Annotated in this window: 50 protein-coding genes (1 of these 50 cut by a window edge); 24 read left to right on the top strand and 26 right to left on the bottom strand. The window is 59.8% G+C overall.

All coding sequences use genetic code 11. The features are described from left to right. Window positions 1–780 precede the first annotated feature (780 nt). Window positions 781–1719: a 3-hydroxyacyl-CoA dehydrogenase gene (locus tag ACQY1K_RS19380; RefSeq protein ID WP_092662851.1), complete on the top strand. Its 939-nt coding sequence runs from the start codon at window positions 781–783 to the stop codon at window positions 1717–1719. Here the strand turns inward: ACQY1K_RS19380 and ACQY1K_RS19375 are convergent. Both ACQY1K_RS19375 and hisD read right to left on the bottom strand, forming a co-directional pair. After that, entirely contained in the window at window positions 1716–2468 is a 753-nt protein-coding gene (locus ACQY1K_RS19375) for an SDR family NAD(P)-dependent oxidoreductase (RefSeq protein WP_430260330.1), read from the bottom strand. The two genes, ACQY1K_RS19380 and ACQY1K_RS19375, sit on opposite strands and share 4 nt — an antisense overlap. Beyond that, entirely contained in the window at window positions 2465–3775 is a 1311-nt protein-coding gene (gene hisD / locus ACQY1K_RS19370) for a histidinol dehydrogenase (RefSeq protein ID WP_430260328.1), read from the bottom strand. The genes ACQY1K_RS19375 and hisD overlap by 4 nt, the downstream gene beginning before the upstream one ends. Before the next feature lie 80 nt (window positions 3776–3855). Here hisD and ACQY1K_RS19365 point away from each other — a divergent pair, with 80 nt between their 5' ends. The 4 genes from ACQY1K_RS19365 to ACQY1K_RS19350 all read left to right on the top strand — a co-directional run bounded on the left by ACQY1K_RS19365 (window position 3856) and on the right by ACQY1K_RS19350 (window position 7978). Continuing rightward, window positions 3856–4848: a LacI family DNA-binding transcriptional regulator gene (locus ACQY1K_RS19365; protein WP_113111597.1), complete on the top strand. Its 993-nt coding sequence runs from the start codon at window positions 3856–3858 to the stop codon at window positions 4846–4848. A gap of 169 nt (window positions 4849–5017) precedes the next feature. Then, the gene (locus tag ACQY1K_RS19360; protein WP_430260326.1) at window positions 5018–6007 is read left to right on the top strand and encodes a TRAP transporter substrate-binding protein; all 990 of its coding nucleotides are present in this window, start codon (window positions 5018–5020) and stop codon (window positions 6005–6007) included. Window positions 6008–6165: 158 nt separating this feature from the next. Next, window positions 6166–6696 (top strand): TRAP transporter small permease, encoded by a 531-nt coding sequence (locus tag ACQY1K_RS19355; protein ID WP_062459152.1) that lies wholly within the window; start codon window positions 6166–6168, stop codon window positions 6694–6696. A 1-nt stretch (window position 6697) separates the two neighbouring features. After that, window positions 6698–7978 (top strand): TRAP transporter large permease, encoded by a 1281-nt coding sequence (locus tag ACQY1K_RS19350; RefSeq protein ID WP_430260324.1) that lies wholly within the window; start codon window positions 6698–6700, stop codon window positions 7976–7978. A 46-nt stretch (window positions 7979–8024) separates the two neighbouring features. Here ACQY1K_RS19350 and ACQY1K_RS19345 read toward each other — a convergent pair whose 3' ends face one another. Beyond that, entirely contained in the window at window positions 8025–9050 is a 1026-nt protein-coding gene (locus ACQY1K_RS19345) for a LacI family DNA-binding transcriptional regulator (RefSeq protein WP_430260322.1), read from the bottom strand. A gap of 183 nt (window positions 9051–9233) precedes the next feature. Between ACQY1K_RS19345 and ACQY1K_RS19340 the strand changes: the two genes are divergently transcribed. The 7 genes from ACQY1K_RS19340 to ACQY1K_RS19310 all read left to right on the top strand — a co-directional run bounded on the left by ACQY1K_RS19340 (window position 9234) and on the right by ACQY1K_RS19310 (window position 16785). Then, a complete protein-coding gene (locus ACQY1K_RS19340) occupies window positions 9234–10601 on the top strand; it encodes an LLM class flavin-dependent oxidoreductase (RefSeq protein ID WP_430260320.1) in 1368 nt (455 codons plus the stop codon). A gap of 21 nt (window positions 10602–10622) precedes the next feature. Further along, on the top strand, window positions 10623–11984 hold the full coding sequence (locus ACQY1K_RS19335) for an acyclic terpene utilization AtuA family protein (RefSeq protein WP_430260318.1): 1362 nt from the start codon (window positions 10623–10625) through the stop codon (window positions 11982–11984). 1 nt (window position 11985) lies between these two features. Then, entirely contained in the window at window positions 11986–12303 is a 318-nt protein-coding gene (locus ACQY1K_RS19330) for a DUF4387 domain-containing protein (protein WP_062459166.1), read from the top strand. 81 nt (window positions 12304–12384) lie between these two features. Next, a complete protein-coding gene (locus ACQY1K_RS19325) occupies window positions 12385–13728 on the top strand; it encodes an MFS transporter (RefSeq protein WP_430260316.1) in 1344 nt (447 codons plus the stop codon). 17 nt (window positions 13729–13745) lie between these two features. Further along, on the top strand, window positions 13746–14714 hold the full coding sequence (locus ACQY1K_RS19320) for a flavin reductase (protein ID WP_430260314.1): 969 nt from the start codon (window positions 13746–13748) through the stop codon (window positions 14712–14714). Window positions 14715–14739: 25 nt separating this feature from the next. Continuing rightward, window positions 14740–15621, top strand: a complete 882-nt coding sequence (locus ACQY1K_RS19315) for an MBL fold metallo-hydrolase (RefSeq protein ID WP_062577822.1) — start codon at window positions 14740–14742, stop codon at window positions 15619–15621. A gap of 39 nt (window positions 15622–15660) precedes the next feature. Beyond that, window positions 15661–16785 (top strand): zinc-dependent alcohol dehydrogenase family protein, encoded by a 1125-nt coding sequence (locus ACQY1K_RS19310; protein WP_430260312.1) that lies wholly within the window; start codon window positions 15661–15663, stop codon window positions 16783–16785. A gap of 54 nt (window positions 16786–16839) precedes the next feature. On the opposite strand, the gene ACQY1K_RS19305 is transcribed toward ACQY1K_RS19310, so the two are convergent. Further along, entirely contained in the window at window positions 16840–17124 is a 285-nt protein-coding gene (locus ACQY1K_RS19305; RefSeq protein WP_162759480.1) for a hypothetical protein, read from the bottom strand. 249 nt (window positions 17125–17373) lie between these two features. Between ACQY1K_RS19305 and ACQY1K_RS19300 the strand changes: the two genes are divergently transcribed. Then, window positions 17374–17964 (top strand): DUF4360 domain-containing protein, encoded by a 591-nt coding sequence (locus ACQY1K_RS19300; protein ID WP_062577828.1) that lies wholly within the window; start codon window positions 17374–17376, stop codon window positions 17962–17964. A gap of 57 nt (window positions 17965–18021) precedes the next feature. Beyond that, window positions 18022–19413 carry a DUF4360 domain-containing protein gene (locus tag ACQY1K_RS19295; protein WP_113469222.1) on the top strand — a complete coding sequence of 464 codons (1392 nt, stop codon included), beginning with the start codon at window positions 18022–18024 and terminating at the stop codon, window positions 19411–19413. 80 nt (window positions 19414–19493) lie between these two features. On the opposite strand, the gene ACQY1K_RS19290 is transcribed toward ACQY1K_RS19295, so the two are convergent. The 4 genes from ACQY1K_RS19290 to ACQY1K_RS19275 form a co-directional block, all read right to left on the bottom strand. After that, the gene (locus ACQY1K_RS19290; RefSeq protein ID WP_430260310.1) at window positions 19494–22622 is read right to left on the bottom strand and encodes an efflux RND transporter permease subunit; all 3129 of its coding nucleotides are present in this window, start codon (window positions 22620–22622) and stop codon (window positions 19494–19496) included. A 30-nt stretch (window positions 22623–22652) separates the two neighbouring features. Then, window positions 22653–23765 carry an efflux RND transporter periplasmic adaptor subunit gene (locus ACQY1K_RS19285; RefSeq protein ID WP_430260308.1) on the bottom strand — a complete coding sequence of 371 codons (1113 nt, stop codon included), beginning with the start codon at window positions 23763–23765 and terminating at the stop codon, window positions 22653–22655. Window positions 23766–23818: 53 nt separating this feature from the next. Next, window positions 23819–24103 (bottom strand): EF-hand domain-containing protein, encoded by a 285-nt coding sequence (locus ACQY1K_RS19280; RefSeq protein ID WP_062459967.1) that lies wholly within the window; start codon window positions 24101–24103, stop codon window positions 23819–23821. Between the two features lie 233 nt (window positions 24104–24336). Further along, complete coding sequence (locus ACQY1K_RS19275; RefSeq protein ID WP_430260306.1) at window positions 24337–26235, bottom strand: mechanosensitive ion channel family protein; 1899 nt, start codon at window positions 26233–26235, stop codon at window positions 24337–24339. A 204-nt stretch (window positions 26236–26439) separates the two neighbouring features. On the opposite strand from ACQY1K_RS19275, the gene ACQY1K_RS19270 reads away from it, so the two are divergent. Beyond that, window positions 26440–26787, top strand: coding sequence for a hypothetical protein (locus tag ACQY1K_RS19270; RefSeq protein ID WP_209899544.1), 348 nt, complete (start codon window positions 26440–26442; stop codon window positions 26785–26787). 65 nt (window positions 26788–26852) lie between these two features. Here ACQY1K_RS19270 and ACQY1K_RS19265 read toward each other — a convergent pair whose 3' ends face one another. The 9 genes from ACQY1K_RS19265 to ACQY1K_RS19225 form a co-directional block, all read right to left on the bottom strand. After that, the gene (locus tag ACQY1K_RS19265) at window positions 26853–28730 is read right to left on the bottom strand and encodes a sensor histidine kinase (RefSeq protein ID WP_430260304.1); all 1878 of its coding nucleotides are present in this window, start codon (window positions 28728–28730) and stop codon (window positions 26853–26855) included. 31 nt (window positions 28731–28761) lie between these two features. Further along, complete coding sequence (locus ACQY1K_RS19260) at window positions 28762–29436, bottom strand: response regulator (RefSeq protein WP_430260302.1); 675 nt, start codon at window positions 29434–29436, stop codon at window positions 28762–28764. 40 nt (window positions 29437–29476) lie between these two features. Continuing rightward, a complete protein-coding gene (locus tag ACQY1K_RS19255; RefSeq protein WP_139283875.1) occupies window positions 29477–29698 on the bottom strand; it encodes a hypothetical protein in 222 nt (73 codons plus the stop codon). Next, window positions 29695–30765, bottom strand: a complete 1071-nt coding sequence (locus ACQY1K_RS19250) for an ABC transporter ATP-binding protein (RefSeq protein ID WP_430260300.1) — start codon at window positions 30763–30765, stop codon at window positions 29695–29697. The genes ACQY1K_RS19255 and ACQY1K_RS19250 overlap by 4 nt, the downstream gene beginning before the upstream one ends. Next, the gene (locus ACQY1K_RS19245) at window positions 30762–31589 is read right to left on the bottom strand and encodes a carbohydrate ABC transporter permease (protein ID WP_062577842.1); all 828 of its coding nucleotides are present in this window, start codon (window positions 31587–31589) and stop codon (window positions 30762–30764) included. Before ACQY1K_RS19245 ends, ACQY1K_RS19250 begins: the two co-directional genes overlap by 4 nt. Next, a complete protein-coding gene (locus ACQY1K_RS19240; protein WP_062459955.1) occupies window positions 31586–32488 on the bottom strand; it encodes a carbohydrate ABC transporter permease in 903 nt (300 codons plus the stop codon). Before ACQY1K_RS19240 ends, ACQY1K_RS19245 begins: the two co-directional genes overlap by 4 nt. Window positions 32489–32606: 118 nt before the next feature. Further along, the gene (locus ACQY1K_RS19235; protein WP_430260298.1) at window positions 32607–33842 is read right to left on the bottom strand and encodes an ABC transporter substrate-binding protein; all 1236 of its coding nucleotides are present in this window, start codon (window positions 33840–33842) and stop codon (window positions 32607–32609) included. Window positions 33843–33920: 78 nt separating this feature from the next. Then, on the bottom strand, window positions 33921–34787 hold the full coding sequence (locus tag ACQY1K_RS19230; protein WP_197978140.1) for a sugar phosphate isomerase/epimerase family protein: 867 nt from the start codon (window positions 34785–34787) through the stop codon (window positions 33921–33923). Window positions 34788–34837: 50 nt separating this feature from the next. Then, window positions 34838–35872 (bottom strand): Gfo/Idh/MocA family protein, encoded by a 1035-nt coding sequence (locus tag ACQY1K_RS19225; RefSeq protein ID WP_430260601.1) that lies wholly within the window; start codon window positions 35870–35872, stop codon window positions 34838–34840. Window positions 35873–36005: 133 nt separating this feature from the next. On the opposite strand from ACQY1K_RS19225, the gene ACQY1K_RS19220 reads away from it, so the two are divergent. After that, entirely contained in the window at window positions 36006–37022 is a 1017-nt protein-coding gene (locus tag ACQY1K_RS19220) for a LacI family DNA-binding transcriptional regulator (RefSeq protein WP_062577848.1), read from the top strand. 85 nt (window positions 37023–37107) lie between these two features. Here ACQY1K_RS19220 and ACQY1K_RS19215 read toward each other — a convergent pair whose 3' ends face one another. Together ACQY1K_RS19215 and ACQY1K_RS19210 are read right to left on the bottom strand one after the other, a co-directional pair. Then, the gene (locus tag ACQY1K_RS19215; protein WP_430260296.1) at window positions 37108–38808 is read right to left on the bottom strand and encodes a heavy metal translocating P-type ATPase; all 1701 of its coding nucleotides are present in this window, start codon (window positions 38806–38808) and stop codon (window positions 37108–37110) included. 452 nt (window positions 38809–39260) lie between these two features. Further along, complete coding sequence (locus tag ACQY1K_RS19210; RefSeq protein WP_430253526.1) at window positions 39261–40091, bottom strand: universal stress protein; 831 nt, start codon at window positions 40089–40091, stop codon at window positions 39261–39263. Window positions 40092–40341: 250 nt separating this feature from the next. Between ACQY1K_RS19210 and ACQY1K_RS19205 the strand changes: the two genes are divergently transcribed. Next, window positions 40342–41043, top strand: coding sequence for a CBS domain-containing protein (locus tag ACQY1K_RS19205; RefSeq protein ID WP_430260294.1), 702 nt, complete (start codon window positions 40342–40344; stop codon window positions 41041–41043). A 131-nt stretch (window positions 41044–41174) separates the two neighbouring features. Here ACQY1K_RS19205 and ACQY1K_RS19200 read toward each other — a convergent pair whose 3' ends face one another. The 5 genes from ACQY1K_RS19200 to ACQY1K_RS19180 form a co-directional block, all read right to left on the bottom strand. Continuing rightward, window positions 41175–41822 (bottom strand): CBS domain-containing protein, encoded by a 648-nt coding sequence (locus tag ACQY1K_RS19200; protein WP_246454164.1) that lies wholly within the window; start codon window positions 41820–41822, stop codon window positions 41175–41177. A gap of 156 nt (window positions 41823–41978) precedes the next feature. Continuing rightward, window positions 41979–42329 carry a TraR/DksA family transcriptional regulator gene (locus ACQY1K_RS19195; protein ID WP_430260292.1) on the bottom strand — a complete coding sequence of 117 codons (351 nt, stop codon included), beginning with the start codon at window positions 42327–42329 and terminating at the stop codon, window positions 41979–41981. Window positions 42330–42472: 143 nt separating this feature from the next. Further along, window positions 42473–44878, bottom strand: a complete 2406-nt coding sequence (locus tag ACQY1K_RS19190; protein ID WP_430260290.1) for a phosphoketolase family protein — start codon at window positions 44876–44878, stop codon at window positions 42473–42475. 73 nt (window positions 44879–44951) lie between these two features. Then, window positions 44952–46148 carry an acetate/propionate family kinase gene (locus ACQY1K_RS19185; RefSeq protein ID WP_430260288.1) on the bottom strand — a complete coding sequence of 399 codons (1197 nt, stop codon included), beginning with the start codon at window positions 46146–46148 and terminating at the stop codon, window positions 44952–44954. 936 nt (window positions 46149–47084) lie between these two features. Beyond that, the gene (locus ACQY1K_RS19180) at window positions 47085–47825 is read right to left on the bottom strand and encodes a response regulator (protein WP_209899513.1); all 741 of its coding nucleotides are present in this window, start codon (window positions 47823–47825) and stop codon (window positions 47085–47087) included. 39 nt (window positions 47826–47864) lie between these two features. Between ACQY1K_RS19180 and ACQY1K_RS19175 the strand changes: the two genes are divergently transcribed. From ACQY1K_RS19175 to ACQY1K_RS19165, 3 genes are all read left to right on the top strand, one after another. Next, window positions 47865–48689: a Crp/Fnr family transcriptional regulator gene (locus ACQY1K_RS19175; RefSeq protein WP_244473959.1), complete on the top strand. Its 825-nt coding sequence runs from the start codon at window positions 47865–47867 to the stop codon at window positions 48687–48689. Between the two features lie 21 nt (window positions 48690–48710). Further along, on the top strand, window positions 48711–50627 hold the full coding sequence (locus tag ACQY1K_RS19170; protein WP_430260286.1) for a PAS domain S-box protein: 1917 nt from the start codon (window positions 48711–48713) through the stop codon (window positions 50625–50627). 440 nt (window positions 50628–51067) lie between these two features. Then, on the top strand, window positions 51068–51568 hold the full coding sequence (locus ACQY1K_RS19165) for a cytochrome b (RefSeq protein WP_430260599.1): 501 nt from the start codon (window positions 51068–51070) through the stop codon (window positions 51566–51568). 65 nt (window positions 51569–51633) lie between these two features. Here ACQY1K_RS19165 and ACQY1K_RS19160 read toward each other — a convergent pair whose 3' ends face one another. Further along, window positions 51634–52836, bottom strand: coding sequence for a M24 family metallopeptidase (locus ACQY1K_RS19160; RefSeq protein ID WP_430260284.1), 1203 nt, complete (start codon window positions 52834–52836; stop codon window positions 51634–51636). Window positions 52837–53051: 215 nt separating this feature from the next. Here ACQY1K_RS19160 and ACQY1K_RS19155 point away from each other — a divergent pair, with 215 nt between their 5' ends. Beyond that, window positions 53052–53756 carry a GntR family transcriptional regulator gene (locus ACQY1K_RS19155; RefSeq protein WP_062578394.1) on the top strand — a complete coding sequence of 235 codons (705 nt, stop codon included), beginning with the start codon at window positions 53052–53054 and terminating at the stop codon, window positions 53754–53756. 101 nt (window positions 53757–53857) lie between these two features. Further along, window positions 53858–54820, top strand: a complete 963-nt coding sequence (locus ACQY1K_RS19150; protein ID WP_430260282.1) for a dihydrodipicolinate synthase family protein — start codon at window positions 53858–53860, stop codon at window positions 54818–54820. 144 nt (window positions 54821–54964) lie between these two features. Here ACQY1K_RS19150 and ACQY1K_RS19145 read toward each other — a convergent pair whose 3' ends face one another. Further along, window positions 54965–56230, bottom strand: coding sequence for an FAD-dependent oxidoreductase (locus tag ACQY1K_RS19145; protein ID WP_430260280.1), 1266 nt, complete (start codon window positions 56228–56230; stop codon window positions 54965–54967). 135 nt (window positions 56231–56365) lie between these two features. On the opposite strand from ACQY1K_RS19145, the gene ACQY1K_RS19140 reads away from it, so the two are divergent. Continuing rightward, window positions 56366–57298: a LysR substrate-binding domain-containing protein gene (locus tag ACQY1K_RS19140; protein ID WP_062459921.1), complete on the top strand. Its 933-nt coding sequence runs from the start codon at window positions 56366–56368 to the stop codon at window positions 57296–57298. Then, window positions 57291–57464, top strand: the start of a protein-coding gene (locus ACQY1K_RS19135) for an alpha/beta fold hydrolase (RefSeq protein ID WP_062459919.1). The gene runs 735 nt beyond the window's last position; only the first 174 of its 909 coding nucleotides appear in the window; it begins with the start codon at window positions 57291–57293; its stop codon lies off the right edge, out of view. The genes ACQY1K_RS19140 and ACQY1K_RS19135 overlap by 8 nt, the downstream gene beginning before the upstream one ends.

Here is a 57464-nt window from a genome sequence, read left to right as displayed (position 1 = left end):
CGTTTGGCGGGCTTTCAATCGGAAATTACCGCCACACAAACTGCGTCCAACACAGTGGTCGCGCGCTCTTGGAACTTCTGGTCGTGTGAAATTGCGGGAGCTGGTATTCAGTCACCATTCAGGCCCGATGACTAGTTTGACCTCCAACTTAACAATGGGAGGCATGGGCTCATGCTCGCTACGCGATGCAAAAGTGTCTTCGATGACTTCTCAGTCCGCGAAGAACAGGATGGAAACCTTGTAGTCGATAAGGAGCAACTTCTGTTGGCTTTCCATCAGGGAACCATCGCCGCGAAGGCAAACCGCGATGTCGGCCACTGTCCTTTCAGCGCACTGACACAACCGTCCGAATTCCTCGCGTGGTTGGAAGGCTTTCAATGCTGTTCGGCGTCACGCTAGCGAATTCGTCGGAGCGGTCCTCCTGCATCGCATCTCTGCATGAGGTGGGCTGTCCAAGGCTTTCTCTGTTTACGGCGAGACAGGCTATTCGTCGTCGAGGACGCACTAGCAGCGAGATTGCGGAAATCCCTTCGGAAGAGTTCGTTTCTGGAATGAAGTAACTCCGGGCGGTGGCGCTGCTGTGGGGACATCAGTCCGGGAGCAACCGCCTGCCTCCTCGACAGCCAAAAGCCCGATACGACGACGGTGGGACGCCTTCTTTCGTGAAAGATTTTCACTGGGATGATCGGCGATTGACCCTCGGGCTGCCTTGCTGCTTGCTCACCCAGCCAGCGTGAAGGCGCTGCCTTTGACTGCAGCTCACAAGGGGAGATCCAGGACATGAATGCGATCAGGAACGTTGCTATCGTCGGCGCAGGTCTGGTGGGGCAGGGCTGGGCGATTGTCTTCGCGCGGGCCGGCATGGACGTCACCGTTTATGATGCCCGCGAAAACGCCGAGGCTGTCATCGGCGCGCAGATCGACAAGGCCGTCGGCGATCTTGCCGCCGGGGGGCTTTGCGGCGACGCGTCCTTGGTCCTGTCGCGCATCCGTTTTGCGCGGAGCCTCAGCGAGGCTGTGTCGGGCTGCGACTACGTACAGGAGTCGGCGTTCGAGCGGATCGATGTGAAGCGCGAGGTCAGTCTTGCGATCGATGCGGTGCTTCCCGCCCATGCCATCGTCGGCAGTTCCACCTCAGGATTTCCCGGGTCGGCGTTCTATGAGGAGTGTGGCAACCGGGAGCGGTTGATGGTGGTGCATCCCGTCAATCCTCCGCATCTCGTGCCGCTGGTCGAAATCGTCCCGACGCCCTGGACTGCGCCACAGGCAGCGAGCCGTGTCCGGCGCCTGATGGAGGATGTGGGGCAGTCAGCCGTGTCGCTGTCGCGCGAAATTCCCGGCTTCGTGCTGAACAGGTTGCAGGGCGCCCTGCTGGACGAAGCGTTTGCACTGTTTGCGGAAGGCTATGCTACGGCCGAAGACATCGATCGCACGGTGCGCGACGGGCTTGGGTTGCGCTGGTCGTTCATGGGACCGTTCGAGACCATCGATCTCAACGCGCCGAAGGGGCTTGCAGATTATGCCGAACGGCTCGGGCCGATGTATGCCGGATTTGCCGATCAGCGCAGGGCAGACCGAGGCTGGGCGCCGGATGCGGTGACACGGGCGGATGCGGAGCGTCGCGAACTGCTCGCAGAGCAGGATCTCGATGCCAGACGCTCCTGGCGCGATGAAATGCTGATGCGGATCGTCCGGGCGAAGCAGGCGGTGGCGGACTAGTCCGCCGTCCAGCCGCCGTCGATCATCAACGCCGAGCCGGTCATCAGGGACGACGCGTCGGAGGCAAGGAAAATGGCGGCGCCGACGACGTCTGCCGGCTGCCCCAGGCGACCTAGCTTGATCTTGGACAGCGTCTCGCGGCGAAACTCCTCATCCTCGAAATACGAGGCGGTCATGGGTGTCTCGATAAAGGTGGGGCAAAGGGTATTGATGCGGATGCCGGCAGGTCCAAGTTCGACCGCCAACGCCTTGGTAAAACCCTCAATCGCAAATTTTGAGCCGCAATAGAGTGTCCTGTTGGCCGCGCCGACATGGCCCATCTGCGAGGACATGTTGATGACGGTGCCCCGCCTAGCGTGCCTCAGCATAACGGCCGTCACGGACTGGACTGCAAAAATTGCAGCCTTCGTGTTCAGGCCGAAGACGGCATCGTAGTCGTCTTCAGTGACCTCGGTCAGCGGCTTGGGGCGATTGGTGCCGGCATTGTTGACAAAGATATCGAACGGCGCTTGCGCCTCGACATGCTGGCGGAAGCCGGCAATGTCGGTGACATCGCACACAAGCGGCCGCGCCCTCCAGCCGCGCGTAGACATCAAAGCGCAGGCCTCCTCGATCTCCGTCCGCGAGCGCGCGCAAAGCGTTACTTCGGCACCCGCCTCGGCAAGGCCTTCGGCGACCGCGCGTCCAATGCCACGGCTGGCGCCGGTGACGAGCGCCCGCTTGCCGGCAAGATTGAAAAGGCCGCTCATTGGGCTGCTTCGCCATAGGCGACGTCGCGGTTGCCGTAGCGTCTCACCCGTAAGTTCGCCTGTTCGGCATGGCCGACGAAACCCTCGAGCATGCTCAGCCTCGAGCAATAGGCGCCGATCTCAGCCGCCGCTTTGTCCGTTGTGACGCGCTGGTAGGAATGCGTCTTGAGAAACTTGCCGACCCAGAGACCGCCGGTATAACGCCCCGCCTTTTTCGTCGGCAAAGTATGGTTGGTGCCGATGACCTTGTCGCCATTGGCAACGTTGGTGCGTGGGCCGAGGAAGAGCGCACCGTAGGAATGCATGTTTTCGAGAAACCAGTCGTCCCGGTCTGTCATAACCTGCACGTGCTCGGAGGCGATGTCGTTGGCGACGTTGAGAATCTCCTCGTAGGTGTCGCAGACGATGATCTCGCCGTACTCGCGCCAGGATACGGAAGCGGTTTCGGCAGTTGGCAGGATTCCGAGAATTCGATCGATTTCAGCGATCGTCGCTTTCGCCAGCGTCTCCGAATTGGTCACGAGAACTGCCGGGGAATTGTAGCCATGTTCGGCTTGCCCCAGAAGGTCTGTGGCGCACATTTCCGCGTCCACAGTCTCGTCCGCAATGACCATCGTTTCGGTCGGGCCGGCAAAGAGATCTATTCCGACGCGCCCGTAGAGCTGGCGCTTTGCTTCCGCAACAAAAGCGTTGCCGGGGCCGACAAGCATGTCGACGGGGCGAATGGTCTCGGTCCCGAGCGCCATCGCGCCGATCGCCTGAATGCCGCCGAGGACATAAATTTCATGAGCCCCGCCGAGATGCATTGCAGCGACGATGGCGGGGTGGGGTTCGCCTTTTTGGGCCGGAGCCGCTGCTGCGATGCGGGGAACTCCCGCCACCGAGGCCGTGAGGACAGACATATGCGCCGACGCGACCATCGGGTACTTGCCGCCTGGAACATAGCAACCGACCGACTGGACCGGAATATTGCGGTGGCCGAGGAAGACCCCCGGCATTGTCTCGATTTCGATATCGGTCATCGACGCTCTTTGGGCTTCGGCGAATTTGCGGATCTGAGTCTGGGCAAATCTGATGTCGTCCATGTCGCGAGCCGACACCTTGTTGATTGCCGCCTCGATCTCGGACGTGGTCAGTCTAAACGAGGCCGGAGAGAAGTTGTCGAATTTCGCCGACAGGTCGCGTACTGCGGCGTCGCCTCGGGTTTCGATGTCCTTGAGCGTCGCTTCGACAAGCGTCCTGACTTTGGCGTCATCTTCGGCGCGTTCGGCGGCCGCCTTGCCCTGTTTCATATAGCGAATTGACATGTCTCACCTCCCTTTTGACATCGAGCGTAATGTGCTAGCCACGCTGAATGCAAGTTTTCATCATTGCGTGAAAAAATTTCATGGAGTCTGTTTTGAAGCCGACAGCCAAGCAGGTCGCTCATGAAGCGGGCGTTTCCATCGCCGCGGTATCACGCGCGTTTTCGCCGGGGTCGTCCATCGATCCGTTGAAAAGACAGCGTATCCTTCAGGTCGCAGCGCAGTTGGGTTATAGCAGTCCGGCGCGCCGTACTGCCGAGGTGATCTCCGCCGGTACAGTGACGTTGGTTGCCGGCGATCTCGCCAACCCGTTCTATCCACTCGTTCTCGACACGCTCGCAAAAGCACTGCAGGCGGTCGGGAGACAATTGCTCGTCTATGCTATCCCGCCGCAGGCGGACATGGACCAGCTGACGCCGCAGATCCTTGCCGCTCGCCCCAGCGCACTTGTCGTGACCTCCGCAAGCCTGACGTCTGGAATGGCCAACGCCTGCCGGCAGCATGGCATCCGGGTGGTGCTGCTCAACCGGATCCAGCGCAATGTCCGCGTAAATGCGGTCGCGTGCGACAATCACGCAGGCGGTCGTGATGCGGCACTGTTTCTGCTCGGCAGGGGGCGCCGACGGATAGGCTTCATCGGCGGGATCTCCAACACGTCTACCCACCGTGACCGGGCGGAAGGCTTTTCCGAAGCATTACGCGAGAGCGGGCATTCCGTGCTTGCCGAGGGAAACGGGGAGTTCACCTACCGAGGCAGCTACGGCGCAGTGCTATCACTGCTGACAGCAAAAAACCGTCCGGATGCGCTGTTCTGCTGCAACGACATCATGGCGCTCGCCGCCATAGATGCTGCCCGCGAACTTGGACTGTCCGCGCCTGAGGATCTTTCGATCGTTGGATTTGACGACATTCCCATGGCCGGTTGGAGATCCTATCGTCTGACGACGATCCGGCAGCCGATTACCCGCATGATCTCCGAGGTCGTGGGCCTGATACAGGCCAGCAAGACAGTTCCACTCGACGAGACGACGACCAGCATCCTGCCTGGCAAATTGATCGTGCGCGGCAGTGCCTGAAGACGATCCTGCACGACCAGAGAAGAAGGATATTTCGGGCGTCGGCAGAAAAAAACTTGACGGGACGGGCAAATTTGCGAAAGTTAATGCACACGTTTGCGCATCTGCAGCGGCGATAAGGAGGTCGCAGCTGAGTCACCGGATGCATGCATTGACCGGGAGGGATAAGATGAAGCTCAAGACACTTGCTGTCGTTCTGGCAGCTCTTGTGATGGGAACGGGACAGGGTTTCGCCGCCGAGCGGGCCCTTCGCGTCGCCACCAGCGTTCCGCACAATCACTACCTCACCAACGTCATCAAGGAGTTCGCAGACAACGTGTCGAAGCGGACCAACGGCGAAATTACCTTCGAATTCTATGACTCGGGTTCCCTCGTCAGCGACCAGCACATGGACGAGGCGGTTGCAAACGGCACGATCGATATCGGCATTGCCTCTGCATCCATCCTTGCCGGCACCGTGCCCGCTCTCAACGTGTTCGCCGTGCCATTCTTTTTCGATACGCGCGAAAAGCTTGATCGCGCTGTGCTGCCCGGAACCCCGATCAGGACCATACTCGACAAGAGGATCAACCAGACCGGGTCGCGCGCGATGTTCTGGATCCCTTATGGCTTCATCACGATGATCACCCGCGACAAGGAAGTTCATGTCCCTGCGGATATGCGCAACCTGAAGATCAGAACGTTCGGCTCTACCGTCAGCGAATTCGTCGAGGCCGTGGGAGCCGCTCCGGTCGTCACCAGCGGTAGCGAACAGTTCCTGGCGCTTCAGCGCGGTATCGTCGATGGCGGGCTGACGGGATGGCCGTCGGTCGAGGAGCGCCGCCTTTTCGAGGTTTCGCGCTACGTCATCGCGACGGACCACATGTATGAGACGCATTTCGCCCTGATGAGCGAAAAAGCGCTCGAAAATATGCCGACCGAACTTCGTGCGATCTTCCAGGAGGAGGCCGCGAAACTCGAGACGGTGCTCATGGATCGCATCTTCGATGCCACCAAGCATACGCGCGAGCTTCTCGCCAAGAAGATGGAGATCATCGATCTCACGCCGGATGAAATCGTCCAGTGGAAAGAGGAAACGGCACCTGTCGCAAAGTCGTTCTACGACAACGGAAACGACCTTGCGAAATCTGTTTTCGACGAAGCGCAAAAGCTTCAGTAGCGGCAGTTGGCTAGCCGCGCCGCCTCGCACAGAGTCGGCACAATGTAAAAGCACGACACCAAAAACAAGGGCGGGGCGCAATGCCACCGTCGCGGCGAAACGCGCATTCGCGCAGCGTCTGAGAGGGTCAGACGCGAACGTCTGGGAGGAACGGCACCATGCCCCCGCAAGAAAAGAAATGGGTCGGCACAATCGAGTCGACCATCATGAGGATCGGTGAATACAGTTCATGGATCTACCTCTTCATCGGTATCATCGTCGCCTATGAAGTGGCGTCGCGATACTTCTTCAACAGTCCGACGGACTGGGTCGAGGAGACCTCACGTCTCGGCATGGTCTGGGCAACATTCCTGCTGTTTCCAGCCTGCATGGGGCGCCGGCAGTTGATCTCGATCACGCTTTTCTCCGATGCGGTCGGCGAACGCGCCAAGGTCGTTCTCGAAGGCATAAGCTTTGCGATCATTGCGCTCGCCTGTGCCGTCGTCTCCTTCGAGGCGCTTGTTGCCGCAATCGACGCGGCGACAGTCGGCCGCGCTACGGCGAGTGTCCTGCGCATCCCCTATTGGCTCTTCTACCTGCCGGTCGCGATCGGGTTCTTTCTTTTCTTCGTCCAGGCTGCGCTGGAACTGATCCTGCTTGTTGCGACGGGGCAGCGACGCAAGCTCGAACTCGCGCACGAGGAGATCTGATATGGAAAGCGTTATCGTACTAGTCGCGCTCTTCGTCTTTCTGTTTGCGGGCATACCGGTCGGTATCGCGCTTTCGACGACGGGTATCGTTCTTCTCCTGATGAAGGACGTGCCGCTCGCCAGCGTGTCGATGGAATTCCTCGGCTCGGTCAACAATTTCATCCTGCTGGCGGTGCCGGTGTTTCTTTTGACGTCGAATATCCTGCTGAAGGCGGGGGTCGCGAAAGACCTGTTCGATGCGGTGCAGCGATGGGTCGGCGGCGTGCGCGGCGGTGTCGCGATCGCAACGATCATCTCCTGCGGCATCTTTGCCGCGATCTCGGGCTCTTCCGTGGCCGTTGCGGCCATGATTGGCACCGTGGCAATTCCCGAGATGACCAAGCGCGGCTATGATCGTCGCTTTGTCATGGGAACGCTCGCCGCTGGCGCAACGCTTGGCATCCTCATCCCGCCGTCCATTCCGCTGATCATCTATTCGGCGGTCGCGGAGCAGTCGACCGCCTCGATGTTCCTTGCCGGCGTCGGGCCCGGGCTGTTCTTGATCGTGCTGTTCCTGATCTACTGCATCGTCAAGTCGTTCATGGGCGCGGCACCGAAGGCGGAAAAAGGTGAATCCGAACCGGGTGGTCGGATGGCTGCAAGCCTTCGCGCCCTGCCGACCATGGTCATTGCGCTGACGATGATCGTCGGGATCTATGCAGGCGTCTTCACGCCGACGGAGTCGGCAGCTGTGGGCCTCGTCATGACCCTGATCTACGTGTTCGGCATACGCCGGGGCGTGTCTTTTGCAGATTTTCGGGGGGCGGTGTTCGGCGCGGGTCTTACCACGGCGAACCTGCTGCTGATCATTGCGGGGGCAAACGTATTCGGCAAGGCGATCATGCTTTACCGCATTCCCTACGAAATCTCCCAGTGGATCGCCGTCAATATCGAGACGGCTGGCATGTTCATGCTGGCGGTCACCGCGGTGTTGCTCTTGCTCGGCCTGTTCCTGGAGGGGATCGCGATGATCCTGATCGTCCTTCCGGTTCTCCTCCCGTCGCTCGGCGTCCACGGAATCGATCCAATCTGGTTCGGCATCTACTTCGTGCTGATGATCGAGATCGCGCTGATTACGCCGCCGGTGGGTATGAACCTCTTCGTGATCCAGTCGGTGGCGAAATCGAGTTTGAAGGAGGTGATGTACGGGGCTCTGCCATACGTCGTCATCATGCTGTTCGCCGTGCTTGCCATCTACTTCTTCCCCGCAATCGTGATGTATATTCCGAAAGCGGGGGGATAGGCTGCACGGATTTTGGATCGAGGAAGGGCGCTTTTAGCGCCCTTTTTCATGCCCTGCCGGTGGAGCCGCGAACAATCAGCTTGCCGCGCATGGCGATCAGTTCGTCCGGCAGGCTCGGATCGACCGTGCGCGCCCGCAGCAGTTCAAAAGCCCGCTGGATCATCAGGGGCAGGGGCTGCTGGATTGTCGTGAGGTCGTAGATCGGCCGAGAGGACGCCGCAACGCCATCGAAGCCTGCAACCAGGATGTCGCCGGGCACATCGATCGACGCCAGGCGCAGTGCGTCGAGGACGCCCATGGCCATGATGTCGCTCAACGCGAAGATCGCATCCGGGCGCTCCGCCGAGGGGATCGCCGCGATCTCGCGACCGGCCTCGAAACCGCCGTCGTAGTTGGAGTGGCCGTCGATTCGAAGCGAGAGTGCCAGACCGGCCTGTTCCAGTTCGGCGACAAATCCTTCCTCGCGTTCGCGAGACGTCGAACTGGTGGAGGAGGTGTAGATCAGTCCGAAACGACGGCATCCTCGCAACATCAGAAGTTTCGCCATCTCAGCACCGCCAGCACGATTGTCGCAGGTGACGAAGCATCCGTGCGAAAGTGCGACGCGGTTGACCATCACGAGCGGGACGTTGTTCTGCGCGCAGATGTCGGCCGCCTTCGATGACAGGATCGCCGACGAGATGATGCAGCCATCGACCTGGTACTGAATCAGGGCCTGGGCGGTGGTATCCTCGATCGGCCCGCCGCCCGCATGAATGATCAGGAGGCGAAAGCCGAGCTTCTCCGCTTGCCGCGTCGCTTCATGCAGCAGTTCCGTATAGAACGGGTTTTCGGCTGGTCCGAGGACAAGCCCGTACAGCCCGCTCTTACCCGAGGACAACGTGCGCGCCAGAACGTTCGGCATGTAGCCGTGTTCTTTGGCAAGCCCGATGATCAGGTCGCGCATCTTTTGAGAAATCCGCGTGTCGCCTTTGAGCGCGCGGGTCACCGTCGATGGCGCGACGCCCGCCAGTGCTGACAGGGTAACGACCGTCGCTCGGCGCGGTGTGGAAGGCGGCAGTGTTGAGTTCATACCGATCCATAGCAAAACAGCTGCGCCCTGTCGCGCCACTCCACATCCGCACCGATGCGAAAAAGAGGGGCTGCATGACAAAATATTCGCTCCCAACTTGACATCTCCTCGAGAAAACGATTGGATCGGATTGCGCAAACGTTTGCGCACATGTTTGCGATTGACGATGACACGGGAGGAACGATGTCTACTTCAAAACGCCAGATGAAAATGGTGGGCTTCCTGCAGGCGCAGAACTGCTCGATTGCGCCCGGCTCATGGCGGCATCCTGCCGGCGCCACCGATTTTCTGTCCGCCGAATATTTCCAGCGCATCGGACGCATCCTCGAGGACGGCAAGTTCCATCTCGCCTTTTTCGACGACCGTCTGGCCATGCCCGACATCTACGGTGACGATCACCAGGAAGCGGTCGAGAACGGCGTTCGCGTCGTCAAGATGGATCCGGTCTCGATCATCACGGCGATCGGCATGGCAACCAGCCATATCGGCCTGGGCATCACCTATTCGACCACCTATTACGAGCCCTTTCATGTGGCACGTCTGTTTGCAACGCTCGACCTGATGACGAAGGGCCGTGCGGCTTGGAACGTGGTGACCTCGCTCAACAATTCCGAGGCGGCCAACTTCGGTCGCGTCGAGCACCTTGCCCATGACCTGCGCTACGAGCGGGCCGACGAATTCTTGGACGTGGTGACTGGCCTCTGGAACAGCTGGGAGCCTGACGCGCTGATCGTCGACAAGGAGACCGGCCAGTTTGCGGATCCGAAGAAGGTCCACAGGCTCGATCACAAGGGCAAGTATTTCAGCTCGAAGGGTCCGCTGCCGGTGCCACCGTCGGCGCAGGGGCGCCCGGTGCTGATCCAGGCAGGGCAGAGCGGCCGCGGTCGCGAGTTCGCGGGCAAGTGGGGTGATCTGATCTTTGTCGTCTACCCGACGCTTGAAGCAGGGCAGAAACAGTATGCCGCCGTCAAGCAGGAGGTCGCGGCCGCCGGTCGAGATCCCGACGACGTGGCGATCTGCCCGGCCTGCTATGTCTGCGTCGGCGAGAGCCAGGCAATCGCCGAGGAGAAGCGCGAGTATATTCGTGCGCTTGCCAAGCCAATCGATGCGGTCGTGCTGTTGTCGGAAGCGCTCAACTTCGATTTCGCCAGCAAGCTGATGGATAGCGAGTTTACCGACGAGGAGCTGAAAAAGCTGTCCTGGTCGGGCTTCAAGGAGCGCGTCATCTCCTTAAGCGGCAAACCCAATCCGACCGTGCGCGACTTCGTGCACTATTCGGGCCGCGGCACGATCGGCGAGTTTCCGATCTTCTGCGGGACGCCAACCATGGTCGCCGACCAGATGGAAGAATGGTTCACATCAGGAGCCTGTGACGGTTTCGTGCTGGCGGCCACCCATACACCGGGCGCCTACGAGGACTTCGTCCGCTACGTGGTGCCGGAGCTCCAGCGTCGCGGCGTCTATCAGAAGGACTATGCCGGCACGACGCTGCGCGAAAACCTCGGCATTCCCATGCCGGTCCATCCCGCCCAGCGCCAGGCTGCGGAATAAGCGAGCAGTCGGAGAAGAGTGATGAAAGAATTCAGAATGCTCTCGACGAGCGGCATCCTCGGCTACGGCTATGCCGAGGAATCGCTCAAGATTGGAATGTCCTGGGAGCCGCATGTCATCGGTTGCGATGGCGGCAGTACCGATCCGGGGCCCTACTATCTCGGTGCCGGAACGTCCTTCTGCTCGCGCCTTTCGGTCAAGCGTGACCTGCGGCTGATGCTGCAAGCCAGCATTGCGGCCGGTATTCCCTGCATCATCGGCACGTCCGGTGGTGCAGGCGGCGAGCCGCATCTGCAGGATACGGCAGCACTTGTGCGGGAAATTGCGCGGGAGGAGGGGCTGTCGTTCAAGATGGCGCTGATCCATTCCGAGCAAAGCAAGGGCGACCTTGCCGGCTGGGCCGAAAAAGGCCTCACGAGACCGCTGGCAAAGATGAAGCCGCTCGACCGGCAGATGATCGACAACTCTACCCGCGTCGTCGGCATGATGGGGCCGGAGCCGTTTGCGAAGGCCCTGGACGAAGGTGCGCAGGTCATTCTTGCCGGTCGAAGCAGCGATCCGGCGCAGTGGGCGGCACCCGCCATCCGGGCCGGCATGGCGCCTGCACCGTCGTGGTATGCGGGCAAGATGCTGGAATGCGGCGCCGAGCCGACCGTGCCCAAGGAGCCGGACTGCATCTTCCTTCGCGTTCGCGACGACCATGTCGTCTGCGAGCCGCCGAACCCGATCCGGCGCTCGACGCCGTTGGCCGTGGCGAATTTCGCGCTGCATGAGAATTCGAGCCCGATCCACCATGTCGAGCCCGGCGGTCTGCTGGACACGACCGATTGCCGGTTCGAGGCGATCAGCGACCGCGCCGTCAAGATCGACGGCATGACCTGGACACCGGCCGACCGCTACACGGTCAAGCTCGAAGGCGTCGAGATGGCCGGTTATCGGTCCATCGCGATCTGCGGCACGCGCGATCCGATCCTGATCTCGCAGATCGACGACTATCTCGCCACCCACCGCGAGAAGGTTGCCGTGAAGGCCGAATCCTTCGGCGTTCCGCGCGACGATTACCGGATGATCATCCATTGCTACGGCAAGGACGGCGTCATGGGCGGCTGGGAGCCGGTCAAGCAGATCACGAGCCACGAACTTGGCTTCGTGATCGAGGTTGTCGCCAAGACGGCGGATATCGCCAATGCGGTCATCGCCATGGCGCGCACCTCGATGCTGCATGCGGATTTTCCGGGGCGTCTGTGCAAGGAAGGCAACATGGCGTTCCCGTTCAGTCCGTCGGATATCGACATGGGGCCGATGTATCGCTTCAGCATCTTCCATACGGTCGAAGTCAGCGATCCCTGCGCCCTGTTCCCCATCGAATACGAGAAGGTGTGAAATGGCCCTCATCAGAGACATCGCCCAGATCTGCAAGAGCAAGAATGCCGGTCCTTTCAACGTCACGATCGACGTCCTGTTCGAGGATCACGACCTCTACCGCCGCGTGAAGGCGACGGGAACGCTCAATGCGGCCCTTTTCTCCAGGCTCTACGGCGTCAAGGAAGAAGACGTGCTGTTTACGCCCTACGATACCGCCGCTGCGTTCAAGGCGACGTTCCCGCGAGCGATTCCCGCCGGCGATATCGGCGATACCGACGTCTACGGTGCGCAACAGCACGCCCCCCTGCTGGATGTCGATATCCCGCTCGAAAACTAACCACGATCTGCGCATGGGTCTTCCGCTGGAGGCTTGAGGGAGACCCATGCGATTGCCAATAACAGCTCGGGGAGGAGCTTCATGGCCACGCAAACATCCGACATCCGCAAGGTCGCACTGGCGAGCTTTATCGGATCGACCCTGGAATGGTACGATTTCTTCATCTTCGGTACCGCCACGGCACTCGTCTTCAACAAACTGTTCTTTCCGGAATTCGACCCGGTCACAGGTATGATCGCAGCCTTCGCGACCTTCGCCATCGGGTTCATTGCCCGGCCTCTCGGAGGCATCGTGTTCGGCCATTTCGGTGACCGGATCGGCCGCAAGGCGATGCTGATCCTCAGCCTCACCATGATGGGCGGAATCACATTTCTGATCGGTCTTATCCCGACCTACGCCGTCCTCGGCGTCGGGGCGCCGATCCTGCTTACCGTGCTTCGCTTCCTGCAGGGCTTTGCGGTTGGCGGCGAATGGGGCGGAGCGACCCTGATGGTCGTCGAACACGCGCCGAACAAGACGCGCGGCTTTTTCGGCAGCTGGCCGCAGATGGGCATTCCGGCGGCCCTTCTTCTTTCGTCCGGCGTGATGGCGCTTGTCGGCGGATTGACGACGCCCGAGCAGTTCATGGCCTGGGGATGGCGCTTGCCCTTCCTGTTCAGTGGCATCCTTCTCGTCTTCGGTATCTTCCTCCGCAGACGCCTCGCGGAATCGCCAAGCTTCCAGAAGCTGAAATCCGGTGGCGAACGCCAGCGCCTGCCGATCGTGGACGTGCTGGGCAAGCATGGCAAGAAGACAGCGCTTCTGGTCGCCTGTCAGGCCGCGGAAAACACCAGTTTCTATATCGTGGCGGTGTATTCGCTGGTCTATCTGACGACGGTCGTCGGCATCGACCGGGCGACGGCGCTTAATTCGCTGATGATCGCAGCCGTCTTCTGCTTTATCGCCCAGCCCCTGTTTGCCGGACTTTCCGACCGGATCGGCCGCAAGCGGGTGTTCATGGGGGGCATGATCTTCAACGGCCTCTTCATCGTGCCGTTCTTTCTTCTCATGGATACGGCGAGCGTATTCTGGATCACCGCTGCGATGACCCTGTCCATCATCTTCGGGCAGGCCACGACGCAATCTACCCAGCCCAGCCTTTTCGCCGAGCAGTATGGGGCGTCGGTCCGCTATAGCGGCGTGTCCGTCGCCTATCAGTTCGCAACCGTGCTCTGGAGCGGACCGACGCCGATGATCGCAGCCGCGCTCTGGGCCTGGTCGGGAAGCTGGATACCGCTTGCCTGCTACATCATCGCCGCCGCCTGCCTGTCGGTCGTCACGATCATTCCGTTGCGCGAGGCGGCCGGTGCCGATCTCGAGGACGAACAGACCGGCTCGCTGCCCCAACCGGCATCACCCGCAAAGACCATTCATCACCATCAATAAGACAGGGAGCAATCACCATGTCCAACGACCCCCGCATTCTGCGTAACGCGCTTGGATCCTTCGCGACCGGTGTGACCGTCGTCACCACCCGATCCGCGGACGGGCAGGATATCGGACGCACAGCAAACAGCTTCAGTTCGGTGTCGCTCGATCCGCCGATGATCCTCTGGAGCCTTGCCAGGACATCCTCGAGCTTCGACGATTTCCGGCAGGCGGGCCATTTCGCAGTTCACATCCTGTCAGCCGAACAGAGCGACATCTCCGGTCTTTTCGCCAGCAAGAAGGAAGACAAGTTCGAGGGGCTGACCGTGGAGAGGGGAGACGGCGACATTCCGCTGCTCAAAGACTGCGCTGCCCGTTTCGAATGCCGGACCGCCCATCAGTATGAAGGCGGGGACCATATCATTTTCGTGGGCGAGATCACCGGGTTCGAGCATTCGAGCACACCGCCGCTGGTCTTCCATGGCGGGCAATACGGCCGGCTCATTCGCCACGCGGGCGAAAACACCTCGTTCGAGAAAACGGAAAGCAGTCTTTCGCCCGATGATTTCATCTACCAGATCTCACGGGTCTTCTATCAAATCCGCAACGACGCGGTGGTCGAACGCCGGCGGCGCGGATGGAGCGGCGCGGACTATGCCGTGCTGACGCTGCTCGGCCATGAGGATGGCAGGACACTCGACACCATCAGCGAGATCGGTCGCTCGCGCGGAGACGAGATTACCGACGAGACGATGGCAAAGCTCGAGGCCGAAGGGTTGATCGAGATCGACGGGACAGCCCCACGGCGTGCGCATCTGACGGGCGCGGGACGCAAGGCGATGATGGAGATCGTCGCCATGCTGAAGGCTGCCGAAGCCGACTGCCTTGCGCTTCTCGACGAAAACGAGGTCTGGGTGCTGAAACAGCTGCTGAACCGGCTTGCGACATCGACTGATTCCGGTTGGCCGCCGGTCCGGCAACAGGCAGCTGTCGCGAGCGCGTGAGCAGGCCCGAACTTCGGAGAATTTCATGACCCGTTTTGCCATTGGAGACATCACCGTTTCGGCCATCTGGGAGCTGGAAGATACATCGTTCCGGATGAAGACGTTCTTCCCTCTCGTCACGGACGAGATCCTCGAGCGCGAGCGTTCCTGGCTTGCACCGGCGTTCTACGATGCCGATAGCGATCGGATCAGGCTCAGCATCCATGCCTGGCTGGTCGACACCGGCCGGCACAAGATCCTGATCGATACCTGCGTCGGCAACGACAAGGAACGGCACGCTCGCACCCAGTGGTCCAACCTTTCGACCCCGTTTCTCGAGCGTCTTCGCGCAACAGGCGTTGAGCCCGAGGACATCGATTATGTCTGTTGCACCCATCTCCACGCCGATCATGTCGGCTGGAACACAAGGCTGATCGACGGACGCTGGGTTCCGACCTTCCCGAACGCCAAATACATCTTTGGCCGCACAGAGTACGATTACTGGGCCGAGAAATACGGCTCCGATCCCGGCGGTCATCATCTTGCAGCCTATAGCGACAGCGTTCTGCCCGTCGTGGAGACCGGTCAGGTCGTGCTGGTCGACGATGGGTATGAACTGGATGGCTGCCTCACGTTCAAACCGGCGCCGGGCCACACGCCTGGCCATGTCGCGATATGGCTGCATTCCAATGGCCGCGAATGCGTGTTTTCAGGCGATATCATCCATCACCCGATCCAGCTCAAATATCCGCAACTGAGTTGCATGGGCTGCGAAAATCAGGCCCAGTCCGCGCTTACGCGGGCAGCATTGCTGGGCGATATCGCCGATACCGAGACTATGCTGATGACGGGGCATTTCCTGGCGCCACACGCCACGCAGATCGAAACCGACGGCGGAAGTTTTCGCATGCGGTGCAGACAATGCTAGTTTTCACGCGCCGCATTCCAGATTCCAGAGAGGTATGACATGAAGATCCGAGCCGCAACGCTTCGCCAGACAGGCGCGAGCATGCCTTATGCAGAGAGCAAGCCGCTTGAAATCGCCGAGCTGGATCTCGATCCGCCGGGGCAGGGAGAGGTGCTTGTGCGCATTCGTGCCGCAGGGCTGTGCCACTCGGATCTCTCGGTGATCAACGGAAGCCGGCCGCGACCGCTGCCGATGGCAATCGGTCACGAGGCCGCGGGCGAAGTGGTGGAGCTGGGTGAAGGTGTCGACGATCTCGAGGTCGGCGATCACGTCGTGCTTGCCTTCGTGCCAAGCTGCGGCCACTGCCTTCCCTGTGCGGAAGGAAGACCGGCGCTCTGCGAACCGGGCGCTGCAGCAAACGGCAAGGGCACACTACTGACAGGCAGCATCCGCCTGAAATCGCATGGCGAGCCGGTCCATCATCACATCGGTTGCTCGGCTTTTGCCGAACACGCGGTCGTGTCGCGCCGCTCGATCGTCAAGATCGACAAGGACCTGCCGTTCAACGAAGCAGCGCTGTTCGGCTGCGCGGTCCTGACCGGCGTCGGCGCGGTGGTGAATACGGCGAAGGTCCAGGCAGGCCAGACCACGGTGATCATCGGCCTCGGCGGGGTCGGGCTTGCCGCTCTGCTGGGAGCTATTTCGGCGGGTGCGGCGCAAGTCATCGCCGTCGACCTCTCGGATGACAAGCTGACCATCGCCCGAGATCTGGGCGCGACGGCGACTGTCAATGCCCGCGATGCGGACGCGGTCGACAAGGTTCGGCAGCTCACCAATGGCGGCGCTGATTTTGCTTTCGAGTTTGCCGGTTCCGAAAAGGCGCTGGAGAGCGCCTACAGGATGACACGGCGCGGCGGGACGACGGTGACGGCCGGACTGCCGGCACCCACCGCGACGCTTCCCCTCAACATCGTCAGTCTCGTCGCCGAGGAGCGAACGCTGAAGGGCAGCTATATCGGCACCTGCGTCCCCGTCCGCGACATTCCGCGCTACGTTGCTCTCTACAAGTCCGGGCGCCTGCCGGTGAACAAGCTTCTCAGCGGCGAGATCCGGCTCGACGAGATCAACGAAGGTTTCGACCGCTTGCACCGAGGCGAAGTGATCCGGCTGGTTGTTCAAATGTGACGGCGGGCTTGACCGATGGAGACGATCACCATCGGGCGTCGCTCGGCGCGAATTCTATGTCGTCGCCGTGCCCGGTGTGGACAGCTTGAACGACATTCGAGGAAATCCATCGCATGATGCCGTCGAGGAGCGGCATCCTTTCGGGCGATAAAGCCGCTGATAACCGCCATCAATCGCTTTTTGCCTCTGCGCGCGCCGGTGTTCGGCAGCCCGCGAGGATTGAGATGGTCCGGCTTCACTGGAACGGATGGATGGTGCCGTCGCAGCGCAACTCGACAGGCCAATGCCGAGGCTGACCGCCAGAGCTGAAAGACGCAAAGTTGTGCCAATCCTGAACATCTGAATCTCCTCGGTCAGTGCTTTTTGCTTCGATGGATCCGGTTTCTCGCGCAAAGTGATTGGATTGCCTTAATTAGACCTACGAAAAGTACCTTCACCGCCACTTTTAGTTAAAAATCTTTTAACTCTCCTACTGACATTTGGCATCAGGCGAATGACTCCGACATGAATGTCCCACTCAGGAGAAGTTCAGCTCACTCGCGTCATGCCGCTACCGAACGCCACGTTCGACAAAATTTGAGGAACCCCATGAAAACCGCAGGTCTCTTGCTCGCATCTCTCCTTATGGCCTCGGCCGCCCAAGCAGACGATATCTCGCTTGGCACACCAGGCTATGGCGGAAGTGGTTGCCCTTCTGACAGCGTATCGGCGACCATCAGCCCTGATGGAAAGGCTCTCAGCCTGCTGTTCGACAACTACATTGTTGAAGCCGGCGGTGATACCGGCAAATCCCTGGACCGCAAGACCTGCAACGTTGCCATACCGGTCCATGTCCCGCAGGGTCGCAGTGTTTCGGTCCTCGCGATCGATTACCGCGGGTTTAACCAGCTCCCACGCGGCGCGCGCTCGCAGTTCAATGTGGAGTACTTCTTCGCGGGCAGAAGTGGTCCGGCATTCACAAAAACGTTCAACGGCCCGGTCGAGAAGGATTATCTGATTTCAAACAAGCTCGTTGCGGAATCACTGATCTGGTCGGCGTGCGGCGAGGACGTAAACCTGCGCACCAATTCCAGCATCCGCGTCAATACCACGCGCAAGCAGGAGGCCATGGCGACAGTTGATACGCAGGACGTGAAGGCAGCGATCGTCTACCAACTTCAGTGGCGCGACTGCCGCTAAAAAGGAAAATCCGGGGCAGCACGGTCGCTGCCCCCCCGATGCCGGGAATATTTTGTCATGCGTATCCGCCGTTTCCTCCCGCTGCTTGCTGTGGTCAATTTCTCTGTTCCAGATCTGGTGCTCGCAGCAGACGGATGCGCTGAAGGGACATACTCGCGCGTCCGATCACCCGACGGCAACGCGACCAGTTATCTGTTCGACGATTTTTCGGCGACAGCGGGCGGTGCCTCCGGTATCCGCCGCGCCACGACACGCTGCTCGCTCAGCGTACCGGTGACACAGCCGGATGGTCACTCCGTTTATGCGATGGACTATCGCGGCTTTGTTTCGACGTCGGAAGGGCAGGCCGTGTCCATTCAAGCTCTCAAGGATCGGATGGAGATACTGAAATACGAGGCGTCCGGCCCAGTGGATGCCGACGTCGCGGTTGGTGGCAAGGTCGGGGTCTCGGGATCGAGCACACTCGACCTTACAGTGCTCCTCACATCCGCCGGGCCCTTGGACGATGAGGCCCAGGACGCAATCCTGTTCCTCGATACCATCGATTTCGCTCGCCTCGGCTTCACCACAACCCGCTCCGTGGTGGACTCGATGAACCAGATTGCACATCAGCGGCAGTCCATTGCACTCGATCTTTCTCAAACAGCACTAACGCTGTTAGGCCAATCCGAGCGCTTCGACAGCGGAAGCTATGTCTCTCTCTCGGGCAACAGTGACGCGGCGGCGGGCTTTAACGCTCGCTGGGAAGCTGGCAGCGGCTTCAGCCTGCTTGGGGGCGCAACACGCGTCAGCGCGAGCGCGTCGGACGCTCTCTCGGACGACCTTGCGCTCTTTGCCGGAGGTATCCGATACACGACTGCACCGGCAACATGGCGTGCTTTCGGGGAGGCTGGCGCATGGGGATCGCCCGATGTTTCCGCGTCGCTCACCCGAAGCTACATGAACATCGATGAGATGATCCAGACCGGGGGTGCGACATCTGGATCGTTGTTTGCGTCCTACGCTCGGGTTGGTGTCATCTACGCGCCCGACGATACCAACGAACTGGCGCTGTCGACCCGTTTCGCTCGATCCTGGCTCGACCTCGATGGCTATGGGGAAGACAAGACCGACAATCTCTTCGCCGCCAGGATGGGATCCGGCTCAACGATCACTGACAGTCTCGGCGCCGAATTAGCTTGGAGCCGCAAGCTCGATGAGCGGTTCGACCTGACGCTTTTACTGGGTGTAGGACGCACGTCCGCAGACAAGAAGGGCGTAGAAGCCTCCGTCGACTGGGTCGGCGATGTCAAGGGCAGCACAGAGGACCAGAATTATGCGGCGCTTGGCGGACGCATCGGGTGGATGGTTACCGAAAAATGGCAGGTCAACACCTCTGCCGCAGCAACGTTTCGCGAAGACGCCGATCCTGTATGGAGCATCGGCGGCCAGCTGAAGGCGTCGTTCTAGGTCCCCGCAACGAAAGCGCTTACGTGGAGGTTCGGTTTCATGCGAACGACTTTACAAGGCTCTCTGCTTGCCGGCCACAGTTAGCTTGAAACTGGAACGTGACGTTTGAAGCGCTCTTCCAATCTCTGCATGACGACGAAGAGCGACGGTACGAAGACGACGGTCAGGCAGGTTGAGCCCATCATGCCGGTCAGAACCGCGATCCCGATCGACTTTTGCGCGCTCGCTCCCGCCCCGGTCTGCAGCACGAGCGGCACGACGCCGAGGATGAAGGCGATCGACGTCATCAGGATCGGTCGAAGCCGCGTGATCGCAGCCCTTATGGCCGCGTCCACGGTCTCTGCGCCGTCATGCAGCCGCAGATGCCGCGCGGTTTCAACGATCAGGATCGCGTTTTTGGCCGACAGTGCCACCAGCAACACCAGACCGATCTGCGTGTAGAGGTTGACGGCGGCATTGAGCGACAGCAGCGTCGTAGCCGTTCCGATCAGCGCGAGCGGGACGGTCGCGATGACGCTGATTGGTGCGTACCAGCTCTCATATTGGCCAGCCAGAACGAAATAGACTAGAAGCAGGCTCAGGCAGTAGACCAGATAAATCTGTCCGCTGAGTTCTCGTTCCTGGTAGGACACAGCCGTCCATTCCCGTTCGAAATTGTGAGGCAGCAGCGACTTTGCGATCCCGTCGAGTGCATCGAGCGCCTGGCCGGTCGAATAGCCTTGCGCCTGCGAGCCGATGATTCGTGCGGATGGATAGAGATTGTAGAGGCTGATCAGCGCAGGCCCGGTGGCCGGTTTTACGTCTGCGATCGAGCCCAGCGGCACCATCTGGCCGGAGGCGCCGCGCAGCCGAAGCCGCTCCAGGTCGGCGACTTCGGCGCGCCTTGAGGCGTCTGCCTGTACATAAACCTGGAAAATGCGGCCGAAGAGGTTGATCTGGCCGGAATAGGACGATCCGATGTACTGGCTGACAGCGTCGTAGGCGCCGCCTACATCGATCTCGGCGCGCTGAGCCTTGCTTCGATCAATCGAGACGGCAAATTGGGGGGCGTCGGCACGGAACGGACTGAAGGCTTCGCGGAATGTCGGATCAGACCCTGCTGCACGGGCGATGCTGGCCGCCACTTCTTCCAAAGCCGCATAGTCGAAGGCGCCGTCACGGGCCTCTACCTGCATGGTGAAGCCCGCCGCGTTGCCGATACCCTGGATCGGAGGCGGCGGAAGCACGAGCGCCTGTCCGTCCGGGAGATCGGCAGTCAGCCTCCGCAGGTAGGTGTAGAGCGACAACAGGTCATCTCCCTGTTGGCGAAGGCTCCAGTCCTTGAGGATCACGTAGAGGACACCCGCGTTGGAAAGGCTGGCATTGTTGTTGAGGGCGGAGACGCCGCTGATTGCGACCGCCGTTTCAACGGCATCCAGCTTCTCGACCCGCCCCCGCAGGTTTTCGATTGCGAGGCGTGTGCGCTCGAGCGACGCGCCCTCGGGCAACTGGACCGATACCAGAAAATACCCCTGGTCCTCGATCGGCAGGAAGGCCGTCGGCACCTGCGCCAGCAGGGAGAGCGAGAGCGCGACCAACAGCAGTGCCACCAGCGAGACCGTCACACTGAAACGGGTCATGACCCTCACCAGCCCTGCATAGACCCGTTCGACGGCATCGTAACTTGCGTTGAAACCGCGGTAGACGACGTTCTTGCGCGGCTTCAGGGCATGTGGTTTCAGCCATAGGGCGCATTGGGTCGGCTTCAGGGTCACGGCGTTGACCGCGCTGATCAGGGCCGTGGCGGCAATGACCAGCGAGAACTGGCGATACATTTCGCCACTGAGGCCAGGCAGAAAGGAGGCCGGGAGGAACACGGCAAGCAGCACAAGTGTGATGCCGATGATCGGGCCCATCAACTCGTCCATGGCAAGCGCCGCAGCCTCCGTTGGCGTTTTTCCGTCATCGAGATGGCGAGCAGCGGCCTCGACCACGATGATTGCATCGTCAACCACGATGCCGATGGCAAGGATGATGGCGAACAGGGTGGAAAGATTGATGGAGAAACCGAACAATGCCAATGCGCCGAAGGCGCCGATGATGGTGACAGGCACCGTAGTGGCAGGCACCAGCATCGCGCGCCAATCCTGCAGGAAGATGAGGATGACAACCAGCACGAGGAACGCGGCTTCCACCAGGGTGTGGTAGACATCATCGATGGCGGCCTTGACGAACAGCGTCGTGTCGAACGGCACGGAGTGGCGAAGCCCTTCGGGAAAGTCGGTCGACATGACCTCCAGTTTCGCCTTGACCGCCGCTACGACGTCAAGCGCATTGGCCTCGGGCAACAGAAACAGTGCGAGGCCTGCCGCCGGCTTTCCATCGAGACTGAAATCCTGGCTGTATTGCTGAGCACCCAGCTCTACCCGTGCCACGTCGCGCAGGCGCACAAGATCACCATTGTCATTTGCGCGCAGGACGATGTCTTCGAAGGCCGCCACATCGGCGAGCTTGGAGTCGAGCTTCAGCGTGTATTGGAAATCGCGCCCCTCCGGCACCGGTGGAAGGCCAAGCTGGCCGGCGGACGATGTGCGGCTTTGCTGACGGATCGCGTTGTTCACATCTGACGGCATGAGACCGCGTGCCGCCATCAGGTCCGGATCCATCCAGATGCGCACCGCATAGTTGCCGGCGCCGAAAACCGAAACACTACCGACGCCGGGGATGCGAGCGATCTGATCGATCAGGTTGATGGTTGCATAATTGGTCATGAACAGGCTGTCATGATCCGGGTTGTCGGAGGTGAGTGCTACAATCGCCAGAATAGCCGTCGAGCGCTTGGCCGTCTGCACGCCTTGTGCCTGTACGGCATCCGGAAGGGAAGGCGTCGCACTCGCCACACGGTTCTGCACCAGGATCTGCGCCGCGTCGGGATCGGTGCCGATCGCAAAGGTCACGGTGAGTGCGTAGGTGCCGTCACTGGTGGAGGTCGATTGCATGTAGAGCATGCCCTCGACTCCATTGACCTTTTGCTCGATCGGCAATGCCACATCCTGGACGATCGTCTCGGCGTTGGCGCCGGGATAGCGTGCCGTCACCTGCACCGAGGGCGGTACGACATTCGGATATTGTGCGACAGGCAGGCCGACCAGCGCCACCAGACCGAGTATGACGGTCAGGAGCGCGATCACGTTCGCAAGCACCGGTCTATCGATAAAGAACCTGGCCATCCTGGGGCATTCCCTGTTTCTGTAAGCAGATCAATCGAGTGCCGTCACGACTAAGACGACTTCTCTGGCACGCAACCCAGCCCCGCCCTTGACGATCACGCGGTCGCCCTCCCTTACGCCGTGGACAACTTCCCGTCGGCCACCGGCGGCTTTTTCTCCGAGCGCGACCTTGACGGTTGCGACCCTGCCTTCGGCATCGACGATTTGAAGCGTTCGGCCCAACTGGGAATTGCCGATCGCGGCTTCCGGCACGGTCAATGCCTTGCGCGTGACGATCGGGACTCGGACGCGGGCAAACATGCCCGGCGATAGCAGGCGTTGCGTGTTGGCAATGACGCCGCGAAGGGTCATGGTTCCAGTCGCGCTGTCCAGCTCGGGGGCGATGTAGTCGAGATATCCACTGTAAGGGTAGGTCGCGTCACCCTGAAGACCGGCTTCAACTCGGATCGCCCCGAGGCTCCTCAGGTCTATATGGCGCTCAGCCATCGCGCGGCGAATGGCGATTACCTGCCGCTCATCGGCCGAAAAGATTACGTGGAGCGGGTCCGGTTCGACCAGCGATGCGAGCTTCGGAGCCGATGCGGCATTGATAAAGGCGCCGAGATCGGCCGCGCGTGCGGATAGGATACCGTCGAAGGGCGCCTTCACTTCCGTGTAGCTGAGGTTAATGTCAGCACTTCGCACCTTGGTCTTGGCGGCTTCGACCTGTGCCTCGGCTGCCAGTCGCTGTGCCACCGCCGATTCATTTGCGCTTAGCGATACGACCTGCTTGGCAGAAAGCCCTTCCTGCCGGGCCGCGTTTGAGACCGCCTGTTGCAGGTTGGCCTGTTGCTGACGCAGTTCTGCTTCGGCAGCTGCGAGGCTGATGCGATAGGGTTCGGGCTCTATGAGAAAGACGACGTCACCTTTTCGCACGGTGTCGCCGTCGTTGAAGTTCACTTTCTCGAGCGTACCGGAGACTCGGGCGACGAGGTCAACCTGGTTGACCGCGCGGAACGTTCCTGTCGTCTCCAGGTACAGCGTCACCTCGACGAGGGTAGGTGCCTCGACCATGACTTTCCGCTTCTCGGCCTGGGCGCAGGCCTGCCCGACCCAGCCAATCAACAGAGCTGCGGCCACCAGGGGCAACAGTGCATGTTTCATGGAAAGATCCTTCCCTTGCGCATGTCGTGGCAGGCCTGCTCAGGGAGCGGCAGCTATTTCAGCGACTGCAACTCGTTCGGCGTCAGGAGTCCGTTCTTGTCCTTGTCGATCCGGCCAAACGCCAGGTTGTAGCGACCGGCCTGCTTGACCTTGAGGGCTATCGGCTTTCCGGACGCGGCCATCGTGTCGATGAAAACCTTGAATTCGGGTTGGTCCAGCATCGTGTCGGCGTTCTTGTCTGCGGTCATGAAGGCCTCCTGTTGCGCATAGCCGCTCGAAGCGACGGCGAGCCCCCCGAAGACGACCAGAACAGGGGTGATCAGCTTAACGTTTGCCATTTCGATCTCCTTTGAGTGTTGCGATATCCGCCAGGTTGATCCCTGTGTCGGGAGCCTCCTGCCGGGCGGACGCGGTCAGCAGTCCATTCTTCAGTTGCGGAACTGCCAGCATCAACTAATCCGGACCAATTCTTCGCGACGAGGCCGCAGGACTTGCTCCAAGGGACTGGTCAATGTCCCTGCGATGCTGGACGGCACGATCAACCAAAGGCTGCAGTGAAGCCATCCCATGTTCATGGGGTCTGCACCTCGTCCAGCGTGCCAGCCATCGGGTCTGCCGTGGCGCGCCTTTCAGCAAGGGAGACATGGACGCCATCTGGCGCGAGATCGAAGCCGGAGGCTTCGAGCACTTCAAGCAGCAGAGAGCGGATCAGGGGAATGGCGGTCACCGCTGCGGCACGCGCCAAATTGAAGCTCAACACCAGCTCCCTGGTCTGCAGATGGGCTTCAGGCGGGCTGATGGCGATCTTGCCGACGATATCGGCCTGAAGCCTGGTTTCGCTTCGAAGGGTCGACGCCGCCAACCGCAGTAACCGCGCGTGCCCGACGGCGTCCGTTTCGTTCTCCAGTCTCAGGCTCACCCGAGCGAGGACGAGTCCGCGACTGCGGCTGACAACGGTCTCGATCTGGCCGTAGGGAATTGTATGCAGCCTGTCATCTAAGCCGCGCAGTCTGAGACTGCGGATCAGTATCTGCTCCACCCTGCCGGGAGTGGAGTCGATCTCAATCTCTTCGCCGAGCCGGAACGCATCGTCCAGCATCCAGAAAATGCCCGATATTACGTCCTTCACCAACGCCTGGGACCCGAGACTGATGGCCAGACCCAAAATGCCGGCGCCGGCTATGATGGGAGTGGTGTCGACCCCCAGAACCGACAGGGTCACCAGCGAGAAGATCGATCCGATGAGCCCCAGCAAGACCACACGCAGGATCGGCAGAACCGTTGTCATACGCGCAAGGTGCAACTCCGCGTCTTCCAGCGAGGTGAGAGCCTCCTTCGGCATCATGCGCGACTCTACCCATGCGTGGGTAACCGCGGCGAGCACGGCAGCGAGCACCAGCACCATAAGCGAAAAATTGATCTGCCGAGAGTATCGCGGCCAATCCTGTTGCGGGATGACCGCAAGCGTGCCGACCAGCCAGTACTCGACGATCAGCCTGAGGATGACAGCTGCCGCCAAGGCATCGATCACCACCCGCACCACGAACAGTCGACGCATCACCTCGGGCTTGCGCGACAGCTGGATCGAGAGGGCGATCGAGCGATCGAAGGCCAGCGCCAGCATAAGGGCGATCGTTGTTCCCTTGATCCCCTGGTACAGGTCAAACTGCTGCATCAGCCAGCCCCATATCCACAAGCCTGACACCAGCAGGATCATCCAGGCGGCGACCATGTGTAGCAGCGGCGTCAGGCCGTGCCGGCGCAGAAGATGCAGCAATCGAAGAGCCGCCGCCGTCATGGCAAACGCGCCGAGTATCGCCAGCAGCCGCACCGAGTTCGGCGGCATGCCGACGCGGGCGGCTGCTGCCAGAAGGCACACCATCAGGTATCCGCACGCCAGGATCACGGCGCTTCGCCTAAGTCCTTTTTCCGCGCCGCTCTCGTCCAGCGGCAGAAGCCGCAATTGAGGAGTGCGGGGCGAAAAGACAATGCCGAGAAAGGTAATGGCAGACAGCCAGTAGATGACGGAAACGAGAAACTCCCTGGCAAAACCATCCCCGAGCGGATCGGCGCTCAGCAGTCGAACGGCTATTGCGCGCCCCACCGCGATGGCGGCCAGCAACGGCACAAGGCTCCAGGCCGTCCGTTTCAAGACGGCGAGGAATGGGACGCGTTCTCGCGCGGCAGCCTCGCGTCGGCCTCTCAGCCCGTAACTGCTCAGCATAAAAATCAGCATGACGACACCGCCGGCGCCAAGGCTGAGGGCAAGAACCCTGGGCGCCGAGGTCATGGACACCGTGCCCGCCCATAACAGTTCCCGATCAAGATGTGGCAGGGCGAGCGCCGTGTCCACCAACGCCGTCTCGAGACGATCGACGACCTGCTCTGCACTGACGATCCAGTCCACGACGTTGACGACAGACTGATCGGGGGCCGGGGACGGGCCTGTTGCAGTCGCGGAGACGTCCATCGTGCCAGTCCCGTTCGCACTTGCAGAGAAACTACGGCTCGCCCGGCAAACCGGCCTGGCGAGCAATCGATAGTTTCAACCATTAAGTGCGTTTAAGATGCGCATCCACCCCATGTTCATGGCGTATTCGCGGTACCGGAAACGGGCATGATGGGGTCAAGCCGGTATCCGTCGGCGCAGTTTAGAATCCGGGAGACATTCGCCATGAAACATCGCCCAAATGGTTTCAAGGCCGCATTGGCCCTTACCTATCTTGCCGTGCTGGCAGCGCCAATTTTCACGGCCGCGCCGGCGGCGGCCGTCGTGTATTGCAACGCCCTCGGCGTCCCAAAAGGCTGCGTGGTGCGCCCCCCGGCCGCGGTGGTCGTTTACTGCACGGCGCCGGGGGTTCCGCTTGGTTGCGTGGCGCGTCCCGTGGCAAGGACCGCGATCTATTGTACTGCTCCGGGCTTGCCGGTTGGGTGTGTCCGCAGGCCGGGCGTTCGCGCACCTGGTCTCGGTGTCGCGCCGGTCAATCGTGGTGGCCCGAGGAACCGTCTCGGCATCAGATAGTCCAGGCGATGGAAGTGTCTCCGCGCTCGGTTCCTATCACCTTATCCGCGCGCTCCCCGCTGGCATCAGCCCCCTTGGGTGGCTTCGGGGAAGTCGGCGGGTAGCAGCAGCGAGACCGTCGTGCCGAGCGGTGCGCTTGTGACGGACAAGGTCACATCGCAGAGGGCTGCGCGCTTTTTCATGTTGAGCAAGCCTCGGCCCTGCACCGTCCCCGCCCCATTCACCGCATCGACCGCAAAGCCGCAACCGTTGTCCCTGACGGAGATCTGGCCCCTCGCGTCGCCGTCGGGGCCAGGTATGGTCTCGATCATGATCGTCACCATCGATGCGCCCGAGTGTTTGATCGCATTGGTGACAGCTTCGTCAAGCAGCCTGATCACCTGGATAACGTGCCTTGGACGCAGGCCCGGATAGACGGGAAGTCCGTGTGACGACTGTACGCTCCAAACGAGCTGCATGTCGTGGGCGCGCAACTGGCCTGATATCCGCTCCCTCCAAGAACCAAGGGCAAGCATGAGGTCGCCATCGATCTCTTCCATTGCGTTGATGACCAGACGAAGATCGCGCAGCGCAGCGCGAGCGGCATCTCCGATTGTATTCGTTGTATCTCTCGGCTGTTCGGCAAGAGCGACGATGCTGACGAGTTGCCCGCCCAACCCGTCATGCAGGTCCCGCATCAATCGCGTCCGCTCCGATGCCAAAGCCGCCGCCCTTGCGCGTTCTTCTTCGCGGGAAAAACTTGCCCTGAGCTTGACCTCGGCCTCCGACACTTGCTTCACCAACCGGTCGGCGAAACTGTCGGCATCATTCAAAGCTTGGACGAAACGCCAGGTCAGCCAGACTCCGATGACGATCAGGACGATCGAATAACCGAACCAGCCGATAAAGATCCGTTCACCCGGAAGGAGCCGGCTGACCGTCAGGATATCGTTCAGGGCGCATCCCAGCATGACTGAGAATACAGGCGCCATTATCAGCGCCTTTCGGTTTCCGCGCAGAGCTGCGTTGCCCAAGAGCACGCAAGCAACGGCGGCGCAGAGAGCAATCGTTGGTGGCCCTAGCGGCAGGAAGATGGCGTGAAGTAAATCATGCTGTCCCGAAAGGCCCGCAAAGGCAATGATAATGCCGGGTACGAATGTGAGATGAAGCCATCGCGGTGGCGGCATGTCGATGAAGCGCACGATGAAGTGCAGAACCAGCGGCGCTTGCGTAACAACGGCAGCGCCGACGAGGCCGAGCGTCTGTGGCGATGCTGGCATCGAGACGAAATACTGAAAAAAACCGATCAGCATGGCGAGCGCAAGCAGCCCATAGCTGCGATCGTTCCGGCGGTTGATCCAGATCAGGCCGAGGATCGCTCCCAATGTCGCCTGTCCGGCAACAAGGATGAGGGGCAGGGTCTCGAACATGATCGACCGCTGATCGTGAACCGGTCTCAGGACCTTGTCCGGACCGGCATAAACGCTGTCCAGATAGCCGCCGACCGGCCCCCATGTGACGAGGTGAATGATCAGCTCATTGCGCCCCTCATGCAGCAGGCTTTCCGGAATCGTCGCTATGGCGGACGTATTGCGGTCGGGTCTGCGGCTCATAACATTCCGGTGCGTATCGTGGATCATTGAGCCGTTGACCTCGAATTGTACGCCCGTGGTAAAGCGCGGCACGAAAATGCTCCATGCCACATCTTTCTGCGTGGTCGGTCGTTCGAGTGAGACGCGATAAATCGCAGAGGAGGTCGCATCTTCGGAGACGGGGCGAAAGTCCGGGAGGTCCACAGAACGGAATTGGCCTGTCGCGTCTTGAAGCTCAACGCCGCTCAGTTCATAGACCGCGGGAGGCAGGGGCGGGCCGATCTGGCGGGCCAGGATGCAAAGGACGATGATGACAGGTTGCAGCGCCAGGTACAGCAGCAGCCAGCCGATCCTGCCACGGGGTCGAGCCATCCTTCCAACTTGGTGAGCGGCAGCTTTCATCCTAAAGCTTTATCAAGCCCTGCTGCAAGGCTTCGAATACGGCCTCACCGCGGGTATTCACCTCGAGCTTGCGATAGATGTTCTTTATATAGCCGGGAACGGTCTGGCGTGAAATACCCAGATAATCCGCGATGTCGGCGTAGCTGAAACCCTTGGCGATGCCCCACAGAATGTCGATTTCGCGCGCTGTCAGCTTGGCGGTATTCAAGTCCGTCCCGACGACGGGATCCTTGACGCCTTGGGTCCGTTTGACGATGAAACGGGCTATCGAGGCCGAGATTGGCGAGTGGCCCCGCATAAGATCGCGCACCGTGTCGGCGATGTCGGTCAGCAGAGCGTCCTTCAGCAGATAGCCGTTGGCGCCGAGTAAAATAGCCGAAATGACGCTTTCTTCATCGCCCAGGATGGAGATGACCAAGATCTCGGTGGTCTGGCTATGCTGCCGGACGTCGCGGATCAGGTCCATGCCATGGCCATCGGGTAGCTGGAGGTCAGTCAGAAGCACATCAGGATAATCAGACTCCAGCACTTGGCGCGCCTCCGAGAGCGTTCCCGCCTGAAGAACCGAAAATGCGGAAGCGTCGGACAGGCCGTCAGCGATACGCCGACGTGTTGGTCCATCGTCCTCGACGATGACAACGGATATAGGTCCGGCTCTCTCCGTTTGGGTGTTCAAGATAACACTCGCTTTCAGGCCTCGGCTTGGCCAGAAAGGATTATTGAGCAAATCCCCAAACCGCGCCAGCCATGAACATGGGGGTGTGGCGGGTCAGAATTGGCGGACCGCAAGGGGAAAATGCTGAGAAGAAAGCCGCAGCGGAAAAACAACGGTGCCAGCTGCGCTCACCAAAACCGGCCAGAACGATTTCTGCAAGCCGTCGGACGCGGCCACCCGGCTCAAGAGCGTGGTTACGCTTGTCGCCATAGGCATCAATCATTCAATCCAACTGTCCGTTTCCGCATCGAACAGATGAATGTGTTCCTGCTGAAAATTTAATCCGACGGTTTGACCGCCGGTTATTGGAACCCGCCCATTTACGACGACGACACATTCGGGCGTCGTTGCCGTTGTGACGAAGGTCGTTGACCCTGTCGACTCGACCAAGGCCACTGGTGCTTCCAACAAACCCTTGCCGTCTTCGGCGATGGTAAGATGTTCGGGCCGCAGACCGACGACAAGATTTCGATTGGCCGGAATGGTTCGGTCGAGACCGATCGTCTGTGGCCGGCCAAGATCCAGAATGAGGCTTCTTCCATCCGGTCCTGTCGTTGCCGGAATGAAATTCATGGCCGGCGATCCTATAAATCCGGCAACGAAACGGTTGACCGGTCGGTCATAGAGTTCAAGCGGCCGGCCCTGTTGCTCGATCACGCCTTGGCGCATGACCACGACGTGATCAGCCATTGTCATCGCTTCGATCTGGTCGTGCGTGACATAGACCGAGGTCGCGCCAAGCCGGTCATGCAGTGCCCTGATTTCCTTGCGCATATGGACACGCAGGGCGGCGTCGAGGTTGGACAGTGGCTCATCGAACAGAAAGGCCTTGGGATTGCGGATGATGGCCCGGCTCATCGCGACACGCTGTCGCTGTCCGCCCGAGAGTTCGCGGGGATAGCGATGCAGCAGGTCCGACAGGCCGGTAATGGCGGCCACGTCGTCTGCCGCCTTCTTCGCTTCTGCCTTCTTGGTGCCGCGAATGCGCAGGCTATAAGTGAGGTTTTCCTCAACCGTCATATGCGGGTAAAGCGCATAGGACTGGAACACCATGGCCAGATCCCGCTTGCGGGGTGGTACGTTGTTCATGCGGTCGCCGGCAATAACCAGGTTTCCTTCGGAAATCGATTCAAGCCCTGCGAGGGCGCGCAGAAGCGTTGATTTGCCACATCCGGACGGTCCCACCAGGGCGACGAAAGCGCCTTTGCGAATGGTGAGGTCGATGTTCTTCAGTGCGTGATAGGCACCGTAATATTTGTTGACACCCGACAATTCGATTTGATTGGTCATTTGAGAGCTCCCGATGTGAGGCCGGAAACGATGCGGCGCTGCAGAAGGACGAAGATGGCAAGGATCGGGGTTACGTACATCGTTGCGTACGCCATGATGTTGTTCCATTCGCTGGTGTTTGGGCCCATGAACGAGTTGAGACCGACACTTGCGGGCTGCAATTCGATGTTCTGGATCATCGACTTCGAATAGACGAACTCGCCGAATGCCTGCATGAAGATGAGGATGGCGCTGACAAGAATACCGTTGCGGGCAAGCGGGAGCACGATGTTGAAGAAGGCACCGATGCGCGAGTTGCCATCGACCAATGCGGCCTCCTCAAGCTCCATCGGCACAGCCATGAATGTCGCCCGCACGAGGACCACGAAGAACGGCATGCTCTTTGCCGCTATCGCCAGGATGACGGCAAAGCGCGGGTAGTCCAGCAAACCGACTTGGGAGAACCCGACGAAGATCGGCGTGATCATCAGCGATGCGGGCAGAACCTGCAGCATCAGAATGAGGAACAGGCCCACATCCACCCAGCGGTTACGGTACCGCGCCAGTACATAGGCACAGCCGGTACCGAGAACGGCGATGAGCGCCACCGATCCAAAGGCGATCAGCGTTGAGTTCCAAAGGTAGCGCCCCATGTTCCGGCTTTCCCAGACATACGCGAAGGTGCTCCACTGCGCTGTCGATGGCCAGAAGCTGGGCGGGGTGGCAAACATCTCAGAGCCCGTTTTGAGAGCCGTGACGTACATCCAGTAGAGCGGAAACAGGTAGATCGCCGCCATGATGATGGCGATGGCGAGCATCAGGCGGTTTCGGTTGGTTTCAGTCATCCGCGCACCTCATGACGGGTCGAGCGCACATAGACGATAGCCGCAAACATCACGAACACAGTCATGATGACCGAGATCGTGGCACCTTTGCCAAAGTCGTATTGCCGGAAGGAGAGGTCCCAAGCCCAGTATTGGGCGACATTGGATGAGTTGTTCGGCCCGCCATCCGTGATTGCCGCGAACAGATCGAACTGTTGCAGTGTGAAGATAAGCCCGAGCGAAATGATCGCGCCGATGGTGGAGCGCATCATGGGCAGTGTGATGGTCCAGAAGCGCTGCCAGGCGTTTGCACCGTCCAGCTCGGCTGCTTCATAGAGATCACCGGGTATGGCGGAAAGACCGACGGACAGAAGGATCATATTGAACGATGTGCCAAGCCAGATATTGGCGAGCACGACCGCCCAGAGCGAGAAATTGGGGTCTGAGCGCCAGAAGATATTGCTGTCGATCAGGCCGCTTTCACGCAGAAAGAAGTTCAGGACGCCAAAGTCCCCCGACAGTATCCAGTTCCAGATCGCACCGACGACCAGACCCGGCATGACCCAAGAGACCAGAAATAATCCACGAAGCCACGATGATCCCGGAAAGTTGACCCAGAAAAACAGCGCAAGGCCAAACCCGATGAGAAACTGGCCAGCGATCGAGCCGACCACGAAAATGACGGTGTTGAAGAGAATAGGCAGGGTTTCGGGCTGCTTGAACAGATCGATGTAATTCTTGAAGCCGACGAATGGCCTGATGATGCTTCCCAGACTGAACATGTCCACTTCCTGAAAGCTCATCAGGATATTGTAGAGCAGGGGCAAGCCCGCAAGAATGAACAGGAAGGCAAAGGGAACTCCGACCAGGCCAATGTCGAAGCCGCGGCCGTCCGTGATGCTGGAAAGTATCCTTTTCATGGAAACCCCATAAGATCCGGTGTGGAGCTGTCCGCTCTTGACGAACGAGACAGCTCCTTCCGGGAGGAAAAGGTGGATGGCACGAGTGCCATCGGCTCCTGAGAAAGGCAGTCCTGCCTCAGCCTTCGATAAGCTTGATCTTCTCTGCAGCCTGATCGAGCGCGGCCTTAGGCTCCATCTGTCCGGTCAGCGCCGCCTGGACGGCATCCTGAATTGCCTTGGAAATCTTCGGCCATTCTGGCGAAGGGCCGCGTGGCTTGGCATATTTCAACTGCTCCACGAAGGTCTTGAGGGCCGCATCCTTGAGCGCATTTCCGGTCGGTGGGATCGGCAGGTCGGAACGGGCAGGGATCTGGCCGAAATCCTTGTACATGGTGACGTCTTTGGAGGCGAAGAACTCAAGCGCCTTGAACGCCTCTTCCGGATGTTTGGTGTTGGAGAAAATCGCCCAGTTGTAGTCGCCCATAGCGGAAGAGCGCTCGGCACCTTCCTGCGGCACCGGCAAGAGCGCGGTTCCCCAGTCAAACTTGGCATCGGTCACCATGCGGTCGATTTCCCAAGGTCCGGATATCGCCATCGCTGCATTGCCCGCATTGAAGGTTGCCGTGGAATCCCACTGGCTGCGCGTCAATGTGTCGGGAGATGTCATTTTGCCGTCGAGCAATTGCTTCCAGATCGTCAGCGCCCGGACAGCCCCATCACTGTTGATGGACTTGTAGGTGGCGCCGCCCATCTGTGCCCAGGGCAGGAACTGGAACGTGCCTTCCTCATTGGCTTTGGCCGAGAAGGTGATGCCGTAAACATTCTTGGATGGGTCGGTCAGCTTCTTGGCGGTCTCGAGCAACTCGTCCCAGGTCTGCGGCGGCTTTTCCGGATCGAGGCCCGCGGCTTTGAACAGATCCTTGTTGTAGTAAAGCGCGATCGTATTCGTCGCTTTCGGCACGCCGTAATATTTTCCGTCCCAGGTGGCGGAGGCGAGCGGGCCGGGGAAGTAGTTTTCCTGCTTGATCGTGCTTGAACCGGCAATCATGTCGGTAAGGTCCAGAAATGCCTTGCGGGACGCAAACATGGCATGATTTGGGTTGTCGATTGCGATAATGTCAGGTGCTTTACCGGTCGAATAGGCTCGCATCGCCTCGCTGACCACATCGTCGAACTGAATCTGGCGATATTCGATCTGGATGCCGTTCTTCTGGGCGTTGAATTCCTTGATGAGATTGGGGGCGGGCTGAATGTCGCGGTCGAGCGACCATAGCGTCAGCTTGACGTCTTCTGCCTGAGCGCTGAGCGCAAAGAGCGATGCAGTTGCTGCAAACGCCGTAGCGATGGCGATCGTATATGTTCGGATACCCATTTTGTCCTCCTTTGTGGTTCTCCGGAATGCACTTTCGCGCGGCGCGGCCTCCTCCTTGCCGCGCCAACATTGAACGATCTAAACCGGGTCGACGACGAAATCGCCGCCGCGCGCCTGTTTCAGGTGATTGAGACCGTGAACCTGTCCGGTCATCTCCAGCCCATCCCGATAGACCGGGTCGTGCCAGCCTTCGATGTCGATGGAGCCGGACCAGCCCGCCAGTCGCAGCTCGGAGATGATGTCCGTCCAGTTGCTGTCGCCGAAACCGGGTGTGCGCATCAAAACGAACGGATGTTTGCCGAAAATGCCATGTTCGCGAATGACGTCCCACCGAATGGTCGCATCCTTGCCGTGGACGTGAAAGATCTTCGAAGCCCATTTGCGGATCTGCGGCAGTGGGTCGATGAGGTAGACCATCTGATGGCAGGGTTCCCACTCAAGCCCGATATTGTCATCGGGGGTCTCGTTGAACATCAGCTCCCAGGCATCCGGATTGTGAGCGATATTCCAGTCGCCCGTCGCCCAGTTGCCGTCCATGGCGCAGTTCTCAAAAGCGATTTTCACACCCTTGTCCGCCGCCCGCTTGGCCAGCTCACTCCAAATCTGCTTGTAACGTGGAAGGCTGTCGGGCAGGGGCTTGTTGCGGATGCGGCCAGTAAAGCCGGCAACGCACGTCGCTCCAAAATGGTGGGCGTTGTCGATGCAATCCTTCCAACCCTGCAACGTCTGAAGGTCCATGTCGGTCTCTTCGAGCGGGTTACCGAACATGCCAAGTGTCGACATCGTAATGTCGCGATCTCCAATCGCCTCGCGGCAGCGCTTGCCGAGCTCGGCAATGTCCTGACCATTGGTCGTCTGCCAGAAAAAGGGCTCGAAACTTTCAAACCCCATGTCGGCGATCTGCGAAATGCGTTCTGCAGCCTGCCCCTTCGAGGCGCTGACCATGGTGCCGATGCGAATGGATTTTTCCTGCTGGTTGATCAATGTCACGGTCCCTATGCTGAAATGTCGACGGATTGGCCCGACTTGGCGCTTTCGATGGCGCCAAGCACCATGGCCAGACTTTTGATATTGTCGTGGTTGACTGTTTCGGGTTCGCGCCCGGTGCTGATGGCATCGAGGAAATCGGCGATCACGCTGGCGTGGCCGTGGGTTTCCTCGTTTCTGGCAGGGGCAGGGACGTCGATTGACGTAAAGCCCGGGAGGAGGCCGGGATCGTTCCCGGCAACGGCAGCCCTAAACGTATCTTCGCCATCCCAGGTCAGCATGCCTTTCGAGCCGACAATGCGCCACGCGCTTTCCCAGCTGGTGCGCTCGCCTTCGGCACACCAGGAACCTCGATAGGTAAAGACCACATCGTCCGAGAAACGGAAAATCGCATTGGCCGCAGCGCCATGGGCGTACCATGAGCCGGTCGGATTGGTTTCAACGCAATAGACCGAGAGGGGCGCCTTGCCGGACACGAAACGCGCTGCATCAAACGTATGGATCGCCATGTCGAGGAGCAGGACATTCTCCATCTCTTCTCGAAAGCCACCGAAATGTGGGCCGAGGAAGAAATCGGAATGAATGCCCGTGACCTCGCCGATCGCGCCGCTTTCGACCAGACGACGCATGCGGCGGACGCCTGCAATGAAACGTCGGTTCTGAACGACGGCATGAATACGACCCGCTGCGTTGGCGGCACGGCGCAGATCCTGCGCTTCCTCCATGGAGGTTGCCATCGGCTTTTCGCTTAAGACGTGGCAGCCATGGGCGAGGCCGGCGCTGACCACCGAATGGCGAGCGTTGGGGATGACGACATCCAACAGGATGTCTGGCCTGGTCTCCGCGAGAACAACTTCCAGATCCGTCCCGATAACCGCTTGTTGAAGGTTGAATTCGGTTGCAAGCGCCTCAGCTGTCGCTCGGTCGAGATCAACGAGGCCAACGATTTCTATGGCATCTTTGATGTGGGGCGTGTCCCGCACCGCCCGGAGCCAGCCTTTGGCCATAGCTCCGCATCCACACAAAACAGCATTGTATGTCACTGGTATCCTCCTCCTTACGGAAACCGAAACTCCTCTTCCGATTTTCCGTAAACGTTTACGGTAGTATGGACAGGAGCCAGAATTTGTCAATATTGTTTTGGGCGACGCATTCGGGTCCGCGGAAAGGCAGTTCATGAAGGGCATTCGCCAGCTGGCAAATTATCTAGATATATCAATAGGAACTGTGTCCCGCGCCTTGAACGGGAAGGCGGACGTGAATGAGGAGACGCGGCGCCGGGTTCTCGAAGCGGCCACCAGACTGGGCTATGTCGCCAACCAGTCGGGGCGTTCTCTGCGCAAGGGTTCGACAGGCGTCATCGGCTTTATGATGCAGACGGGACCCGAAATTACAGGCCAGGGCGACACGTTCTTTATGAGTGTCTTTGACGGCGTGCAAACCGTCCTTGCCCGTCACAAGCTTGATCTCGTCGCGCTGCTGTGTTCATCCGACCAAGACCCGGACGCCTATCTTCAGCGCGTCGTCGCGCGTGGCTTCGCGGATGCTGTCATTCTCTCTGCCACCCGTCTCCACGATGCGCGTTTCGAACTGCTCGCTCGCCACAATATTCCCTTCATCACCTTGGGGCGAAGCCAGACCGATGTCGGCCAGCCTTGGATCGATCTGGATTTCGAGGGCATGGCGGAGGTCGCCATCGAGCGGCTTGTGAAAAGCGGTCACCGGCACATCGGCCTGATCTGGCCGAATGGTGATCTGAACCTCGGCCATCTGTTCGTTCACCGATCTCAGGAGGTTCTTGCCCGGCACAATCTGTCGCTTTCGCCGGAGCACATTTTTCGTGCCACGCCGAGCGAAACGGGTGGCTATGGCGTGGCTCGTCAGATCATGGACTGCGAAACCCGTCCGACGGCTGTTGTCCTTGTCAACGAGACGTTGGTGACCGGGCTCTACCGTGGGCTGGAAGAGGTCGGGCTGATGCCCGGCAAGGACATCGCCATCATCGGGCGGCAGAGCCCGCAGGCCCAGTTTCTCAAACCAAGCCTGACCTGCTTCAGTCTTTCTCTTCGCGATCTCGGCATAAGCCTTGCCGAGGGTCTGTTATCTGTCATGCCGGAATACAAGCTGCACTACCCTGATGCCGTCAAACGTTTGGTATGGCCCATGGACCTGATTGAAGGTGAGAGCAGCTGAGAACTGCCGCCTCTGTAGATCGGGTCGTCGATCCAAGCCAAACCAAGCAGTGGCGGTAGAATAGACAGGCGCGACGCCAATCGCGTTATGACAGACGCGAGGCGGAAGGTCGGATTCTTAGGGCACGCAGGGCGTTGAGGATGACGGCGATATCGATGATTTCCTGAAACAGTGCTCCTTGCACCGGCGTCAAATACCCCGCTGCGGCGAGGATCATCGCGCCTACCGATAGACCGATGCCCGCAAAAACACTCTGTAGCGCGATCCGTCGACAGGCGTGCGCAATCGCGATGCCCTCCACAATCCTGTCGAGCCTCTCGACCAACAGAACCGCATCGGCCGACTCGATGGCGGCAGCTGAGCCATGCGCACCCATGGCAAGTCCGATATTCGCTGCAGCAAGGGCAGGCGCGTCATTCACGCCATCGCCGATCATCATCACCGGCGCGCGTGTCTTTTCATCCTTGACGATGTCGATCTTTTGGCCTGGCGAGAGGTCGGCTCTGACCTCATCGAAAGGCAGGCCGGCGGTGATTTGGCGTGCGACGATCGCGCGGTCGCCCGTGGCCAGAATGATCCGCGTTACCCCAATTGCCTTGAAACCGTTCAACGCCGAAGCAGCTCCCGCCCTCAGTTGATCCGAAAACAACAATATGCCGGCAAATTTCCCGTCGATCGCGACCGCTGCGGCGATGGTTCCCGGTGTGTGTGCGCCGTTGATTTCAACGCCGTAGGCCGAGGCGATGAAGTTGATGCCACCGATGGCAACCTTTCTGTCGCCAACCGTCCCGGCAATTCCTTCGCCGGGTTCCTCGCTCACCTGTTCCGGCGAAACAAGGCTCAAGTTCCGGGCATGCGCTGCATCAACCAGCGCCTTGGCTGCCACGTGGCTCGATGCTTGATCGAGCGAAGCGACGAGCCGCAGAAACTCGTCCTCCGGCCAAGGTGTAGAAATTTCTCGCAGGGTCGGTCGGCCATCGGTCAGCGTCCCTGTCTTGTCGAGCACCAGCGTCCGGATCATGCTAAGCTCTTCAAGGATTTTTGCCCCCTTGATCAGAAGACCGGAGCTTGCCGCCCTTGAGACACCAGCAGCCCAAGCGATCGGTACGGCGAGGATGAGTGGGCAGGGTGTTGCGACCACGAGGACAGCGACGGACCTGACGGGATCCCCGGAAATCCACCAAGCCAGCAAAGCGATTGCGATTGTGACGGTCAGGAAGACCAACGCATACCGGTCTGCCATGCGGGACATCGGCGCCTTGCTCTGCTGGGCCGCCTCAACAAGCTTCAAGATGCCCGCATAGGTACTGTCGGAGGCTGCTTTTGTGGCGGTCATATTAAAGAGGTCACCGACATTGGCGGCCCCGCTCATGACGACATCGCCCGGGCGTTTCTTGGCAGGCAGCGGTTCGCCTGTCAGTGCGGACTCGTCAAGAACAGCCTCGCCGTCATTCACGGTTCCGTCGACCGGCACCAGATCGCCACGCCGAACAACAAGGCAGTCGCCAACCGCTATGGAATCGACCGACACTTCCTCCATCTGGCTTTCACGGCGCCTCGTTGCCACATGAGGTGCACGCGAAAGAAGCGCGGTCATCTCGCGGCGGGCTCTGCCCTCGGCGACATTCTCGAGATATTGACCGCCGGAATACATCAAGGCCACGATCGTCGCCGCAAGGTATTCGCCAAAAAGTAGGGCTCCGCCCATTGAGAGAAGCGCGATGACATCCAGACCGATTTCACCGGCGCCAATCCGCGCGATGATCTGGGCAACGAGGGCGACCATGACGAGGCCGGTCGCAAGCGCCAGCGATGTGGCATAGAGATCCGAAATCCGCCGTGCCAGGCGATCAATCCTATTGTCAGCCCGAAGATCGGGGCCGCGACGAGAAGGGGCCGTAACGGCCGGAGCCAGTGTTCCAGGGGCATAGTCATCCTCGTCTTCAAGCGCCTGTTGTTGAGGCAGGGGACCGTCACCGGGATCCGCTACCAGGGACCGACCGCATGATCAGGATTGCAATCTTAAGAGTGCGGTATTCCTAACCCCGGTTGCCGCCGAGACGATTTGTATAGGATCGACCAGGTCAGCGACGCGGGAACGTGCTAGGCGGACCAAGCCCTGAACCACGAGAACCATCGGGCGCGCGACGGCCATGAGGCCGTCAACGCGCCGGACGGAACGAGAGGCCCGACCGCAGCCGATGCCCCTAAGGTTCGAAGACTGTGCGTGACAGCCGCTCATCGGGCCATGAATATCGGAAAATCCGAAGATTCCAGCAAGGTAGCCGTCACACCGCCGAAGATACGTTCATGCAGCCGCGAATGGCCGTAGGCTCCCATGACGATCATGTCGCAGCCGGTTTCCAATGCATGCTGCGTGAGAATGTCCTCGGTTGCTCGGCCGCCGCTCGCCAGCTGTTCGACGACAACCTTGATGCCATGTCGCGAGAGAAATGCGGCAACGTCTGCGCCAGGCTCGCCCCCGTTTTTGAAGTAGGCACCATCCGGATCGACGAGAACGACATGCACGGCATCGGCTCGTTTCAGAATATCCAGTGCATCCTTGGCGGCTGTTGCGGATTCCGCTCTGGAATTCCAGGCGAGAAGAACATTTTTGGGCGGAAAAGTGATGTTGCCCTTGGAAGGGATCAGCAGGATCGGCGTGCGGGCGTCAAAGGCTGCAGCTGAGACCACCAGACGTCGCAACCCTCTTTCGCGCCGGACGCTGTTGCCGAGAATGACGAGGTCGGCATACATGGCGCGCACGCCGATATTGCTCTGAAGAATGAAGTTGTCGTCGTAAAAGTGATCGATATCAAAGGAAATGGCGCTCTGGCTGCACAGCGCCTCGGCGGCCGTCTTGACGTTGACCAGCGCCTTTATCTCTTCCTGCCGTTGCTCAAGCCAGGCGGTCGCCACGGGATAGTCGGACGTGATCGGCTGCAACGCCGTGCCGATGACCATGATCGAAAGATGCGCGTCTGACTCAATTGTCAGCTCGATGGCCTTGGCAATATCGGCGTTGGCGCCGTGTTCACCGACGACAGCAAGAATAGTTTTGAACGACATGGTTGGCTCCATCCATTTCAGAGGTCTTGGATGAAGCAAGCCTAGAAGCCTCGGACGAGATGGCGATGATCTTTGTCAATCGATGGGTACGAAAGCGCTTTCGGGAGACCGAACAGGACCATTATCTTCAGACCGGCCTCTTCGCACGCGCGTTGCCCGGACTGGGGCGCTCGAAGCGGTGATCGTTGATGAAGATCAAGGACGGCCCCAGCCGCGGGTTTAACCTCCCCATAACGAGGGAGAAAAGACCATGCAGACCGTGCGATCCATCATGACAGCAGATCCGATTTCTGTTCACCCAGACGCCAAGATCTGGGAGGCGGCCAACACCATGTTGGATTGCGGGTTCAGCGGTCTGCCGGTGATCGATAATGACGAGCAGGTACTGGGCGTGATCAGTGAAAGCGATTTCCTGCGACGCGGGGAGCTTCGGTCGCAGGCTTCGCCCGGGATGTGGCGTAGGCTGTTTTCGTCACGCGGTGCGTTGGCGAAGGATTACGCGAAAGCTTTCGGGAAAGAGGTGAGCGAAGTCATGTCCTCGCCGGCGATCACGGTCGAGCCATGGATAACCGTCGAAGATGCCGCGAACCTGATGGGCGATCGCGGCATCAAACGCCTGCCGGTTGTCGAAAATAACAAGCTTGTCGGCATCGTCACGCGAGCCGACATCATGCGCACCCTGATCCAACAGATGTCAGCGTCCGCCGTCGATCGGATCGATGCGGATATCAAAGCCGGACTTGAGGCTGAATATGACCGGCAACGGTGGGGTGACACCATCACGGTGGCCGTCGACGCGACTGTGGTCACACTGGAAGGCAGGGTACTGGATGCACGCGAAAAGACGGCTGCGCGGGTCGCGGCTGAGAACACTCTGGGTGTCACCAAGGTGATCGATCAGATTCTGGTTGTCGGACTACCGGAAATGCCAGTCTCACCTCCAGGATTTTAAGCCGAACAGTGCCTGCGCAGGACGGACCGTACGAAATCGCTCGCGCATGATCGTCTTCGTTTTGAGGGGCGGTCGCCGCCTGCGCCGCCTATGTGGACAACCGAAAGGCGTCAGACAGGGCGAACGTCGCGTCAGTGGTCCAGTGTCTCAACGCAGTTGGTTTCGAAAATCAGGCCGGCTACACCAGCAACGCTTTCTGCGACGACTTGCATGGCACGCCGTTGCGCAGGCGAGGGGACAGGGCCGAAGATCTCGACGATCGAATTCCTGACCTCAACTGTAAGTCGCTCTGGCTCGAGGCCGAGCTCCGAGCGCAGCCGCGTCAAAACTGCAAGCCGCAACGCGACATCTCCTTTTGCCACCGCATCGCGGTTTGCAGTCACGGCCCGTATGATATCGCTCCGACTGATGATCCCCACGAGCCTTTCCGACTGAAGAACGGGCAACCGTTTGATACCATGCGTCCTGACAAGCGCTGCAACATCCGCAAGCGATTGTTGTGGCGAGACGGAGATAACGTCCTTTGTCATCGAATCTGCCACGGTGGTGCCGTGCGCTCGCACGTAATTTTCGAAGAAACTATCGTCAGGATCTTTCGGTGGAGACTGCGGGCCGAGATTGAAAACGCTCCGACTCAAGAGATCGCCTTCCGTCAGCATCCCGACGACTTGACCATCGTCGCTGATCACCGGCAGACCGCTGACCTTGTGATCGAGCATCAGCTGAATCGCATGTTTGATACTCGTGTTCGCCGACACGCAGATCGGCCTCTGTGTCATGAAGTCCCTGACCAACATCAAACAATCCTCTCGCAGCTTTTATTCACTTTGACAGATGCGATGCTGGAGACCTTTGATCTTGCGCAACGCAAGGCGCCCGAGACGCAGCCACCGCCGGAATTCACGCCTTTGCCCGTAACGCCGCCATAGGGCGGTCTAGAGATGCTGAAGCGCGTGTGCGCAGCATTGGCAGAACGGCGTGTGCGGGACGACGTCGAGACGTTGGTCGCTGATGGCATTGCCGCATTTGGCACAGATACCGAAAGTGCCTTCCTTTACCCGGTGAAGGGCGGCCTCGATCGCCAGCAGCTCCGTTTGCCCCGCCTCGCCGAGCTCATCCAGAACCTCGTCGTTGTTGCGCTCGACCGCACGATCGTCGTCGTCGCGATTACGAGGTTGTTCAAAGTCATGCTCGATTTTTTCGAGGCGTGTTTGCAGATAATGCTGTCGTTGGAGGAGGATCGCCTTGAACTTCGTCTCGCGCTGCTCAAATGAGAATGTCGTCATCGTGTCCCCGAGTTTTAAGTTTGAGACCGGATATTCTTCCACTTGCAGGAAAGGGCATTGATCGTGGTCAAGGGGACTTGGTGCTTCCGCTCAAAGCAGCCCGAGCGTGATAGGTCGGGCTGCTTCGTTTGATGTCCGGCCTTTTATCCAACCGTCTTGGAGGTTTTCCATTTCCAGTCGCGAATTTCCGGCATGTCCTCGCCATGTTCGCGGACATAGCGTGTGTGTTCCGCCAGCTTGTCCTCAAGCATCGCGATCACGCTGCCTGCCTTGTCCTTCAAACCGGGTACGCGTTCGATCACCTCTATCGCGAGATGGAAGCGATCGAGTTCGTTCAGCACCGTCATGTCGAATGGAGTTGTCGTCGTACCTTCTTCGATGAAGCCTCGAACATGGATGTTCTGGTGGTTGGTGCGTTTGTAGGTCAGCCGGTGGATGAGGTAGGGGTAACCGTGATAGGCGAAGATCACCGGCCTGTCGGTGGTGAACAGACGATCGAACATCTCGTCTGAGAGACCATGGGGATGCTGGTCCTGCGATTGCAGGGCGAGCAGGTCGACGACATTGACGACGCGGATGCTGAGTTCCGGGATCGCGTCCCGCAGCAGGCAAACCGCCGCCAGCGTCTCGAGCGTCGGCACGTCACCGGCGCAGGCCATCACCACGTCGGGTTCGACCGCACCGTCCTCGTTGCCAGCCCAGTCCCAGATGCCGATGCCGGCCTCGCAATGCCGGATCGCTTCGTCCATAGTCAGCCATTGCGGTTCAGGCTGTTTGCCGGCAACGATCACGTTGACGCGGTCCCAGGTCTTCAGGCAGTGGTCGCCGATCCACAACAGAGTATTGGCGTCCGGCGGCAGGTAGATGCGCACGATATCCGCCTTCTTGTTGGCAACGAGATCGAGGAAGCCCGGGTCCTGGTGGGAAAAGCCGTTATGGTCCTGCCGCCAGACATGCGAGGTGAGCAGGTAGTTGAGCGAAGAGACGGGCTTGCGCCATGGCAGTTCACTCGACACTTTCAGCCACTTGGCGTGCTGGTTGAACATCGAATCGATGATGTGGATGAAGGCCTCGTAGCAGGAGAAGAGGCCATGCCTGCCGGTCAGCAGATAACCTTCCAGCCAGCCCTGGCAAAGATGCTCTGAAAGCACCTCCATCACACGGCCGTCACGGGAAAGATGCACGTCGTAGGGCTCGATCTTCTCCATCCAGACGCGGTCGGTGACCTCAAAGACATTGCCGAGCCGGTTCGATTCCGTTTCGTCCGGACCAAAGATGCGGAAGTTCGAATTCGCGTCGTTGCGCTTCATCACGTCGCGCAGATACTTCCCGAGGATCTCCGTCGTCTGCACCATGTCGGCGCCCCGCGTCTTTACGGGCACCGCGTAGTCGCGGATGTCGGGAACGATGAGTTCCTTGCGCAAAAGGCCGCCATTGGCGTGGGGGTTGGCACCCATGCGGCGTTCGCCGCCGGGCGATAGCGCCTGCAATTCCTCCTTCAGCCGGCCGTTCGCGTCGAACAGATCGTCCGGATTGTAGCTCCGCATCCAGTCCTCAAGGACCTTGCGATGCCCGTCGTCCTCGCGGCAGCCGGAGACCGGCACCTGGTGGGCGCGCCAGAAACCTTCGACCTTCTTGCCGTCGACTTCCTTTGGTCCCGTCCAGCCCTTGGGGCTGCGAAACACGATCATCGGCCAGCGTGGGAAGCGTTCCGACACCGTACCGTCGCGGGCTTTGGCCTGTATCGTGCGGATGCGATCGAAAACCGTCTCGAATGCCGCAGCCATCTGCCGGTGCATATCGGCAGGCTCATGGCCCTCCACGAAAAACGGTTCGTAGCCGTGTCCGCGGAAAAGGTGCTCGATGTCTTCGTCGGTCATGCGGCCGAGAAGCGTTGGGTTGGCGATCTTGTAGCCGTTCAGATGCAGGATCGGCAGCACCGCACCGTCGCGGGCGGGGTTCAGAAACTTGTTCGACTGCCAGCTTGCGGAAAGCGGTCCGGTCTCTGCCTCGCCATCGCCGACGACGCAGGCGACAATGAGGTTCGGATTGTCAAAGGCTGCGCCATAGGCATGCACCAGAGCGTAGCCGAGTTCGCCGCCTTCATGGATCGAGCCCGGGGTTTCCGGCGCTGCATGGCTTGGAATGCCGCCAGGGAAGGAAAACTGCCGGAACAGTTTCCGCATACCTTCGGCATCCTCGGAGATGTCCGGATAGATTTCGCTATAGGTGCCTTCGAGATAGGTGCTCGCCACCATGCCGGGACCGCCATGGCCGGGACCGCAGACATAGATCATGCTGAGATCCCGGTTGCGGATCATCCGGTTGAGATGCGCATAGATGAAGTTGAGGCCGGGCGTCGTGCCCCAGTGGCCGAGCAACCGTGACTTGATATGCTCCGGCTTCAAGGGCTCCTTCAACAGTGGGTTGTCGAGAAGATAAATCTGCCCGACGGAGAGATAGTTTGCCGCCCGCCAATAGCGGTCGATGAGCGTCAGCTCCTCAGTGCTGATCTCGGGCGTGACGGGCAGGTTGTTACGTAGCTGCATCTTCTTGCTCCTTCGAAAGGGCGAGTGATCGAAAATTACTGTCGTGACTGGGAGCGACGCCTCCGGGGTGCCGTCAGGTGGCGGGATGTTCCCTCGCGCGAAAAACGGACAGGCACTCCTCTGCGATCATCTGTTCTTCATCCGTAGCGATGACATGAAGGGCAACGCGGCTTGCCGCGGTGCTGATCGTGAGCGCGTTGTTTTGATTGGCCGAACCGTCCAGCTCTACGCCCAGCCACAAAAGCTGGTCTGTAATACGCCTGCGGATCTCCGGTTGGTTCTCGCCAATGCCGGCGGTGAAGACGAGGCCGTCGAGCCCGCCGAGCGTGGATGCAAGCCTCCCGACCTCGCCGGCGATCCGGAGCGTGAAGAGATCGATTGCCTCCCGCGCTTCTTTACTGTCGTTCTCCAGGAGCTCGCGCGTATCGCCGCTAAGGCCTGAAACACCCAGCAGGCCGGACTTGTTATAGAGCATGTCCTCCACGTCTTCGACCGACTTGCCGAGCGGCCCCAGAAAATGCAGCAGCACACCGGGATCAAGCCAGCCGGGTCGCGTTGCCATCGGGATTCCGTCCAGCGTCGAAAAGCCCATGCTGGAATCGCGGCTGAGACCGTTTTCGATGGCGCAGAGGCTGGCGCCGCTGCCCAGATGGGCGATGATGACCTTGCCGTCCGCAATACCGGGCGCCTTGGCGGCCAGTGCACCGGCGACGTAGTGATAGGACAGTCCATGGAAGCCGTACCGCTTGATGCCCTCGTCATGATAGGCGCGCGGAATTGCGAGACGCCGCACGAGATCGGACTGTGTCGCATGGAAAGTCGTATCGAAGGAACCGGTCTGGAACAGATCAGGGCGCAGGTGCCGGACGGCTTCGATCATCCGCAGCGCCTGGGGCTGATGGAGTGGCGCAAGTGCCGTCAACGACCGAACCTTCGCAGCAGTCGCGGTCGTCAGTTCCACGGGACCGTCGAAGACGTCGCCGCCATGGACGATGCGGTGACCGGCGGAGGTGACGGCGTCGAGATCGAAATGGGCACTCAGTTCCCCGAACACCTTGTCCATCAGGCCGGCAAGATCGTCGCCGGAAGCGCCTTCCAGCGACAGTTCGAACTGCGCCGGACCTTCCTTCAGATGCAGCGACACGGGGTCGCTTGCAAAATCGACCACGGCTTTGCCGATCCGCTCAGGCCTTTCACCGTCCACTCTGAAGATGCCGATTTTCACGGATGAAGATCCGGCATTGAAGGTGAGGAGAAGCTTGTCCGTCATAAAGGCGTCCTTGTTTCACGTCCTCTTGCAGCCCGCGGCTCGACACGGCGCTGTAATGGCAATCATTCAGTAGTCCTGCGACCGCATGGCTGGGCTTTGGGGCCGCGTGTTCAAAACGGTCGTTCTCGGTGGCTCGCCTCCGGTAACTCTTTCACCCGGAATGGTGCGGCTCTCATTGATAAAGCGCAATGCAACGGGGCGTTGATCGTCGAGCCATTGCGGGTCAGGCGTTTGTGGCGCAGCAGATGTTGGCAGCGGACCAGCTTAAGACCGTCGCCTGATTTCCGAGCAGGCATGCCTTCCCAGTTCATCGGGCGAATGGATAAGCACATCGTTGCGCTCTCCTTCGATCTTAACGCTACGCGCTGAAGAAGGCGCTTCAGCGTCCATATTGCGTCTTTCTTCATCCGCGCTGACCCTTCGACATCTGCAGTCGTTGCGTTGACCGCCGTCAATGCAGGCTCAGCCGGTCCACCAAAGATTATCGGTGCAACGGGGGGATGGAGATGGATGCGGACTATACGGTCAGTGCACTTCGAGCCTCGGACGTTGCTCGTGCTTACGCAATCGTTCGGCATCTCTTTCCGAACATTGATCTTGCCGAGTGGCAGGCAGCGACTTCCACAGAAGACCTCCGGAGAAATTGGCTTACTGTAATCGACCCGGCAGGGGTTGTCCGCGGGATTTCCCTGGTATTTATCAGCACGCAAAGTGGCTTGAGCAAACAGCTGGAAGTTCCTGTTCTCGCGTCCGTAAGTCTCCTCAATGAGCACAGCGTGGCAGGGCGCTTGTTAGAGTATGCGAAACGCCGCGCTGCAGAGGAAGGATGCAATCGCATCCACGTCTGGCCCGTCGCCAAAACCGACCACTGGCTTCTGGGCGACACCTCGACTTTCAAGGTACCGCGGGCCGGTTTAACGTATGACCTATCGCCCTCTAAGCAACCTTCGCCACGCTGACGCGTGCGGCGAACATGTAGCCGACGCCCCGGATGGAGCGAATGATTTGCGGCTGTTTGGGGTCGATCTCCACCTTGCGCCGGATCCGGACGATTTGAGCGTCGATTGCCCGATCATAGGCATCGAGATGGCGCCCTTTTGTTTCCTCTAGCAAGAAATCTCGCGACAGCACGCGTCCTGGATGGGCCACAAAGGCAGCAAGGAGGTCGTATTCGCCTGTTGTCAGATGGATACCTTCGCCATCCGCTGATGACAGCTCGCGTCGCGTAAGGTTCAGAGCCCAGCGGTCGAAATGGACGATCTTGTCGGTCTCTTGCTGCTCGGAAGGTTGCACGTTTCGCCGGCGCAGAATGGCTTTCAGCCTGGCGTGCAGCTCCCTGAGGTTAAACGGCTTCGCGAGATAGTCGTCGGCGCCCATCTCAAGCCCGATGATCCGGTCCACAACGTCATTTCGACCGGTCAGCATGATGATCGGGGTATCGGACGCCGCTCGCACCTCCCGAACAAGATCAAAACCATCGGCTCCTCCGGGCAAAGAGACGTCCAGCAGGATGAGATCGACCTGTGTGTGCGCAAGTTGCAGGCGCATCTCCTCACCGTCCTTGGCCTCGCTGGTTAAATAGCCCTCTTCGTTGAGATATCGCTTCAACATTTGAGTGATCCTCACATCATCATCGACGATGAGGATGTGAGCTGTCGCAGGATTTTGCCGCGCCATTATCCCCTCCTGTTACAATGTGTTACGCAATTCCATAGATTGTCACGGAAACAGCATCCGCCCGTCACGCCACGCGAGTCAACTGCGCGCATCGAGATTGGAGGCACGGTTATGCTCAGTACAACTCAGAATTATGAAAGTGGGACGACTGCTCTTCACGCAGTCCATCACCAAACCAGCCTTCACAGCCTGTTCTGCAAGCAGCCGTTTGAACATTTGACAGCGGGAAAAGCGCTTTTCTTTGAGAGCGACGATGCGGTCGATGTTTTCGAAATTCTCGAAGGTACGTTGAGGATTTTTCGGATCATCGCCGACGGACGGCGCGTGATTACCGGCTTCCTCTATCCAAACGATATCGTCGGCATCTCGCTTGGCGGGCGTTATCTCTACAGTGCCGAGGCGGTGACGTCTGTGACTCTGAGGCGATTGTCACGACGCCGGTTCGATGCAGCGGTGACCGAGAGTGATCACTTGCGCCCACAGCTCTTCGCTCTGGTCTCCGACGAGATGGCGGCAGCGCAGGATCAGATGGTGCTCCTGTCGTCCAAGAACGCGGAGGAACGCCTTTGTTCCTTTCTGCTGGCGACACTCCGGCGCCAAGCGGCTTCCTCAGGCAACCGGACCACGCTGGAGCTTCCCATGGGGAGGCAGGACATAGCCGATTACCTTGGACTGACAATCGAAACAGTCTCGCGCACCATGACAAAGCTCATCGGCAAGGGTGCCATCCAAATCGACGGTGTGGCGGCTCGAAACGCGATAACGATCTGCCGTCCGGTTCTGCTTGCGCAGATGGCCGGAGATGAAGATGATCGTTCCCGTGAGCCCCGGTTAACGATCGTCCGCGGGGGACGGTCCCACTGAGCGTGCGATCATGGGAAAGCTATGTCATATAGAGGCAGTCGAGATGAGCTCGAACGACAGCTTTCTGCTGTTACAGGCTTGCTGGATGCGGCAAACATCATTGTTCACGGAACGGATGGTATCATCCGCAGCTGGACTGCAGGATGCGAAAACCTCTACGGATGGTCACGCATCGAGGCCGTTGGCCAAGAGGTTCACGAGCTTCTCGGCACGCAGTGCCCTGGACCTGTCGAAGAGCAACGAAACCGGTTCTTGGCTGCGCAGTCTTGGAGCGGCGAAGTCATTCATCACCACAAGGATGGCCGTCCTCTCTTCATTGCGACCCACTGGGTTCTTCTGTCGCCGTTGGGCTCGGCCGAGCAGGTCGTGGTCCAGACAAACAACGATGTCACGGCAATGAAAGTGATGCAGGAAACCGTCGCCGAGCGCGAGGCCCACCAGCTTTCTATCCTGGATACCGTTCCTGACGGGATGGTCGTCATTGATGAAGCGGGCATCATCTCGTCGTTCAGCGCGGCTGCGGAACGGCTGTTCGGATACAAGGCAGCAGAAGTCTGCGGACTGAACGTCAAAGTTTTGATGCCCGACCCCGACCGCGCGGCGCACGATAGCTATATTTCCAATTACCTGACGACCGGCGAACGGCGCATCATCGGATATGGCCGGGTTGTGACCGGACGACGCAAGGACGGCTCGACCTTTCCGATGGAGCTTTCGGTGGGCGAAGCAGCAACCCGCAACAAGCGGATCTTTACGGGCTTCATCCGGGACCTGACGAGCCGACACAAGATAGAGGAAGAACTGCGCCAATCGCAGAAGATGGAGGCAATCGGCCAACTGACCGGCGGTTTGGCTCACGATTTCAACAATCTTCTGACCGTGGTCAGCGGCAATCTGGAAATGATCGACAACAAGCTTGAGGATCCAAAGCTTCGAGTGCTCCTGCGTGAGGCGCAAAGCGCGGCAGATGACGGTGCCAAACTGACAAGCCAGCTTCTCGCATTCGGACGGCGTCAAAGCCTCAATCCGAGAACGGTGGACATAGGGCAACTCGTCGGCGGCTTTTCGGACCTGTTGCGCAGAACCCTTGGAGAAGCCGTTGAGCTTCGCACGGTTATATCAGGCGCGGCCATCGAGGCTTCGGTCGACGGATCGCAGCTTCAGAATGCCATCCTGAACTTGGCGATAAATGCGCGCGACGCTATGCCAAAAGGCGGAAGGCTGACGATCGATATCTCCAGCGTCAAACTCGATGCTGACTACGCGAAAACCTATCCGTCGGTAAGGACTGGTGACTTTGTCTTGATCTCAGTAACGGACACGGGTTCGGGAATGACGGCCGAGGTTCGCGAGAAGGCTTTTGACCCGTTCTTCACAACGAAGGGCCTTGGTGCCGGGACAGGTCTGGGTTTGAGTATGGTCTACGGTTTTGCCAAGCAATCCGGTGGAAACATCCAGCTCTACAGCGAGCCCGGGCAGGGAACGAGCGTCCGGCTCTTTCTGCCTTCCGCCCGGTCAAAAGCTGACGAAGAGATCACGCATTTCGACACGGCAGAAACCGCTCCGTTGCCCCGAGGCTGGGAAAAGCTTCTGGTCGTCGAAGACGATCCGAGGGTGCGTCGAGTGGTGGTCGCACGGCTTGCAGACCTCGGCTACCAAATCATCGAAGCAGCAACTGGAATTGAGGCGCTCGAACTCCTCCAAAAGCACGATGACATCTCGCTCCTCTTTACCGACATCGTCATGCCAGGCGGCATGACAGGCAACGAGCTTGCGGATCAAGTGAGGATGGCAAAGCCGACGATAAAGGTTCTGTTCACGTCCGGATACGCCGAGCCAACCATCGCCGGTAAAGAACTGGCTCAGTCAGGACGATGGTTGCGGAAACCACATACTGCTCGGGAGCTAGCGACCGTCTTACGCGAACTTTTGGATTGACTCCCCTGAACACGGCGTCCGTTTTTCTTCTGCTTTCGCATACGCTTTGAATGATCGGTCTTTCACCCCGTGTAACTCTATCCGTGACCGCAACGGCTCGCGCGGATGAACCTTTCCACGGCGACCGGTACGGTGTTCGGGCCGTCCGGAACGGGACGTCGTGGCGGCTGGGTCTCTCTACCTGGTGCAATCACGAAACGCTTCGAGACCGCGTCATGGCAGCGGAGGCAGGCGTTGGGAAATGACCCCGACCGCCTTCAGTTCAATGTCAGCTTCGGCCTCTAGTCGATCATCCTGACAACCGAAGGAATGAAACGGTGCGTGTGAAGCTGAAGTCCCCGCACCAGGCGATCTCGATGATCAAACCCAATGCCCCGTCGACGCTCACCATCCGATCGCCCCATGCGACGTCTGAGACAACCACGATGGAAGGATCACCAATGACAACGTCTAGACCTCTATCATTTTCCGTATCTCAACGCGTCCTGCACTGGCTTACCGCTGCGCTCGTCACTTTCAACCTCGTCCTGCCCGATGGCATGAGCGACTGGAACCGGAGTATGGAGCGAGACGGGATGGCCTCTGCCGACCAAGTGGCAAGTGCCAATATTCACGCCTATGTGGGCGTTTCTATTCTGGCTCTCGTCGTTCTTCGCCTGATCCTCCGCTTCACCCGTGGCGTTCCGGCATCCCCGCCGCAGGAACCCCCGATTTTTCGGATGGCTGCCACAGCCGCGCATGCCGCGCTCTACATTCTGCTCGTCGCAATGCCGCTGACTGGCATGGCTGCATACTATCTTGGCTACGGCAGTGCAGGGGAACTGCATGCCGATGTCCTCAAAGTCGCCTTATGGGTGCTGATCTCCGGCCATGTGCTGGGCGCTCTTGTCCACCAGTTCTATTGGAAAACAAATATTCTGCGCAGGATGACGACTGGCTAGAAGGCTGCGCCGGCCGACACAGGTGACGCCGGCCCCGGCTCACGCCCTCGGATAGACTCGCCTAGTCAATCAAACGGCCGCTCGAGAGAGGACGACGGCTGCGTGAAGAAGGCGGGCCCCTCTTTGGTCATGTAGATGATGTCTTCCAGGCGGACGCCGCATTCCCCGTAGAGTGCCAACATCGGTTCGTCGGAAAACACCATGCCTGGAGCAAGAGGTGTCTTGTTGCCGCGAACGATGTAGGGGTCTTCGTGCATGTCCATGCCGAGCCCGTGTCCGGTCCGGTGCGGCAGGCCGGGAACCTGATAGTCGGGACCGTAGCCGGCATCGGTCAGCACCTTGCGGGCGGCAAAATCAACCTCTTCGCAGGCGATCCCGATCTTTGCCGCGTCAAAGGCGGCGCGATGGGCTTTCTGTTCGAGCGACCAGATCTCGCGCTGCCGTTCCGTCGGCTCTCCGAAGACATAAGTGCGGGTGATATCAGAGCAGTAGCGGTGGATATGCGCGCCGAGATCGATCAGCACCATGTCGCCCGCCTTCAGCGTCTGCGCATAGGGAACGCCGTGCGGATAGGCGGTCGCTTCGCCGAACTGCGCGGCGGCAAAGATGTGTTTCATGCCGAGCTTGGCATGCGCAGCGGCAATGAAATCGGTGACTTCCGTTGTCTTCACGCCCTCGTAGAGACCTTCCCAGACGGCCTTGTGAACACCAAGGCTCGCGGTCATCGCGGCCTGGATGATCGCGATCTCGTTCGCCGACTTGATCTGCCGACACTGGGCAATCAAGTCCTTGGCGCCGGTAACCGTCAGGCGGTCGCCGAGATGCGTGGTGATTGGGCTGGAAAATGCGAACGGCGTCGCCGGATCGAAGGCCAGAATGTTCCCGTCTGCGGCAAGGCTGCAGATCAGGTCAGCGACCAAACGGGCCGGATCCTCATGCTCCTCCCAGACCGCGATCTCGCCGGGGATCGTGATTAGCGTCTGGGTCTTCGGCTCCTCGAAGGCTGGGCTGATATAGATCGGAGCGCCGCGCGAAGGGATGATCGCACCATGCATGCGTTCGCTCGCCCCGAGCGTCATGGCGGTAAAATAGGTGAGGCTCGTCGATGTATCGAGATAGACCGCCTTGACGCCTCCGTCGCGCATCAGCCCCTGCAGCTTGGCTATGCGCGCGTTCAGTTCCTCCTTCGAGATCGGCGGAACCGCGGCAGCAATATTGTCAAAACCGGCAAGCGACTGTTCGAACGATATGTAGGCAGGGGCACTCATGCTGGGACTTTCCTGAAAGCGCTGTTCGGCGGGCGGGGCCTACGCGAGGGGTGAGATCTTTGAGCGTGCGCAGTTGGCGTAGCGGTAGCGTTGGGCGATGAATATGCTGCTGGCGACGGTCGTCAAGACTTTCGTTCGAATTGCCGGACGGGCTGACGACGAGGAGAGGATGCAGTAGTGCATGAATGACAGATAAAAACTTTGTGGGTGCCGGCATGGACGACAGCAATCAAAATCATGCGCTGGAGCGCAAGAGGGGGTCCGGCGCGAGGCAGGTCTATGACCTCTTGCGGGATGAAATCCTTGATCTTCGCCTCGCCCCTGGAAGTGCGATCGACGAAGTTCAACTGGCAACGCGGTTCGGCATGTCGCGCACGCCGATCCGTGAAGCTCTGGTGCGGCTTGCTGGAGAGGGGCTGATCGAGACCCTGCCGAACCGGTCGACCATGGTGTCGAACATCGACTTTCTCGGCATGCACGCCTATTTCGATGCGCTGGGTTTGATGTACCGGGTCACGACGCGGCTCGCCGCGCAGCACCACAAGGCAGGTGACCTCGACATCATTCGAGCTCATCAGGCAGAATTCAAAGCGGCTGTCGAAGCCCAGGACGCCTTGGCCATGATCGCAACCAATGCGGACTTTCACGCGGCGATCGCTGCGGCTGGCCGCAATGAATACTATGCGCGCTTCTTCGAGCGTCTGCTGGGCGAAGGGCGGAGAATGCTGCGTCTCTACTACCAATCCTATGATGATCGGCTGCCATCCCGCTTTGTGGACGAACACGAGGAAATCATCGCGGCGATCGAAGCGCGAGACGTCGAGGCCGCGGACAGGCTCGGCCGCGCTCACAGTGAGCAGATCGAAGCCCAGATCGAGCGGTTGCTGACCCGTCATGACAGGCTCGACATCCTCCTGTAGGTCCTTGTATTTTTCTTGTCGACAAGATTGAAGAAGACGCTATGCTGCTCGTCGATAGGGATAGTGGCGCGTTTCCGTGCGCCGAAACGAAGGAGCTTCCCGTGACTGCAAGCATATTTTCGGGCGTCGTTCCGGCGCTGATGACACCGTGCACCGCAGACCGCATGCCGGATTTTGACGCGCTGGTCCGTAAGGCACAGCAGTTGATCGAAACGGGCATGTCGGCAGTGGTCTATTGCGGATCCATGGGTGACTGGCCCCTGCTCACAGATGCGCAGCGCATGGAAGGCGTCTCGCGCCTGGTTGAGGCTGGCATCCCCGTGATTGTCGGCACTGGCGCGATCAACTCCGCATCTGCCGTCGCGCTTGCCGCACACGCCCAGAAGGTCGGCGCAAATGGTCTCATGGTCATCCCGCGGGTTCTGTCGCGCGGCTCTGTGATCGCCGCCCAGAAGGCGCATTTCAAGGCAATCCTGTCCGCTGCACCGGACCTGCCTGCGGTCATCTACAACAGCCCCTATTACGGCTTTGCCACGCGCGCCGATCTGTTTTTCGCGCTTCGCGCCGAGCACCCGAACCTCGTTGGTTTCAAGGAATTCGGCGGTCCGGCCGACATGCGCTATGCGGCCGAAACCATTACCAGCCGCGATGACGACGTTTCTTTGATGATCGGCGTCGATACGGCCGTCTACCACGGCTACGTCAATTGCGGCGCAACCGGCGCCATTACAGGCATCGGCAACGTTCTTCCCAAGGAAGTGCTGCATCTGTGCAACCTCGCGAAAGCCGCGGCCACGGGTAACGCAGATGCACGCTTGCGCGCCAAGGAACTGGAAGAAGCGCTCGGCGTGCTTTCCTCCTTCGATGAAGGCCCGGATCTGGTTCTCTACTTCAAGCACATGATGGTCCTGAAGGGCGACGCAGAATATGCACTGAACTTCATCGAGACGGACGTGCTCAGCGACAGCCAGCGCGGCTATGTGGAAGCCCAGCTGACGCTGTTCGACACCTGGTATGCCGACTGGTGCACGCTCCCCGGCGCTGTACAGACCTGCAAGCCCTGATCTTTGCGCTCGCGGGTAAAACGGTTCCTGTTTCCGCGACGATAAACGCCGTGGCCGTGTTGAACTCAACGCGGCCCCGGCACTGCGGTGATCAAAGTCATTGTTGCCCCGAAGATTTCCGGCCGCCAGTGAACCTGCAGGATTTCAAATCAACGCGCCCTGGAGCGTAAGCGCTGCCCGCACGTCGTCGGCCGAAACTGTGGTGCTCGAGGCGCGCAATGCTGCGGCAATGCCGGCTGCATGCCCTGTTGCGAAAGCGGTTCCCATCACCCGCAGCGAACCATAGGCTGCCTGATCGGCCCCGGCGACGCGGCCCGCGAGGTAAAGATTGGATGCTCCGGCAGCCTCGATCGATCCCATCGGGATGTCTGCAAATCCTTCTCCCCCAAGATCGACGAAACGAACTTTTCCAGGCGCCTCGTGAACTTCCATCGGCCAGGCTGCGCGGCCGATACCGTCTTCGCGCCGCTCGCCTTTTGCCAGGGCTGCACCGGTCAGATCGTTGCGCGACCGTGGCCGGCGCGTTTCGCGGATGCCGATCTGCGGTCCGGTCGCTGCGATGAAGGCTGTTTCAAAGCCCGGTAGCTGCCGCAGCAACTGAAGATTTCGCCATGCTTCTCGTCGTGCCTGGCGTTCCGCTGATCCAAGACTTGCGCCGCTCAAACCGTCCGTGTCGAGGTCGATCGTCATCCACCAGTAGTCGTTCGATGTCGGAAGCCGCAGCATAACGCCCCCGTCTGCACGGTGGATTTGCGTATCGCCGCTCTCGTTGTGCCTTGCAATCAGGTCGGCCATCCGCGCCCGGTCGAATGAAACCCCTGGCGCTACTCCGCCGATGCGAACCGGCATGGAGGCCGGCTGAACCTTGTCGCCTGCCATGCTGTTGACTGTCATTTCGAACCCGGCGAGCGATGCGAGCGCTGCCTCGCCACTGGCATCGACGAATGCGGCGGCAGTGATCTCGTAGCAACCGGCGTGGTCAGTCACTGTGATAGCGGTCAGGCCGTCCGAGCCGGTTGCGACGCCTGTCACGCGAGAGTGCAGCAACACGTCGATACCGGCAGCGTCGGTCATCTGGTCGAAGCCGAACTTAATTGCCTCCGGATCAAGCATGACGATCCAGTTGCCGCTGCTCGACCTGATCGGCGCGACCTCCTGGCCGAGCGTGCGGAGGGTGTGCAAGAGATCCGCACCTATTCCGCGCACGGCAAAGACCGGTTCGGGGCCTTTCTGGTAGAAGCCGCAATAGGCGAGAACCAGAGAATTTGCGGCTGCGCCGCCGAGAAATCCGTACCGCTCGACGAGCAGAACTCGTGCGCCCGATCGGGATGCGGCCACCGCCGCGCTCATGCCGGCTGCACCGCCTCCGACCACCACGACATCATATCGACCACCACGCATAATGCTCATCCTATGGTTCTCAATCGATGATGCTCACTGCGGTTGCGAGCATAAAGGCGACGATAGGCGGCCGCGGGTATTGACGCCAATACAGTTTCCGAACCAGGGTATAACCCGGATTTATAGGACGGAGACCCGTGGCGGATGCCGAACCCCAAGCTCAAGGAACGGCAGATCGAGATTTTTCGGACGATCATGGCGACGGGTTCGCTGACGGTTGCTGCAAGACATCTCGGCGTTTCGCAGCCCAGCCTGTCGACCGCGATCAAGCGTCTGGAGGACCAGCTCGGCATCGCGCTGTTTGCCCGCATCTCCGGCCGGCTGGTCCCGACGCAGGAGGCCGAACTCATTCTTGCCGAGGTCGAGCATGTTCATCAGCAGTCGGAAATACTGTCCGATGTCATCTACTCGATTGCCCGGGGCGACGCGTCCACCTTCCGCTTCGGCTCCACGCCAAGCCTTGGCGCACGGCTGATCCCGAAGGCACTGAAGCGCTTGCAGCAGCAAGGCACCGCCGGCACTTTCTACAGCGATTCCTTGTCGCAGCGCGATGTGCGTGACTACCTCCTCTTTGGCCAAGGGGCCTGCGTCGCGACGATCGCGGAGGTTAACGATCCGGTTATCCAGACTGTCCCGATCGCCACCGCTGGCCTGGTCTGCGTGGTGCCTGCTGGCCATCCGCTGGCAGGTAGACGGTCCGTCAGGCCAGCGGATCTTTCGGACGAACAACTAATTTCGTTTGGCGCGACCACGACGCACGGTCTTCTGATCGATCAGACCTATCAGCGCTGGGGCGAGACGCGCAAAACGGCGGTCTACGTCCATTTTGTCGACGCCGCTCTCGCCTTCGTCGCCGAACGTATCGGCATCAGCGTTCTCGATGCCTTTTCGGCAATCGACTGCGATGTCCATGGGTTGGTGGCAATACCGATCGAAAACAGCGCCAGCGTTTCCGCCTATGTTCACGTCTGCGACCGTCGTCCAAGACAGAAAGGCGTCGACAGCCTAATAACCGCGCTCCGAGAAATCGCGGCAGCTGTGACAAACACGCAAGCAGGAGCAAAAACCGATGAGTAGACCAGCAAACGCCCTGTTCCCGGGGTTCAAGGACCGTCGCGTCCAGACGGCTGATGTCGATTTCGCCGTCCTCACCTCAGGCTCCGGCCCTGCCATCCTGCTGCTGCACGGCTATCCGGAAACCCGTTCGGCCTGGCACCGGATCGCGCCCGTGCTCGCTGCTTCC

The sequence above is a fragment of the Neorhizobium sp. IRS_2294 genome (assembly GCF_050500145.1).
Taxonomy (GTDB): Bacteria; Pseudomonadota; Alphaproteobacteria; order Rhizobiales; family Rhizobiaceae; genus Neorhizobium; species Neorhizobium soli.
Note: the sequence above shows the minus strand (reverse complement) of the source record. Positions and strands in the feature narration are given on the sequence as shown.

Excerpts from the sequence above, each read along its gene's own strand:
- ACQY1K_RS19380 (WP_092662851.1), top strand. The coding sequence starts at position 781 with ATGAATGCGATCAGGAACGTTGCTATCGTCGGCGCAGGTCTGGTGGGG.
- ACQY1K_RS19375 (WP_430260330.1), bottom strand. The coding sequence starts at position 2,468 with ATGAGCGGCCTTTTCAATCTTGCCGGCAAGCGGGCGCTCGTCACCGGC.
- hisD (WP_430260328.1), bottom strand. The coding sequence starts at position 3,775 with ATGTCAATTCGCTATATGAAACAGGGCAAGGCGGCCGCCGAACGCGCC.
- ACQY1K_RS19365 (WP_113111597.1), top strand. The coding sequence starts at position 3,856 with ATGGAGTCTGTTTTGAAGCCGACAGCCAAGCAGGTCGCTCATGAAGCG.
- ACQY1K_RS19360 (WP_430260326.1), top strand. The coding sequence starts at position 5,018 with ATGAAGCTCAAGACACTTGCTGTCGTTCTGGCAGCTCTTGTGATGGGA.
- ACQY1K_RS19355 (WP_062459152.1), top strand. The coding sequence starts at position 6,166 with ATGCCCCCGCAAGAAAAGAAATGGGTCGGCACAATCGAGTCGACCATC.
- ACQY1K_RS19350 (WP_430260324.1), top strand. The coding sequence starts at position 6,698 with ATGGAAAGCGTTATCGTACTAGTCGCGCTCTTCGTCTTTCTGTTTGCG.
- ACQY1K_RS19345 (WP_430260322.1), bottom strand. The coding sequence starts at position 9,050 with ATGAACTCAACACTGCCGCCTTCCACACCGCGCCGAGCGACGGTCGTT.
- ACQY1K_RS19340 (WP_430260320.1), top strand. The coding sequence starts at position 9,234 with ATGTCTACTTCAAAACGCCAGATGAAAATGGTGGGCTTCCTGCAGGCG.
- ACQY1K_RS19335 (WP_430260318.1), top strand. The coding sequence starts at position 10,623 with ATGAAAGAATTCAGAATGCTCTCGACGAGCGGCATCCTCGGCTACGGC.
- ACQY1K_RS19330 (WP_062459166.1), top strand. The coding sequence starts at position 11,986 with ATGGCCCTCATCAGAGACATCGCCCAGATCTGCAAGAGCAAGAATGCC.
- ACQY1K_RS19325 (WP_430260316.1), top strand. The coding sequence starts at position 12,385 with ATGGCCACGCAAACATCCGACATCCGCAAGGTCGCACTGGCGAGCTTT.
- ACQY1K_RS19320 (WP_430260314.1), top strand. The coding sequence starts at position 13,746 with ATGTCCAACGACCCCCGCATTCTGCGTAACGCGCTTGGATCCTTCGCG.
- ACQY1K_RS19315 (WP_062577822.1), top strand. The coding sequence starts at position 14,740 with ATGACCCGTTTTGCCATTGGAGACATCACCGTTTCGGCCATCTGGGAG.
- ACQY1K_RS19310 (WP_430260312.1), top strand. The coding sequence starts at position 15,661 with ATGAAGATCCGAGCCGCAACGCTTCGCCAGACAGGCGCGAGCATGCCT.
- ACQY1K_RS19305 (WP_162759480.1), bottom strand. The coding sequence starts at position 17,124 with ATGTTCAGGATTGGCACAACTTTGCGTCTTTCAGCTCTGGCGGTCAGC.
- ACQY1K_RS19300 (WP_062577828.1), top strand. The coding sequence starts at position 17,374 with ATGAAAACCGCAGGTCTCTTGCTCGCATCTCTCCTTATGGCCTCGGCC.
- ACQY1K_RS19295 (WP_113469222.1), top strand. The coding sequence starts at position 18,022 with ATGCGTATCCGCCGTTTCCTCCCGCTGCTTGCTGTGGTCAATTTCTCT.
- ACQY1K_RS19290 (WP_430260310.1), bottom strand. The coding sequence starts at position 22,622 with ATGGCCAGGTTCTTTATCGATAGACCGGTGCTTGCGAACGTGATCGCG.
- ACQY1K_RS19285 (WP_430260308.1), bottom strand. The coding sequence starts at position 23,765 with ATGAAACATGCACTGTTGCCCCTGGTGGCCGCAGCTCTGTTGATTGGC.
- ACQY1K_RS19280 (WP_062459967.1), bottom strand. The coding sequence starts at position 24,103 with ATGGCAAACGTTAAGCTGATCACCCCTGTTCTGGTCGTCTTCGGGGGG.
- ACQY1K_RS19275 (WP_430260306.1), bottom strand. The coding sequence starts at position 26,235 with ATGGACGTCTCCGCGACTGCAACAGGCCCGTCCCCGGCCCCCGATCAG.
- ACQY1K_RS19270 (WP_209899544.1), top strand. The coding sequence starts at position 26,440 with ATGAAACATCGCCCAAATGGTTTCAAGGCCGCATTGGCCCTTACCTAT.
- ACQY1K_RS19265 (WP_430260304.1), bottom strand. The coding sequence starts at position 28,730 with ATGGCTCGACCCCGTGGCAGGATCGGCTGGCTGCTGCTGTACCTGGCG.
- ACQY1K_RS19255 (WP_139283875.1), bottom strand. The coding sequence starts at position 29,698 with ATGATTGATGCCTATGGCGACAAGCGTAACCACGCTCTTGAGCCGGGT.
- ACQY1K_RS19250 (WP_430260300.1), bottom strand. The coding sequence starts at position 30,765 with ATGACCAATCAAATCGAATTGTCGGGTGTCAACAAATATTACGGTGCC.
- ACQY1K_RS19245 (WP_062577842.1), bottom strand. The coding sequence starts at position 31,589 with ATGACTGAAACCAACCGAAACCGCCTGATGCTCGCCATCGCCATCATC.
- ACQY1K_RS19240 (WP_062459955.1), bottom strand. The coding sequence starts at position 32,488 with ATGAAAAGGATACTTTCCAGCATCACGGACGGCCGCGGCTTCGACATT.
- ACQY1K_RS19235 (WP_430260298.1), bottom strand. The coding sequence starts at position 33,842 with ATGGGTATCCGAACATATACGATCGCCATCGCTACGGCGTTTGCAGCA.
- ACQY1K_RS19230 (WP_197978140.1), bottom strand. The coding sequence starts at position 34,787 with ATGGTCAGCGCCTCGAAGGGGCAGGCTGCAGAACGCATTTCGCAGATC.
- ACQY1K_RS19220 (WP_062577848.1), top strand. The coding sequence starts at position 36,006 with ATGAAGGGCATTCGCCAGCTGGCAAATTATCTAGATATATCAATAGGA.
- ACQY1K_RS19215 (WP_430260296.1), bottom strand. The coding sequence starts at position 38,808 with ATGGTCGCCCTCGTTGCCCAGATCATCGCGCGGATTGGCGCCGGTGAA.
- ACQY1K_RS19210 (WP_430253526.1), bottom strand. The coding sequence starts at position 40,091 with ATGTCGTTCAAAACTATTCTTGCTGTCGTCGGTGAACACGGCGCCAAC.
- ACQY1K_RS19205 (WP_430260294.1), top strand. The coding sequence starts at position 40,342 with ATGCAGACCGTGCGATCCATCATGACAGCAGATCCGATTTCTGTTCAC.
- ACQY1K_RS19200 (WP_246454164.1), bottom strand. The coding sequence starts at position 41,822 with ATGACACAGAGGCCGATCTGCGTGTCGGCGAACACGAGTATCAAACAT.
- ACQY1K_RS19195 (WP_430260292.1), bottom strand. The coding sequence starts at position 42,329 with ATGACGACATTCTCATTTGAGCAGCGCGAGACGAAGTTCAAGGCGATC.
- ACQY1K_RS19190 (WP_430260290.1), bottom strand. The coding sequence starts at position 44,878 with ATGCAGCTACGTAACAACCTGCCCGTCACGCCCGAGATCAGCACTGAG.
- ACQY1K_RS19185 (WP_430260288.1), bottom strand. The coding sequence starts at position 46,148 with ATGACGGACAAGCTTCTCCTCACCTTCAATGCCGGATCTTCATCCGTG.
- ACQY1K_RS19180 (WP_209899513.1), bottom strand. The coding sequence starts at position 47,825 with ATGGCGCGGCAAAATCCTGCGACAGCTCACATCCTCATCGTCGATGAT.
- ACQY1K_RS19170 (WP_430260286.1), top strand. The coding sequence starts at position 48,711 with ATGTCATATAGAGGCAGTCGAGATGAGCTCGAACGACAGCTTTCTGCT.
- ACQY1K_RS19165 (WP_430260599.1), top strand. The coding sequence starts at position 51,068 with ATGACAACGTCTAGACCTCTATCATTTTCCGTATCTCAACGCGTCCTG.
- ACQY1K_RS19160 (WP_430260284.1), bottom strand. The coding sequence starts at position 52,836 with ATGAGTGCCCCTGCCTACATATCGTTCGAACAGTCGCTTGCCGGTTTT.
- ACQY1K_RS19155 (WP_062578394.1), top strand. The coding sequence starts at position 53,052 with ATGGACGACAGCAATCAAAATCATGCGCTGGAGCGCAAGAGGGGGTCC.
- ACQY1K_RS19145 (WP_430260280.1), bottom strand. The coding sequence starts at position 56,230 with ATGAGCATTATGCGTGGTGGTCGATATGATGTCGTGGTGGTCGGAGGC.
- ACQY1K_RS19140 (WP_062459921.1), top strand. The coding sequence starts at position 56,366 with ATGCCGAACCCCAAGCTCAAGGAACGGCAGATCGAGATTTTTCGGACG.